This window comes from Borrelia hispanica CRI, assembly GCF_000500065.1.
Classification (GTDB): domain Bacteria; phylum Spirochaetota; class Spirochaetia; order Borreliales; family Borreliaceae; genus Borrelia; species Borrelia hispanica.
Genome location: NZ_AYOU01000164.1, coordinates 1 through 57671 on the forward strand (window position 1 = coordinate 1; position 57671 = coordinate 57671).

General features: G+C 26.5%; 54 protein-coding genes and 2 tRNA genes (1 of these 56 running past the window's edge). 29 read left to right on the top strand and 27 right to left on the bottom strand.

Features of this window, described 5'->3' with window-relative positions; translation table 11 throughout:
* The 3 genes from U880_RS11915 to U880_RS0108415 all read right to left on the bottom strand — a co-directional run.
* A partial coding sequence (locus U880_RS11915; RefSeq protein WP_024655587.1) for a tetratricopeptide repeat protein occupies positions 1 to 1136 on the bottom strand: 1136 nt, incomplete at its 3' end.
* Between the two features lie 49 nt (positions 1137 to 1185).
* Entirely contained in the window at positions 1186 to 2901 is a 1716-nt protein-coding gene (locus U880_RS0108410) for a BB_0208 family protein (protein WP_024655588.1), read from the bottom strand.
* Entirely contained in the window at positions 2902 to 3732 is an 831-nt protein-coding gene (locus U880_RS0108415) for a sugar phosphate nucleotidyltransferase (protein WP_024655589.1), read from the bottom strand. It abuts the gene before it with no gap.
* Positions 3733 to 3819: 87 nt separating this feature from the next.
* On the opposite strand from U880_RS0108415, the gene rsmD reads away from it, so the two are divergent.
* Entirely contained in the window at positions 3820 to 4365 is a 546-nt protein-coding gene (gene rsmD, locus U880_RS0108420) for a 16S rRNA (guanine(966)-N(2))-methyltransferase RsmD (RefSeq protein WP_235048054.1), read from the top strand.
* A gap of 4 nt (positions 4366 to 4369) precedes the next feature.
* Here the strand turns inward: rsmD and U880_RS0108425 are convergent, their stop codons facing one another.
* The 6 genes from U880_RS0108425 to U880_RS0108450 all read right to left on the bottom strand — a co-directional run bounded on the left by U880_RS0108425 (position 4370) and on the right by U880_RS0108450 (position 10056).
* Positions 4370 to 5908: an HD-GYP domain-containing protein gene (locus U880_RS0108425; protein WP_024655591.1), complete on the bottom strand. Its 1539-nt coding sequence runs from the start codon at positions 5906 to 5908 to the stop codon at positions 4370 to 4372.
* A gap of 202 nt (positions 5909 to 6110) precedes the next feature.
* Positions 6111 to 6183, bottom strand: a tRNA-Phe gene (locus U880_RS0108430).
* A 440-nt stretch (positions 6184 to 6623) separates the two neighbouring features.
* Positions 6624 to 7595: a protease modulator HflC gene (gene hflC / locus U880_RS0108435; RefSeq protein ID WP_024655592.1), complete on the bottom strand. Its 972-nt coding sequence runs from the start codon at positions 7593 to 7595 to the stop codon at positions 6624 to 6626.
* Complete coding sequence (gene hflK / locus U880_RS0108440; RefSeq protein WP_024655593.1) at positions 7596 to 8528, bottom strand: FtsH protease activity modulator HflK; 933 nt, start codon at positions 8526 to 8528, stop codon at positions 7596 to 7598.
* A gap of 125 nt (positions 8529 to 8653) precedes the next feature.
* Positions 8654 to 9895, bottom strand: coding sequence for a hemolysin family protein (locus tag U880_RS0108445; protein WP_024655594.1), 1242 nt, complete (start codon positions 9893 to 9895; stop codon positions 8654 to 8656).
* Between the two features lie 88 nt (positions 9896 to 9983).
* A tRNA-Cys gene (locus tag U880_RS0108450) sits at positions 9984 to 10056 on the bottom strand.
* Positions 10057 to 10206: 150 nt separating this feature from the next.
* On the opposite strand from U880_RS0108450, the gene U880_RS0108455 reads away from it, so the two are divergent.
* Both U880_RS0108455 and U880_RS0108460 read left to right on the top strand, forming a co-directional pair.
* Positions 10207 to 11721, top strand: coding sequence for a UDP-N-acetylmuramoyl-L-alanyl-D-glutamate--2,6-diaminopimelate ligase (locus U880_RS0108455; protein WP_024655595.1), 1515 nt, complete (start codon positions 10207 to 10209; stop codon positions 11719 to 11721).
* Positions 11722 to 11732: 11 nt separating this feature from the next.
* Positions 11733 to 12827, top strand: coding sequence for a D-alanine--D-alanine ligase (locus U880_RS0108460; protein WP_024655596.1), 1095 nt, complete (start codon positions 11733 to 11735; stop codon positions 12825 to 12827).
* Here the strand turns inward: U880_RS0108460 and U880_RS0108465 are convergent.
* The 4 genes from U880_RS0108465 to prfA are packed head-to-tail and all read right to left on the bottom strand — an operon-like array spanning position 12824 to position 18961.
* Positions 12824 to 15067 (bottom strand): ligand-binding sensor domain-containing protein, encoded by a 2244-nt coding sequence (locus U880_RS0108465; RefSeq protein ID WP_024655597.1) that lies wholly within the window; start codon positions 15065 to 15067, stop codon positions 12824 to 12826. The genes U880_RS0108460 and U880_RS0108465 overlap by 4 nt on opposite strands.
* Complete coding sequence (locus tag U880_RS0108470) at positions 15057 to 17060, bottom strand: RelA/SpoT family protein (protein WP_024655598.1); 2004 nt, start codon at positions 17058 to 17060, stop codon at positions 15057 to 15059. Before U880_RS0108470 ends, U880_RS0108465 begins: the two co-directional genes overlap by 11 nt.
* Positions 17044 to 17877 (bottom strand): peptide chain release factor N(5)-glutamine methyltransferase, encoded by an 834-nt coding sequence (gene prmC, locus U880_RS0108475; protein ID WP_024655599.1) that lies wholly within the window; start codon positions 17875 to 17877, stop codon positions 17044 to 17046. The genes U880_RS0108470 and prmC overlap by 17 nt, the downstream gene beginning before the upstream one ends.
* A 10-nt stretch (positions 17878 to 17887) precedes the next feature.
* Complete coding sequence (gene prfA / locus U880_RS0108480) at positions 17888 to 18961, bottom strand: peptide chain release factor 1 (RefSeq protein WP_024655600.1); 1074 nt, start codon at positions 18959 to 18961, stop codon at positions 17888 to 17890.
* A 303-nt stretch (positions 18962 to 19264) separates the two neighbouring features.
* Here prfA and U880_RS0108485 point away from each other — a divergent pair, with 303 nt between their 5' ends.
* Entirely contained in the window at positions 19265 to 20407 is a 1143-nt protein-coding gene (locus U880_RS0108485; RefSeq protein ID WP_024655601.1) for a tetratricopeptide repeat protein, read from the top strand.
* Entirely contained in the window at positions 20404 to 21201 is a 798-nt protein-coding gene (locus U880_RS0108490; RefSeq protein ID WP_024655602.1) for a TatD family hydrolase, read from the top strand. The genes U880_RS0108485 and U880_RS0108490 overlap by 4 nt, the downstream gene beginning before the upstream one ends.
* Positions 21202 to 21291: 90 nt before the next feature.
* Here U880_RS0108490 and U880_RS0108495 read toward each other — a convergent pair whose 3' ends face one another.
* Together U880_RS0108495 and U880_RS10975 are read right to left on the bottom strand one after the other, a co-directional pair.
* A complete protein-coding gene (locus U880_RS0108495) occupies positions 21292 to 22038 on the bottom strand; it encodes a hypothetical protein (protein WP_024655603.1) in 747 nt (248 codons plus the stop codon).
* Between the two features lie 4 nt (positions 22039 to 22042).
* Complete coding sequence (locus tag U880_RS10975) at positions 22043 to 22699, bottom strand: hypothetical protein (protein ID WP_084543257.1); 657 nt, start codon at positions 22697 to 22699, stop codon at positions 22043 to 22045.
* A 177-nt stretch (positions 22700 to 22876) separates the two neighbouring features.
* On the opposite strand from U880_RS10975, the gene infC reads away from it, so the two are divergent.
* The 6 genes from infC (at position 22877) to tsaB (ending at position 25557) form a co-directional block, all read left to right on the top strand.
* A complete protein-coding gene (gene infC / locus U880_RS0108505; protein WP_024655604.1) occupies positions 22877 to 23437 on the top strand; it encodes a translation initiation factor IF-3 in 561 nt (186 codons plus the stop codon).
* Between the two features lie 22 nt (positions 23438 to 23459).
* Positions 23460 to 23657 carry a 50S ribosomal protein L35 gene (gene rpmI, locus U880_RS0108510; RefSeq protein ID WP_024655605.1) on the top strand — a complete coding sequence of 66 codons (198 nt, stop codon included), beginning with the start codon at positions 23460 to 23462 and terminating at the stop codon, positions 23655 to 23657.
* 20 nt (positions 23658 to 23677) lie between these two features.
* Entirely contained in the window at positions 23678 to 24025 is a 348-nt protein-coding gene (gene rplT, locus U880_RS0108515) for a 50S ribosomal protein L20 (protein WP_024655606.1), read from the top strand.
* Between the two features lie 203 nt (positions 24026 to 24228).
* Positions 24229 to 24489, top strand: a complete 261-nt coding sequence (locus U880_RS0108520) for a hypothetical protein (protein ID WP_024655607.1) — start codon at positions 24229 to 24231, stop codon at positions 24487 to 24489.
* Entirely contained in the window at positions 24486 to 24914 is a 429-nt protein-coding gene (gene tsaE, locus U880_RS0108525) for a tRNA (adenosine(37)-N6)-threonylcarbamoyltransferase complex ATPase subunit type 1 TsaE (protein ID WP_024655608.1), read from the top strand. Before U880_RS0108520 ends, tsaE begins: the two co-directional genes overlap by 4 nt.
* The gene (gene tsaB / locus U880_RS0108530) at positions 24892 to 25557 is read left to right on the top strand and encodes a tRNA (adenosine(37)-N6)-threonylcarbamoyltransferase complex dimerization subunit type 1 TsaB (protein WP_024655609.1); all 666 of its coding nucleotides are present in this window, start codon (positions 24892 to 24894) and stop codon (positions 25555 to 25557) included. Before tsaE ends, tsaB begins: the two co-directional genes overlap by 23 nt.
* Here tsaB and csrA read toward each other — a convergent pair.
* Genes csrA through U880_RS0108555 form a run of 5 tightly spaced genes read right to left on the bottom strand, consistent with a single transcriptional unit; the run spans position 25542 to position 29849 of the window.
* Positions 25542 to 25778, bottom strand: a complete 237-nt coding sequence (gene csrA, locus U880_RS0108535; protein WP_012537951.1) for a carbon storage regulator CsrA — start codon at positions 25776 to 25778, stop codon at positions 25542 to 25544. The genes tsaB and csrA overlap by 16 nt on opposite strands.
* 2 nt (positions 25779 to 25780) lie before the next feature.
* Complete coding sequence (gene fliW, locus U880_RS0108540; protein WP_024655610.1) at positions 25781 to 26173, bottom strand: flagellar assembly protein FliW; 393 nt, start codon at positions 26171 to 26173, stop codon at positions 25781 to 25783.
* A gap of 1 nt (position 26174) precedes the next feature.
* Positions 26175 to 27449: a flagellar hook-associated protein 3 gene (locus tag U880_RS0108545; protein WP_024655611.1), complete on the bottom strand. Its 1275-nt coding sequence runs from the start codon at positions 27447 to 27449 to the stop codon at positions 26175 to 26177.
* A gap of 3 nt (positions 27450 to 27452) precedes the next feature.
* Complete coding sequence (gene flgK, locus U880_RS0108550; protein ID WP_024655612.1) at positions 27453 to 29336, bottom strand: flagellar hook-associated protein FlgK; 1884 nt, start codon at positions 29334 to 29336, stop codon at positions 27453 to 27455.
* Positions 29337 to 29354: 18 nt separating this feature from the next.
* The gene (locus tag U880_RS0108555) at positions 29355 to 29849 is read right to left on the bottom strand and encodes a flagellar export chaperone FlgN (RefSeq protein WP_024655613.1); all 495 of its coding nucleotides are present in this window, start codon (positions 29847 to 29849) and stop codon (positions 29355 to 29357) included.
* 139 nt (positions 29850 to 29988) lie between these two features.
* Here U880_RS0108555 and mnmE point away from each other — a divergent pair, with 139 nt between their 5' ends.
* From mnmE to U880_RS0108605, 10 genes are all read left to right on the top strand, one after another.
* Positions 29989 to 31383 (top strand): tRNA uridine-5-carboxymethylaminomethyl(34) synthesis GTPase MnmE, encoded by a 1395-nt coding sequence (mnmE, locus tag U880_RS0108560; RefSeq protein ID WP_024655614.1) that lies wholly within the window; start codon positions 29989 to 29991, stop codon positions 31381 to 31383.
* 2 nt (positions 31384 to 31385) lie between these two features.
* Entirely contained in the window at positions 31386 to 33248 is a 1863-nt protein-coding gene (gene mnmG, locus U880_RS0108565) for a tRNA uridine-5-carboxymethylaminomethyl(34) synthesis enzyme MnmG (RefSeq protein ID WP_024655615.1), read from the top strand.
* The gene (rsmG, locus tag U880_RS0108570; RefSeq protein ID WP_024655616.1) at positions 33245 to 33877 is read left to right on the top strand and encodes a 16S rRNA (guanine(527)-N(7))-methyltransferase RsmG; all 633 of its coding nucleotides are present in this window, start codon (positions 33245 to 33247) and stop codon (positions 33875 to 33877) included. The genes mnmG and rsmG overlap by 4 nt, the downstream gene beginning before the upstream one ends.
* A gap of 70 nt (positions 33878 to 33947) precedes the next feature.
* Positions 33948 to 34940, top strand: a complete 993-nt coding sequence (locus U880_RS0108575) for an AAA family ATPase (protein WP_024655617.1) — start codon at positions 33948 to 33950, stop codon at positions 34938 to 34940.
* A gap of 13 nt (positions 34941 to 34953) precedes the next feature.
* On the top strand, positions 34954 to 35835 hold the full coding sequence (locus U880_RS0108580; RefSeq protein WP_024655618.1) for a DUF58 domain-containing protein: 882 nt from the start codon (positions 34954 to 34956) through the stop codon (positions 35833 to 35835).
* A gap of 5 nt (positions 35836 to 35840) precedes the next feature.
* Positions 35841 to 36740, top strand: coding sequence for a hypothetical protein (locus U880_RS0108585; protein ID WP_024655619.1), 900 nt, complete (start codon positions 35841 to 35843; stop codon positions 36738 to 36740).
* Positions 36727 to 37728 carry a vWA domain-containing protein gene (locus U880_RS0108590; protein ID WP_024655620.1) on the top strand — a complete coding sequence of 334 codons (1002 nt, stop codon included), beginning with the start codon at positions 36727 to 36729 and terminating at the stop codon, positions 37726 to 37728. Before U880_RS0108585 ends, U880_RS0108590 begins: the two co-directional genes overlap by 14 nt.
* Positions 37725 to 38714 carry a vWA domain-containing protein gene (locus U880_RS0108595; protein ID WP_024655621.1) on the top strand — a complete coding sequence of 330 codons (990 nt, stop codon included), beginning with the start codon at positions 37725 to 37727 and terminating at the stop codon, positions 38712 to 38714. Before U880_RS0108590 ends, U880_RS0108595 begins: the two co-directional genes overlap by 4 nt.
* Positions 38696 to 39283 (top strand): tetratricopeptide repeat protein, encoded by a 588-nt coding sequence (locus U880_RS0108600; RefSeq protein WP_024655622.1) that lies wholly within the window; start codon positions 38696 to 38698, stop codon positions 39281 to 39283. Before U880_RS0108595 ends, U880_RS0108600 begins: the two co-directional genes overlap by 19 nt.
* Complete coding sequence (locus tag U880_RS0108605) at positions 39232 to 41274, top strand: SH3 domain-containing protein (RefSeq protein ID WP_084543262.1); 2043 nt, start codon at positions 39232 to 39234, stop codon at positions 41272 to 41274. The genes U880_RS0108600 and U880_RS0108605 overlap by 52 nt, the downstream gene beginning before the upstream one ends.
* A 42-nt stretch (positions 41275 to 41316) precedes the next feature.
* Here U880_RS0108605 and infA read toward each other — a convergent pair whose 3' ends face one another.
* Complete coding sequence (gene infA / locus U880_RS0108610) at positions 41317 to 41538, bottom strand: translation initiation factor IF-1 (RefSeq protein ID WP_012537936.1); 222 nt, start codon at positions 41536 to 41538, stop codon at positions 41317 to 41319.
* A 168-nt stretch (positions 41539 to 41706) separates the two neighbouring features.
* Between infA and U880_RS0108615 the strand changes: the two genes are divergently transcribed.
* Positions 41707 to 42090 (top strand): TraR/DksA family transcriptional regulator, encoded by a 384-nt coding sequence (locus U880_RS0108615; protein ID WP_024655624.1) that lies wholly within the window; start codon positions 41707 to 41709, stop codon positions 42088 to 42090.
* Positions 42091 to 42093: 3 nt separating this feature from the next.
* Here the strand turns inward: U880_RS0108615 and U880_RS0108620 are convergent, their stop codons facing one another.
* Positions 42094 to 43251, bottom strand: a complete 1158-nt coding sequence (locus U880_RS0108620; RefSeq protein ID WP_024655625.1) for an OmpA family protein — start codon at positions 43249 to 43251, stop codon at positions 42094 to 42096.
* A gap of 158 nt (positions 43252 to 43409) precedes the next feature.
* Here U880_RS0108620 and malQ point away from each other — a divergent pair, with 158 nt between their 5' ends.
* From malQ to U880_RS0108640, 4 genes are all read left to right on the top strand, one after another.
* Positions 43410 to 44894 (top strand): 4-alpha-glucanotransferase, encoded by a 1485-nt coding sequence (malQ, locus tag U880_RS0108625; RefSeq protein ID WP_024655626.1) that lies wholly within the window; start codon positions 43410 to 43412, stop codon positions 44892 to 44894.
* A 74-nt stretch (positions 44895 to 44968) separates the two neighbouring features.
* Positions 44969 to 46819 (top strand): putative glycoside hydrolase, encoded by a 1851-nt coding sequence (locus U880_RS0108630; RefSeq protein WP_038359704.1) that lies wholly within the window; start codon positions 44969 to 44971, stop codon positions 46817 to 46819.
* Between the two features lie 51 nt (positions 46820 to 46870).
* Positions 46871 to 47821, top strand: a complete 951-nt coding sequence (locus U880_RS0108635) for a calcium/sodium antiporter (protein WP_038359707.1) — start codon at positions 46871 to 46873, stop codon at positions 47819 to 47821.
* Positions 47822 to 47896: 75 nt separating this feature from the next.
* Positions 47897 to 49654, top strand: coding sequence for a hypothetical protein (locus U880_RS0108640; protein ID WP_024655629.1), 1758 nt, complete (start codon positions 47897 to 47899; stop codon positions 49652 to 49654).
* A 4-nt stretch (positions 49655 to 49658) separates the two neighbouring features.
* Here U880_RS0108640 and U880_RS11535 read toward each other — a convergent pair whose 3' ends face one another.
* On the bottom strand, positions 49659 to 49826 hold the full coding sequence (locus U880_RS11535; RefSeq protein WP_011772118.1) for a hypothetical protein: 168 nt from the start codon (positions 49824 to 49826) through the stop codon (positions 49659 to 49661).
* Positions 49827 to 49899: 73 nt separating this feature from the next.
* Here U880_RS11535 and U880_RS0108650 point away from each other — a divergent pair, with 73 nt between their 5' ends.
* Positions 49900 to 51495: a hypothetical protein gene (locus U880_RS0108650; protein ID WP_024655630.1), complete on the top strand. Its 1596-nt coding sequence runs from the start codon at positions 49900 to 49902 to the stop codon at positions 51493 to 51495.
* Here the strand turns inward: U880_RS0108650 and alr are convergent.
* From alr to U880_RS0108670, 4 genes are all read right to left on the bottom strand, one after another.
* Entirely contained in the window at positions 51487 to 52590 is a 1104-nt protein-coding gene (gene alr / locus U880_RS0108655; protein WP_200862221.1) for an alanine racemase, read from the bottom strand. The genes U880_RS0108650 and alr overlap by 9 nt on opposite strands.
* 102 nt (positions 52591 to 52692) lie before the next feature.
* Positions 52693 to 53109: a hypothetical protein gene (locus U880_RS0108660; protein WP_024655632.1), complete on the bottom strand. Its 417-nt coding sequence runs from the start codon at positions 53107 to 53109 to the stop codon at positions 52693 to 52695.
* 3 nt (positions 53110 to 53112) lie between these two features.
* Positions 53113 to 53538 carry a hypothetical protein gene (locus U880_RS0108665; protein WP_024655633.1) on the bottom strand — a complete coding sequence of 142 codons (426 nt, stop codon included), beginning with the start codon at positions 53536 to 53538 and terminating at the stop codon, positions 53113 to 53115.
* A gap of 32 nt (positions 53539 to 53570) precedes the next feature.
* Positions 53571 to 54704, bottom strand: a complete 1134-nt coding sequence (locus tag U880_RS0108670; RefSeq protein WP_024655634.1) for an LIC_12708 family protein — start codon at positions 54702 to 54704, stop codon at positions 53571 to 53573.
* Positions 54705 to 54767: 63 nt separating this feature from the next.
* Between U880_RS0108670 and secA the strand changes: the two genes are divergently transcribed.
* Together secA and U880_RS0108680 are read left to right on the top strand one after the other, a co-directional pair.
* Positions 54768 to 57464 (top strand): preprotein translocase subunit SecA, encoded by a 2697-nt coding sequence (secA, locus tag U880_RS0108675; protein WP_024655635.1) that lies wholly within the window; start codon positions 54768 to 54770, stop codon positions 57462 to 57464.
* Between the two features lie 14 nt (positions 57465 to 57478).
* Positions 57479 to 57671, top strand: partial view of a superoxide dismutase gene (locus U880_RS0108680; RefSeq protein ID WP_024655636.1) — the 5' end (the start) only. It continues 419 nt past the right edge of the window; the window shows 193 of its 612 coding nt (coding positions 1–193); it begins with the start codon at positions 57479 to 57481; its stop codon lies beyond the right edge, outside the window.

The window sequence follows — 57671 nt, forward strand, 5'->3', positions numbered from 1 at the left end:
AAATTTTGAGAATTTTTATGTTGTTGAGAGTGTTGAGTAGGAGTTAGTTGATTGTTTTGATGTTGATTTTTATGTTGTTGATTGTTGTGTTGTGTTAAATTTTGAGAATTTTTATGTTGTTGAGGGTGTTGAGTAGGAGTTAGTTGATTATTTTGATGTTGATTTTTATGTTGTTGATTGTTGTGTTGTGTTAAATTTTGAGAATTTTTATGTTGTTGAGGGTGTTGAGTAGGAGTTAGTTGATTGTTTTGATGTTGATTTTTCTGTTGTTGATTGTTGTGTTGTGTTAAATTTTGAGAATTTTTATGTTGTTGAGAGTGTTGAGTAGGAGTTAGTTGATTGTTTTGATGTTGATTTTTATGTTGTTGATTGTTGTGTTGTGTTAAATTTTGAGAATTTTTATGTTGTTGAGAGTTTGAAGATTGTTGCTCAGTGCCTAATTCTTGTTTGTTTTCATATTTTTGCGTATTTTTCTGTTCTTTTGATTGACCTTTGGCAATGTGTTCTTCACTTCTATTTTGTAAAGTTTTGTCGAGTTTTTCTAGATCAGCTTTTTTGTTTCTTAAAAGGTTTATCATATGTAAAATAGCATTTTTTTTTGAGCTTTCATATCTTAGTGTAATAAATTGAGAGTAATCATGAATTGCCATGGTGTATGAATCCCATGCATTTTTGTAATCTTTTTCTTTAAAATTAATTTTTCCTTGTTCAACATAAGAATTTGCTCTATTGAGGAGTGCCTTATCATAGTTGGGCATATTTTTGATAGAACTAGAATAATATCTTATTGCTAAATTATAATAACCTTTACCTCGTTTAAACATTATGTTTCCCAGTTCAAAATATAATTTGTAATCAATATTTCCCCCTATTGCAATTCCGTCAAGAAGGGCACCTTCTGCTTCTGTTAATTGATTGTTTTCTCTATAAGCTATTGCTAAGAAGTAGTATCCGTCTTGTTCTTTTGGATGTTTTTGAATAGCTTCACTTAAGATTTTTATTGCTTGTGAATAATTTTTATTTTTTATTTCTTCTTGTCCAAGTTTAATTAGTCTTTGAGAATATGCTAAGCTTGAATTTAGTAATAAAATAATCAAGACAATCAAATTTTTAAGCAATAATAAACATTTCTTCATATCTTCTATATGTATTATTTTATTACTTTCAAGTAAATATTTCTATATTTTATGGTGTCTTGGAATCAAATTTATTTTGTTCTTGATTTAGAAATGTAATGAAGTTTATTATTTCTTCTTTTTGTTTAGGTGATATTTTTTGTTCTTCTCTCAATGCATCTAACTTGTAATAGTAAACGATGTAATATATGGCTGGTAGTAATGATATTTTTTTTTGAAATTCTTCTAGTTGAAATAGTAATTCTAGTTTAATATTTTTGTTTAGTATTTTAAATACTCTTGTTCTTAGAGTTAGTGATTTTACAAAAATATATGATTTGCAGTAATTGAATTTATGAGGACTTGTTTTTTGCATTTGGATTATTTCTTGAGGGATTGTGATTTTATTTGAATCAAGGTATATCATTATTTCTGATATAAATTCAAAATGTTTTTGATCAATATTGGGATAAAAAGATAGGAAATATACAAATATTTGATTTTGAATTTCAAAATTTTTATTCTTGAAAAATTGTTTTATATCTTTTTCTGTTTGTATCCTATCATTTTTATCTGCATATATATAAAATGAAATCCATCCATATGTATCTATTTTTGTGATATGTTTTTTGATATAATTCATCACCTTAATTAAAAATATTCTTCGTATTTTTTTATTTTGAAATATTTTTGAGCTTTCATATGGATTGAAATTCATTTTTTCAAATGATATGAAAAATTCTTCTGCTTGAAATTTTGCGGTAATCATGTCTTCTATGTTTGTATCAATATTTAGTAATTTATATGTATCAATATATTCAATTGTAAAAATGAAATCTTTCCATTCATGTGGTACTTTATCTTTAAAAAACCATTTTAGATATTGTTTTATTGCTGTTTTTTCAAGTGAAAATAAATATGTTTTGAAAGTATTTTGAAAATCTTTTGGGGTATATCTTGTAAATTCACTGAAGAAATAATTAAAATTTGAATTTTTATTTGATCCTTTATAAAAGATTTCATTAAGACTAAATGTCTTGATTGTTTTTAAGTATTTTAAAATTTCATCGTATTTTAAAGTTAAAACTTCATCTATTATATATTTATAATTTTTTGTTAAAATTTTATTAAAAAGTGACTTAGACAGACATCCTACTGGCCAGTAAGTTAAAATAAGTAGCTTTTTTAGTTTGGTTACTCTGTTTTGTTTTTGGCTTAAGCTTGATTTAAATAATCTTTGAAATGATAAATTATCTTTAAGTATGCGTTTAATTTTTTCTTTGTTTCTATATTTTACTGCTATTAGTATGTCTATTGTTGGTTCTAAATTTTCTATTTTTAGGTTGTTAGAAAAATTTAATATTAATTGTTTATATAATTCTTTTTTTTCTTTTGTGTATTGATTATTATTGGATATTTCAATTATTTTTAAAAAATTGCTTGAATTTAATTTATATGTTATCCCAGGTCTTTTGCTAATAAGATTAGTTTCTTTTTTTATTTGAAGTAAATTTTTTTCTTTAATGATTTCTAGTATCCAGTTTTTTATATTATTGTCTTGTGCTTCTTCGTAATAATATTCTTCAAGTGTAATGTTTAAGATATTTTTTTTAAGTTCATAATTTTTACTTATTGTTATGAGATTTATAATTTCTTTTTCATTGAGTTTGTAAAGTTTTGATAAGATACTATATTTTAGAATTTTTTCTTCTACGTTTGTATTTATATATTTTTTTAATATCTCAAGAGTATCATAAAATTTTTGATATTTTGTTAGTATTGTCATTTAATTCCTTAATAAATTGTTTATGATCTTTAGTAATTTATCATCTTGTTTTGCAATTTTAATTATTGCTTCTAAATAACCTTCAATATCACCTATATCAAGCCTCTCTCCTTCAATTTTTTTGTATAATACTTTATTTTCAATCATTAATTTCTTTAATGCATAAATATGGTGATATTCTCCTTTTTGGTGAAATTTAAAACCTTCTTCTAAAAATTTAAAAAATTCATTGGTATATAAAAATCTTCCTATAGATGCTTTATTGCTTGGTTCGTGACCAATTGCTGGTTTTTCTACTATATTTTTTACATGAATATTATCTTGATTTAGTTCTATTACTCCGTATCTATTGATATTTTTAGGATTTTCGATAACGGATAGTATATTTTTTCCAGTTTTTTTATATAATTCTATTAATTGTGCTGTTAAGGGTGGCGATCCAATATGTAGATCATCGGGGTATGCAACTATTACGCTTTCATTGCCTATCCAGGGCTTTGCATGAAGTAATGCATGTCCTGTGCCCATCATTGTATTTTGTCTTATAAAACAAATGTTAATATCTTTAAGTTTAATTTTTTCTAAAAAATCTTTTTGGCATTCTTTGATGAATGTATGTTCAAGTTCAACTTCTCTGTCGAAGTAATTATCTAAAACTTTTTTTCTTCTTGAAGTTATGATGAGTATTTCTTTAATTCCAGAATTAATAAATTCTTCAATAATATAATCAATTGATGGTTTATTTAAGATTGGTAACATTTCTTTTGGAATAGTTTTTGTTATGGGTAAAAATCTTGTGCCATATCCTGCTGCTAATATAATACCTTTCATATTTTGTCTCTCTTAAACAAAATTATATCAAAATTTGGTTTATGTATATATTTAATATTTTTGAAAAATGATTTAGAATGCATCCTTATGCATGTAAGTTCGGGGAAATATAAGGGATGGAAAGTTGCTTGTCCTAGAGTAGGTGATGTGCGGCCTGTGATGGCTATTATTAGAGAAGCATTTTTTTCTATTTTGTTTAATCAGATTTCGGGAATAAATTTTCTTGATGTATTTACTGGGACTGGAATAATGTCTCTTGAGGCTTTAAGTAGAGGAGCCAGTCTTGTACATCTTGTTGATTATAATAAATTTTCTAGAAATGTTTTGATTAAAAATTTTGATATTGTAAGTGAACCTTATAAATTTTTTTTTACAAAAGCAGAATTCTTCCTTGCAAAGAGAAATCTTTTTTATGATTTAATTTATCTTGATCCTCCTTTTAGCTATCCTTTGAAAAAAAATTTACTTGAGATAATATCAAAAAATAAAAGTTTAAATAAAAATGCAAAAATTATTATTCATTATCCTGCTAGAGAAAATTTGGATAATAATATTTTAAGACTCTCAAAATATGATTTTAGAAAATATGGAGGTTCAAGACTTGATTTTTTTGAAGTTAATCTTGATATATAAATTGTTAATTCTGAGTAGAATCTAATAGTTGAAATTGTTCACTTTGAAGTTCTTCAATGTTATGTCTTAATTCAAATTTATCAGTGTTTTTAAATGGGCTTTTTTTAATTTCTCCATTTTGTCCTTTTATTATTATTTCTCTAGATTCGAGGTTTAGTAATATATCTCCAATTTTATATGATTTGTCTTTTTGTTGTATTATGGATAAAATAGGCAAAACATCCATTGTATATTTAAAAACGACAGCTTTAAATATAGGTTCATTGCAATTTTTTGTGTGTACGTTTATTATCGTGCCATAATCAAATGGTGCAAGTACTTTTAAAAAATTTTTTAGCATTTCTATGTCAAATTTTTTATTTCGTAAATATTCGTCTGGTTTGTCTTTATCCCAATAATATTTTTCGCTGTTTTGATTTAAAAATTCAATTGCTTCTAATGGATTAACGGGTTCTTTAATTATTATTGGATTAATCATTTCATCATAAGTATCTATTATGCAAAAAATTCTGATAAGTTCATGTGTGAATTTTTTTGTTGTTTCTGTGTGATTTTTGTTATTAAGGTAATTTTTTTGTCCATTAATTATCATTTTTGTAATAGCAGAAATATCATCTCTCATTCTAAATAAATTTTTAGAAATATTAATACTTTTCTCTAAAAGTTCTATTTTAGAGAAAAGTTGTTTTTCTGTATCGTTTTGTTTAATACTAATTTTGTTTCTTATTTTTTGTAGTATTGTGATATGCATAAGCCCAATTGGGTGTAACAGTACTCCAAGTGCAGCTTGTATTATAATATCATTATCGTAAAAAAATTCTGTAAATTCTGTATAGTGTGATTTATCAATAAAAAATTTTGATGTTGATCTTGGTGCATTTTTTGCTGCTCGCTCTTTATTTAACTGTGCAATAGTGAATAAAAAATAAATTGTAGTATCAATTGCATGTATTAATATGGAGTCACCTTCTGTTTGTATTTGTTCTCTAAAAAATTCATAATCTCTTCTGATTGACAGCAAGTTTAGTTTTTTTATTGTTTTATTATGGAGATTATCTTGATCTATGATTTTTTGAAAATCAAAATAATCATAGATTGTTGATAATATTTTTTGAATAGAGATTATTTTATGTCTTGGCAAAATTTTAAAACTACCTTCAATAATTTCCTTACTATAGATGGAATCGGGTTCTCTTTCCATTAATGTATTTAAATTAATTGTTGTTTTTTTCCCTGAAATTGTGAATATTTTATCCTTTTCTGAGAATGGCTTATATATATCTTTTGATGCTTCTATTAGTTCTTCTTTTAAAAAATTTAATTTGTTGTTTAAAAGTTCTTTATTAATTGTACTGACTAATGTTTCATGTGAGATATTTTCATAATTGTTTATAACCGGGATATGTGAAACATTTCCTTTTTTTAAAAATGTTATGATTTTTTTATTTACCTTTGTACTTAATTTAGTTAAGTTTCCAATGTTTGAAAATATTATATCCTTTTCTGTTAAGTCTTCTATTTTTTTTATTTCTTTGAGAATCATTGAAATCCTCTTAAAGTTTTAAGCATTGTCGTACAGGAAAATTGCATTTGCGAGATAAGGATTTGTCTTATATGCTATTAATTTAAATAAGGTGATGTTTTGTAACATAATTTTATGTAGCTTCTTAATAACCGAATTTAAAGCTTTTCCTTACTCCTTTATTTGAAATATATTCTTGCCTGACAAAGCCTTTCATTCGTATTGCCGTCAGGGAGAATCGAACTCCCGACACAAGGATTTTCAGTCCTTTGCTCTACCAACTGAGCTATAACGGCTTAAATTTTGACATTGTAATTTTTATTAACAGAAACAATTGTTTCATAAACAAAGTTTTTTGTCAATCAAATAAAGAGCTATTAAAATTTTTTAATTTTTGTATGTCAATAAAAAAGAGTAGTCAATTTTTTCTGTCTTTATATAACTTAGCAAAGGAAATGATCAATATTAAATGTTATTAATTTTGATTGTTGTTTAATGATTTAAGTAAATGATGGTAAGTATTGTTTAATAATAAGTTGTTTGTAGTTTTTGAGTGATGGAGACTAGGTTATATAGTAATTAATTTTATATTTTCTTATTTAAAAGCAATATTTGTATTATTTTTTTTAAATAAAAAAATGAATGGGCCTTAATACTGATAGTATATACCCATTTTATAGTTTGTTTCTTTGATATTTATTTATGTTTTGATTTTTAATGCAATTGAAACCAATTTTTATTTTGTATGATGTAAGTATTTAAAAAAATCCATATCTGTTGAAAATATTTTTCGTTTATCTTTAAGTGTTATTTTATAACTTTCTAGTGATTGCCATAATTTATAAAATTCAGCATTTTGTCCATAAGCATTTGCATAAATTTGTGCAGCTTTACTATCTCCTTCAGCTTTAATTTTAGCAGCTTCTGCCCTTGCTTCACTTAATAGTTTGAGTTTTTCTTTTTCAATACTACCAAGAATTTCTGTTTTCTCAGCAATCCCTATACTTCTTTGTTCTTCTGCTACTTGTTGTCTTTCTGAAATCATTCTGTTGTGTACGGAATCAATTAAACTTGGATCATAACCAATTTTTCTAATAAGTACATCTACAATTTCAATTCCAATATCTTTTGTATTTTGATTAGATACTTCAATTATTTCGTTTTCAATTATTTTTCGGCCTTTTGTGATTTTATAGGTTGTATTATTTGTAATGTCTTGTGGAGTTAATATTCCATCAGATAGGCGTTGAATGGGGTCATTTGAACTTCTTATAATTTCAAGTAAAGGATATTTTGCAATGACACCTCTTACTGCAGGTTCAATAGCTGCATTAATTATAATAGAAGCTCTAAACATTGTTTTGATTGCTGTATAAAATTTATTAATGTCTACAATTTTCCATCTAGCAGTTGTATCTATCCAGATTAATTGTTTTTCTTCTCCTCCTGTTGGAATTCTTTGAGGTTCTCCATCCCATCTAAGTATGTATTTAGGAAAAATGTGTACATTTTCAATAAATGGGATTTTATATTTAAGACCAGCTGTATTTTCTGTTCTCTCAATTTTACCGAGTCTTGTAGTTATCGAAATTTCATTTTCTTTTAAAATGTAGATTGGTTGTGTTATAGCTAATAATATTAATCCGAACATTAATGTAAAAGCTAAAATCTTAGCAAAATAGAGTAAAAATTTTAGTATATATTTCATTTACTTAACCTCCTTAAATGGAAGGAAATTTTTTAAGTTTTTGTCAATAATTTCAATATTGTCTTTATTTTCAAGAATTTCTTTCATTGTTTCATTATATATTCGCTCTCTTGTAATTTCTGGATCTTTTATGTATGCATCTAGAATTGCATTAAATATGGCAGTTTCAGCTAATGCACTATTTATTCTGTTTTCTTTATATCCTTTAGCTTCTTCTATGATTTTGAGTGCTTCACCTCTGATTTTTGGAATAATTTGATTAAATTCTTTTTTTCCTTCATTTATAAATTTATTTTTATCTTGGATTGCAATATTAACATCTTCAAATGCTTCATAAACTTTTCCTTTTGGTGGCATGGCATTCCTGATTTGTACCTGTATAATATCGATTCCTAAATTATATGTTTTAATAATTTCATTCATAGAATCTCTTACTCCTTCTGTGACACCAACCCTGTTATCGTTAATGATTTCAAAAATAGTATTGTCTCCAATTAATCTGTTCATTGATGCTTTTGCAATGTCTGTGATGGTTTTTTCTGGATCTTCTACTTTGAACATAAAAGAATATGGATCACTGATTTTATATTGTACTAACCATTCAACCTTAATTATATTTAAGTCTCCAGTAATAATAATTCCTTCATCTTCATCTGGATTGCTTACCATATTGTTGTTTGGATTAAACCCAAATTTAACTTCTTGTATGATCTTTACTGGTACAATTAATTTTTCTTCAATTAATGGAATTTTGATATGTATTCCTGGTTCAAGTATCCTATTTAATTTACCAAGACGAAGAATGACCGCTTCATCAGATGGTCCAACAATGAAAACATTTGCAATGGTGATTATTAATATTATTACTAATATAATTAGAATTATAGTATATTCATATGTTTTGTTAAAAAAATTTAAGATGTTATTTAACATTTTTCCTCCCTTTTTATTACTATATTTTAAAATATGTATTTCATGATTAATCCCCTAATATTTTGTATAAGGTGTATTTTATGTTTATATTTAACTTTACTTAATAAACAATTTTTCCAAATATTTTATTCCTTTTGAATTTTTTTAAATGTTATTTTTTTTATTTTATGGTTTTGAATTTCTTCTATGAGATATTCTCCATGTTCTGTATTAACCCGTTCTCCTTTTGTAGGTATTTTGTCAAGTAAGTCCATGATGTATCCTCCCATTGTATTGATGTAGTCTTTATGTTGAATTTTAATTCCTACTGTTTCTTCAATTTCATCAAATGTTGTTTCTCCTGATATTAAGTAAATGTTGTCGTCTTTTTTAGTAATAAGTTGTTTTTTCTCTTCGAAATCATATTCATCAAATATTGCACCGAAAATTTTTTCCATTATGTCTTCTACTGTCAGTATTCCTGAAAATCCACCGTACTCATCAATAACAATTGCCATTATTTTTTGTTTTTGTCTCATGATATCTAATATGTCTTTTATTCTTTTGTTTTGCTGTACAAAAACAGCAGGCTTTATGAATTTAATAATATTTTTTTCAAGTTTTTTTTTACTTATTTCAATTAAATCTTTAGTTATTAAGATTCCTATTATTTGTTCTCTATTTTGACCTTTATATATGGGAATTCTGGAATATCCTTCTTTTTTAATTAGTTTAATTTTATCTTTTAATTTTGATGTACTTGAGAGTGAAAATACTTCTGTTCTATGTGTCATAATTTCAGACGCCCTAACTTCTCCTATATTTAGCATTTTTTGCATGAATATTCTGTCGTCATTTTCTAAAATTCCTAATTTTTCGGCTAAAGACAACATATTTTTTATACTATCTTTAGTTATTTTTTGATTTGTTGTTATTTTGCATAGACTTAATAAAATTTTGACTATTCCATTAATTATGTATATTGCTGGTGTAAATATTATTGTTAATGTTTTAATGAAAATAGAGGTATATAAGACTATACTCTCATTATTTAGGATTGCAATCTGTTTAGGAAATATTTCTGAACAGATGAGTACTATTATTGTTATGATTCCAGTTGAAAATGCAAGAGAATTATTACCATATTTATCAAGAACAAATTTTGTTGTCAGAGTGCTTGCTGTTATATTAGCAATATTATTGCCAATTAAAATTGTTGTGACGAGTTTTGATGGGTTTTGTGATAAATTGTATACTACTGTTCCTAATTTGCCTTTTTTCTTTATGTCTTGAAGTTGGATGAGGCTTAATGATGTATAGGCTGTTTCTGATGCTGAGAAAATCGCCGATAATATTACAAGTATTAATATAATGATTAATTCTAACATAGTTATTATTTTAATTTATCTTAAAATCATTGTCTTTAATTTTGTTTGCCTTTATAAAAAACACATTGACCTTTAAGCCTTGTTTACAAGGCGCCGACCGGATTCGAACCGGCGAATCAAAGTTTTGCAGACTTTTCCCTTAGCCACTTGGGTACAGCGCCATATGAAACATTAGTTAGTTTATAAAAAAATATTTGAATTGTAAACAGTCTTTTTTCACTTTTATAGTTTAAATAATAATTGATTTTTTGGGTATTCTCTTTTGAAATTTTTATATAAAAATAAATTTTATTTTTGTAAACTTTATGAATATGAATAGAAAAGTACTTAATGATGTTTTATTTAAATTAAATCAAAATTTGATACAAAAAATTATAGGGTCTTGTGAAGTGGAAATATTGGGACTTGCATATGATTCAAGATGTGTTTCATTTAATTTCGTTTTTTTTGCTCTTCCTGGACTGCATTTTGATGGTCAAAAATTTATTGAATCAGCAATTCAACGAGGTAGTAATGTTATTGTTCATACTAATGATATTGATTTTTATGATTCCAACGTAACGTATATTAGAGTTGATCCTTGTAATATAAAAAGATTTATGTCAAATTTTGCTCATGTTTTTTATGATGAGCCCTCAAAAAAGCTTAAAATTATTGGTGTTACAGGCACTGATGGTAAGAGTTCTGTTTGTTTTTATATTTATACTTTATTAAAATCTATGGGTGTTAAAGTTGGGTTTATCTCAACGGTGTTTCTTGAAGATGGAAGTGGTATTTTAGTTAAAAATCCCTATAGGCAGTCTACTCCAGAATCAACAGAAATTCATTTAGTTCTCAGTAAAATGGTGGATAATAATGTTGAATATGCTATTATTGAATCAACTTCTCATGGTCTTGATGATAGGACATCAAGGCTTCTTGATATTGAATATTCTGTTGCTGTTTTGACTAATATCACTCATGAACATCTTGAATTTCATGGTACCATGCAGAATTATTTGAGAGCCAAGCTTAATCTTTTTTATTCTGCAGATTTTAATGGTGGTTTTGGTATTATCAATATGGATGATAATCACTTTTCTATGTTTATGAATTCTATTAAAAGGACTTATACCTATAGTTTAAAAAATGAAAAAGCTGATTTTTTTGTAAGTAAGATTAATGAACAAATGGGTTTTACTGAATTTGAGTTTTATCATAATAACATTAAATATGCTTCTAGAGTTAATCTGACGGGTAGTTTTAATGTTGAGAATGTTATGGCTGCCTTAATTGTTGTTAGTCAAGTTATGAAATTTGATATTTTAAAACTTATTTCTAAGCTTATCAATATTAAGAGTCTTTGTGGACGCATGCAAGATATTAACTTTGGCCAAGATTTTTCTTTAATTGTTGATTATGCACATACACCAGGTGCTTTTCTTAAAATGTTTCCCATATTTAGAAGACTTGCAAAAAAGCGTTTAATTTCTGTTTTTGGTTCTGCTGGGGAGAGAGATATTCTTAAGAGAAGATTGCAGGGAGAAATTGCAGATGAGTATTCAGATATAATAATACTTTGTGATGAGGATCCAAGAGGTGAGGATTCTATGCAAATAATTAGAGATATTGCAGAAGGAATTGTAACAAAAACCTTAAATAAAGATTTGTTTTTTATTCCTGATAGAAAATGTGCAATTGAAAAAGCAATAAATATTGCATGTGGTGATGATTTGGTGGTTACTCTTGGAAAGGGGCATGAAAGTTCAATAATATATAAAGATAAGAGTATTTTTTGGGATGAACAAGCGGTTATTAAAGATATTATTTTAAGTTTGAAAAAATAGGGGTTAGTGTTATGAAAAAAAATCTTATGTTAATATTTGGAGGAGTTTCTTTTGAGCATGAGATTTCTCTTAGATCTGCTTATGGGATTTATTTATCTCTTTTAAAACTTGATAAGTATAATGTATTTTCAGTTTTTATTGATAAAGTTACTGGGATTTGGTATTTGTTAGATTCTGTTCCCAGTAGTGCTGAATTGATTAAAAGAGATATTACTTCTATTATTAGTTTTATTCCTGGTTGTGGGATATTTGTGAATAATAAATCTCTTGAGATAGATGTTATATTTCCTATTATTCATGGAAGAACAGGTGAGGATGGTGCTATTCAGGGATTTGTAAAGATGATGGATATTCCTTGTGTTGGTGCTGGTATTTTAGGAAGTGCTATTTCTATTAATAAATATTTCTGTAAGGTTTTGCTTAAAAGTTTTAATATTCCTGTAGTGTCTTTTATTGGATTTAAAAAAGATGATTATCTTTTAAATAAAGAGGGAATTAAAGAGGATATAAAGAATAAATTAAATTATCCTGTAATTGTGAAGCCTTCTGTATTAGGTTCTTCAATTGGAATTAATGTTGCATATAATGTTGCTCAGATTGAAAAATATATTGAAGAAGCTTTTGAATATGATTTGACAGTTGTTGTAGAAAAATTTATTAAAGCAAGAGAAATTGAATGTGCTGTTATTGGGAATGATCAAATTAAAATATTTACACCTGGTGAAATTGTTGTGCAGGATTTTGTATTTTATGATTATGATGCTAAGTATTCTACTATTCCTGGAGATTCAATTGTGTTTAATATTCCGGCTCATCTTGATATGAAACATTTATTAGATGTTAAAGAATATGCATTTTTGACTTATAAATATTTGGAACTTAGAGGGATGGCAAGGATTGATTTTTTGATATCAAAAGATACCAATTTACTTTATGTTAATGAGGTAAATACAATTCCAGGTTTTACAGATATTTCTATGTTTGCTAAAATGTGTGAACATGATGGTCTTGATTATGAGAGTTTAGTTGATAAATTAATCACTTTGGCTTTTGAGAGTTATGAAAAGCGTAAGGGTAAAATTGATTTTAATAGGTTGGAGAGTTAGTTTAAATTTAAATTTTTCAAATTTTCAATTTCTTTATCGTCTTGAAGTTTAAAGAAGGGATCTAAATCTTGTTTGGATGATTTTGGAAGTATTCCAGAATATTTGATTGTGTATGAATAATCTATATTTGTATTTTTTATTTCTTTTTTTGTTTTTTGATCGTATATTTTGATTTCATGTTTATTAGTATCAAAGTAGATAAAAGCATTATATTTAATGTCTTCTTTGCACTTAATTGTGAAGGTTATGTTTGTTATATTGCTTTTGATATTGTTTGCTGTGAATATTATATTGTTAGATACTATTTTGTATGGTGTATTACTTTGATATACAATGAGTTCAGATGCATTTTCTATGTGTAAATGAATTTGTTCTGCAATTTTTGTTGTGGTGATTTTAATTGTATAAATAGATCGCTCTGCTGCGTCTATTTTGTGAAAAGATACGTCTATTAATTTTTCTTGTATCTTGGTTTCCTTTTTTATTTGTGTTTGATTTTTATCTAATTTTAAATTGAAATCTTTCATTGCAAGTTGAATTGTATTTTTGTTGTTTTGTAAATATTTGACATTAATTTCATTGTTGTGTTCTGGGAAGCTTATTGTTTGGGATATTTTTATTGTTGCAATTTTTTCTATATCGTGTGAGATTATGATGATGGCGATTATTAAGAGAAGAATTATAAATTCGATCTTTTCTGATTTTTGAAATTCTTGTTTTATTGTTGTAGTTTTGTGTTTTAAATGTTCTACAATATTGGCAAGTATTGCTGAGAATAGTGATATTGCTATGAAATAGCTTAGTTCAATAGGTCTTGATATCATTAAAGTTGTTTGTATTGACGTTATTAATATAAGATTTATTACCCAAATGAATATTATTATTAGTTTTTTTAAGATTTTTGTTTTATTAGGAATCATTAGTATTAATATATTTTTGAGTATAGTGATTAAAATAAATTCTATTTTGATATATAACACTATGATAAACTCAACTATGGAAATTGATATTGCTAGGTATTTAAGTTCTTTTAAGTTTAGATGTATTTTATAATTGTATGCAAAGTAGGATATTAGATTGAAGTTAAATAAGGTTAGGAAAAAATTTACCAAATATACTGGGTTTATAATATCATAATCTATGATATTTTCGTATGCAAATAGCATTTTATTTGTAAATAGGATAGAAATGTATGTGCTTAGAAATAATATAGAAAATAGTTTTATAATTTTATGATAATTTTCTTTTGTTTTTCTTAGTATGATGCTGGTTTTTTTGAATCTTGTAATCATTATTAATATAATAAAGTTGTAAATGGCATATATTGCTATGATAAGTGTAATTTCATTAATAATCCATTTTTTAAATAGAGTGTTAATAATAATATAGTGTAGTGTATCTTCATTTTGAATATTGTTTTTAGTTTTAATTGTTTCTTCTATTGCTTTATAAATATCATAAGGATTATTTTTTTTGATATATTTTAAAAGAGAATGTTCTCTATTGTTGCTTATGATTAAAATTGGAATTTTTTCTTTTAGATATAAATTATATATTTCATTAATATTTTTATTTGTTATTTTTGATACACTGAAATTTACTTTATTGTTTTCAAATGTTTTTATAAAGTTTTTTAAAAAACTTAAATTTGTTTTTGAGTTTATTATATTTGATTGATTTTTAAATTCTATTAAGTTGTTTTTTTTATCTTCATTTAACATTAAATATATTGTATTTATATCTTTTTCAAAAGTATTACTGTTTAATAATAATCTGCTATTTATTGTTGATATTTGTTTGTGTGAATCATCTTCTATAAAATATATATTTATGCTGTTTTTAATTTCTTTGTTCTTAAAGTTATTTATTAATGTAATGGCAATGGCAATTGCTAGATTATTTTTCAACTTGTATTGTGTTTCTATTGGTATAATTATGTTATAAATGGTTTTTTCTTTTCCTTTTATTTTTGTGTGAATTGTTTTATGTGAGTATCCAATAAATCCAATTTCTTGGAGTGAATGTTCTTTATATTGAATGTGATTTTCTATAAAGTATTTTTTTATATAATTATAAGTGTTTTTTATTCTTTCTATTTTATCTAAAGATTTATTTAACATATTGATTTTTGTAATATGTGTTATTATTTGTTTGTTATATTGTTCTTTTTCATCTGCTTTTATTGTTTTATGTAAAATGGATATATTTATTAAAATTAAGAATAGTATCTTAATTGTCATAGTTTTTTATGTCTTCTTCCACTTGCATTATTTGAAGTACGTTAGGATTTTCTTTAAGTGAATTAAAAATCATTGATACATTTTTATGGTTTGATAATATTATAATATTTATTATTCCGTGTCCATTTCCACAGTCTTCTATTTTTTCGCTAATAAGTCTTACATCAAATGTTGTAAATAGATTATCTAAGTAATTAAAGAGGTCTTTTAAATTTTTTAAAAATATTATAATATGATACACTTTCCTTGTTGGTGTTGCTTCCCATTCTACTTCTACCAGATGGTTTTTTTTCTGATATGTAATTTCTCTACAATTTTCTTTATGAACCACTATTGTATCTTTTTGTATTAAACCAATAATATCTTCACCTGTTAATGGGTTACAATCAGAAGCTATTGTAATGCTTTTGAGTTTAGATTTTGTTAAAGATTTAAATAGACTAAATAGTCTTTTTTGTTCTTTATTTTCTCCGATAAGGTATGCAATTATGTTATTGTCTACAAATATTGTATTGTCATTTTTATTGAGCCAAGATCTAATTTTTGAACGTGCTTTTTTTGTTCTAACACTATTCAACCAAATTACATCAGGTTTTGCTTCTTCAGATGTGAATATTTCAACAATTTGTTCGTTTTTTAATGGTTTGGTTAATGAACTAATTTTGCCATTGATTTTTGCATAAAGTGCTTGATCCCCAATATCTGTATGTATTGTATATGCAAAGTCAATTGAGTTTGAACCAAATGGAAGTTCGACTATTTCTCCTTCTGGTGTATAGACATATATAAATGTATTTAAAAGTTCCTTATGTATATCGTGCATTGAGTATTGATTTTTATTAGCTGATTCTTGTTGCCATTTTTTAATTCGATTGATAAATGATATATCATCAGCTTTTAATTCAACTTGTTCTTTATAAAGCCAGTGGGCAGCAACACCGTATTTGGCAATTTTATCCATTTCTTCTGTTCTAATTTGTATTTCAATTAATTGATTATCTTCAGGTATTCTGACAGTTGTATGTAGAGATTGGTATTTGTTTTCTTTAGGAATGGCTATATAGTCTTTAAGTCTTCCAGGTATTGGTTTCCAAACTTTATGTACGATTTCTAGTATTTCGTAACATTCTTTTTGTTTTTTGCAAATTATTCTTATTCCCAAAGTATCAAAAATTTGAGAAATATTGTTATTTCGTGTTTTCATTTTTCTAAATATTGAGTAAAAATGTTTTGAGCGCACTGTAATTGTGACGTCAATTCCAATTTTTTTGAGTTCTTTTTCTATTATTAATTTTCCTTTATATAATTTTTTTTCTCTTTCTATCTTTGTTGCGGATAAAAAATTTTTTATTTCTTTATATTCTTTTGGATAAAGGTATTTTAATGATAAGTCTTCAAGATATATTTTAAGAGATGAGATACCAAGCCTTTCTGCAATTGGTACGTAAGTTGCAAGACAATCTCTTGCAATTCTTTCTCTTCGATTTTTAGGTAAGTGAGAAAGCGTTGCCATATTGTGTAATTTATCTGCAAGTTTTATTATTATTATTCTAATGTCATGAGTCATTGCAAAAAACATTTTTGAGATTGTATTTGCTTCTTTGATTGCTCTTGTTTTATTGTGTAAATCATGAATTTTGGTTACTCCATCAATTAGACTGAAAACTTCTTGATCAAATTCTTTAATGATTTCTTCTTTTTGAACACTGGTGTCTTCTAAAACATCATGTAGTAGACCAGCTATTATTGTTTTGAAATCTAACTGGAATTTTATGAGAAATAGTGCAACCATTATTGGGTGAATTACATATGGTTCTTTACTTTCTCTATATTGTCCGTAGTGTAATTGTTCTGATATTTCAAGAGATTTAAATATTAGTTTTTTTTGAATGTCATCTTGATAATTATTATCTACAGTTTTCCTGAAAATATTTTTTAATTTATCAATATCATTTATTTTAAGTAAGTATGCAATTTCATAGACTTGTATCATGTTTTATCCTTAAAAGTAATGCCCTTTCTCTATTTTCAATATCATATATAGTTTTTAAATATGTAAAACCTTCTTGTATCGCAAACTTTTCTAGAGATTTTTTTTGCCACGGAGCCATTTCTAATATTAAGAGTCCATTTTTAGTTAATTTGTATTTTGCTTGTTTTATTATTTTTTTTGCAATTTTAAGTCCATTTTTTCCAAATCCTAAGAGTGCTATTCTTGGTTCTTTTGCTAATTTTTCCTTTATCTTAAGTTCATCTTTAGTTAAGTAAGGAGGATTAGTTATTATTAGTTCAAACTTTTTATCTATGTATTTTAACAGATTTGAACGTTGTATTTCTATATAATTTGTTAAATTTAGTCTTTGTGTATTTTTTAATGATACTTTTAAAGCTTGTACTGAAATGTCGGATAGTGTTACTTTTTGTTTAAGATAATATGCAATTGTTAATCCAATACATCCACTTCCACAACATAAATCTAGAATTTTACTTAAATTATTTTTTTTAATTTGAATCAATGCTTCTTCTACTAAACATTCTGTATCTTCTCTAGGAATTAGTACGTGTTTGTTGATATAGAATTTGATTCCCATAAATTCTTTTGTGCCAAGTATATAGTGTATAGGGATTCCTGATTTTATATTATTTATTTGAGAAAATAGTTTATATTCTTCTTGTTGTGTTAGATTTTGATTTGTATTTGCAAGGATTAGTTCTTTTCTAATATTTAGGATTTTTTCAAGTAGTAGTAGAATTTCGATAGTGTTTAAATTATATTGCTTTGCATTTTTTATTGCTTCTTGTATTGTCATTAAAATAAAATTATAACTGATTATTTTTTAGTGATTGTTCTTGAAATTTAAGTGCTAATGTATTTAGAAGGGAGTCAAGTTCTCCTTGCATAATTTCTTCTAGTTTATAAAGGCTAACATTTGCCCTATGATCTGTTACTCTATTTTGTGGAAAATTGTAAGTTCTAATTCTCTCGGATCTGTCACCCGAGCCTACTTGTTGTTTTCTATCATTTGAACGTTGTTCTTGTTTCTTTAAGTTTTCCAATTCATAAAGTCTGGCTCTTAGAATTTTCATGGCCTGTTCTTTATTTTTATGCTGACTTCTTTCATTTTGACATTGTGCTACAATTCCTGTAGGTAAGTGTGTTATTCTAACAGCAGAATCTGTTGTATTTACATGTTGACCACCAGCTCCAGAAGATCTGTAGACATCTATTCTTAAGTCTTTGTCATTAATTTCTATATCGGTGTCTTCAACCTCAGGTAATACGGCAACGGTTGCTGCTGAAGTTTGAAGTTTTCCATTAGATTCTGTTATGGGTACTCTTTGCACTCTATGTACTCCACTTTCATGTTTTAATTTTTTAAATACATCTTTGCCTTTTATTTCAAAACTTACCTCTTTAAATCCACCAAGTTCTGTTTCATTAAAATTAATAAGTTCTGTTTTCCATTTTTTCTTTTCAGAATATTTTGTATACATTTCATAAAGATTATGTGCAAAAAGAGCAGCTTCTTCTCCTCCTGTCCCAGCTCTGATTTCTATAATAATATTTTTATCATCATTTTCATCTTGATGTAGTAGTAATATTTTAATTCTATTTTCCATCTCATCTTTTTTAGAATATAAGTGAGCTAGTTCTTGCTTAATTAAATCTTTCATTTCTAAATTATCTTCTTCGGATAAAATTTTTTGGTTTTCATTAATTTGATTTAGTATGTGTTGATATTCATCTTTCTTTTCCTTGATTTTTTCTAGATAATTATATTCTTTTATTATTTTTGAATATTCTTTTTGGTTTTTAATTAAATTTACGTCTTGTAATTTTTGTTCAAGTATTTTAATTTTGCTTTCGATGGGATTTAATTTTTCTAAAAACATCTTCATTTCTCCTAATCAAGTAGTAAATATTTTATCCTAATTTTGAATTTTTTTGGTATATTGACTTATAGATTTTATCTAATAGGTTCTTTAGGTACAATTTTGATAAATAAGTTTAACCATAAAAATTAAGTATATTTTTTTAATTTTTTATATAATATGTTTATTGAGATTGGATGTTAAAGATTTATTTTATTAAATGTCTTGGTATGTTTATATATTAAATAAGTTATATGTTTTTTAAGTAGTAGTATATATGAAATATGTTATGTCTTTAATAAACCAGTTAAGAAGGGGTTATTTATGTTAGACAATAAACTTTTAGATGATTTTGAAGATATCTCGCAAAATTCTGATAAAGAACTTCTTGATGTTACTGAAAAATCCAAAAGGGGTTATCAGTTAATAAAGGAAGAGAGACTTTTTGAAGCAGAATCATTGTTTAATGATATCTTACAAAAGGATGATGATAATAATTATGCTCTTGTTGGACTTGGAGACATTGAAAGAAAGAAGCGTAACTTTGATAAAGCTATAATTTATTATCAAAAATGCCTTGCCAAACATTCAAATAATAATTATGCTCTTTTTGGGTTGGGAGATTGTTATAGAAGTTTGGGAGATTATAAGAAGGCCACAGACGTATGGGAAGAATATTTAAAGTATGATTCTGAAAATATTACGGTTCTTACAAGAGTTGCGTCTTCTTATAGAAAATTAAAAAATTTTCAAAAATCAAGACAATCATATTTAAGAGTATTAGAGCTTGTACCTGATAATGATTATGCACTTGTTGGTATTGGACATTTGTATTATGACTTTAAGGAATATAAAGAAGCTTTGAAATATTGGCTTAAGATGTATGAAATAAATCAAGTTAAGATAGATGTTCGTGTATTAACTTCAATTGGGAATTGTTATAGAAAATTGAAGGAATTTGGTAAAGGCATTTATTTTTTTAAAAGAGCTTTGGAAATTTCTCCAAATAACTTTTATGCTATTTTTGGACTTGCTGATTGCTATAGAGGAAGTAAAGAGTATGCTGAGGCTTTAAAATATTGGCTTACAATCATAGATAGGGATCCAAAAAATAATTTAGTTTTAACAAGGGTGGGGGATACATATAGGTATTTGAAAGATTATGAAAATGCACAAATTTATTATAAGAAAGCACTTGATGTTGATTTTGATATGTTTGCTATACTTGGTCTTGCATTACTTCAAAAAGAACAGGGGCAATATGAAGAAGCATTGACAGCTATTAAGAATTTAATAAAAACTAATCCAAAAAATTCAATATTGTATGTAAATGTTGCTGAGTGTTATGAGGCTTTAGGTCAGATTGAAGATGCTATCGATATTTTATCGAGTTTCTTGCAACTTGGAATGAAGAATGTTACCATTATTGACTATATTACTAATCTTAAAAAGAAGATGGATGCATGAAAGTTGATTTTAATAGAGCTATTTTTTTCGAAAAATTGATAGATACTCATGTTCATTTTAATGAAATTAAGAAACATTCTGTAGATATTCATTATATTATTAGTGAATGTTTTAAAAGTGGCTTTTCTTATTTTATTGATATTGGACTTCATCCTAGTGATTTTTATGAAAGAAAACAACTTTTAAACACTTATTCTAATATTGCATTAACAGTTGGAATTCATCCTTTAAATAAAGCTTCAAATAGTGATTTTGAATTGATTGAAAAGATTTTAATGACAGAAAGTGTTATTGCTATTGGTGAAGTTGGACTTGATTACTTTAAGGCAGATAATAAAAATGAACAAATTGAGGTTTTAGGGATGCAGTTAGATTTAGCTAGTAAATATCAAAAGCCTGTTATTTTGCATGTAAGAGAAGCTTATGATGATATTTATAATATTGTTAAATCGTCTAATTTTATGCATAGAGGAATATTGCATTGTTATTCTGGTACTTATGATTATGCTAAAAAATTTATTGATCTTGGATTTAAGATATCTTTTGCAGGTAATCTAACTTTTAAAAATTCAGATCTTTTAAGAACAGTTTTAAAGAAGTTGAATATTGAAGATATTTTAATTGAAACAGATAGTCCGTTTTTAGCACCAGTTCCTTTGAGGGGTAAGGTTAATACTCCATTTTTTTTGGGATATACATGTATTGAGATTGCTAAAATTAAAAATTGTGATATGGCAAAAATTGTATCTACTTTTTATAATAATTTTAAGGATTTATTTAAAGATTTGATTTAAGAATAATTTTCTTTTATTATTTTTAAATTTTTTATTGTTAAATTTGTAATTATTATTTTATTTTGATTTAAAATTCATTTATCGTTAAACTTATTTTGTTGTTTTATAAATATTAAGTTCATATTGAAAATTTTTGTTGATGTTTTGTATTATTTCAATTAAATTGAGTACATTAATGCTGATTATATATTTTACATTAACTTCTTTTATGTCTTGTTTTATATTCCCAATCAATATGAATTCTATTTGTTTAAATAATGATGATTCTGATAATTTTTTTAAAAAAATGTGATTGTTTCTCATTGAAAATATGATTGCTTTTGTTATTTTTGGAGTAATTAAGTTTTTTATGTGAGAAATATTTTTATCGTCTATGGTAGTAATTTTTATATTATGATCTTGTGCAATTTTTTCTAAATATTTAGAATCTTCTTGATTTATTGTATTATCTCTTATGATTAATGAAGTTGTTAAATCGATTGAAGGATCATTAAATATAGAATTTATTGCTTTTTTTAATGAAAATTGAATTTCTGAGAGATAGAAGGTTTTTTTTTTGATTTGTTCAGTATTTAGTATTTCGTTATTTAGTTTATGTGTAAGTAGTATTTTGTCGCTATTGTTTAGTTTTTCCTTGATATTTTCGATGTCTTTTTCATTTATAAATAGTATATTTTCTTGGATAAATGGGGTATTTTTTATTTTAAAAAAATATTCTGTTGCATTTGAAAAAATTATAACATAGTTAAAATCTTTGTCTGTGATTTTATCTTTTGTGCAACTGAGATATGAGATTAAAATTATTGTAATAGGTAAAATATTTATTTTATATAGCATTATTTTAAGTTCCAATAGTTTTTTTGTTTAAGATTGTTATTCCTAATAATATTAGTGATATAGCTAGAGAGTATATTTGTTGGTTAATTAAGATAAATACTTTTAAAAGTGTGATAATTATTTCTAGGATTAAAATAGGAATAAAAATTGCTTGATACCCATTTATATTTTGCGTTAGATGTCGTCGTATTCCTTTTTCGCATATAATTGCTGTGAATATTAGTTCCAACATATGTATTAATGGTATTTTAATATATTCGTATGTGCCAAAAACTTTGCTGTTTATTATGAGGAAAGAAATATTTTTAGAAAAAATAAGCCCAAATGCAAAGTATATTAAAAATATTGGATTGTGTCTTAATAATGAATTTGGGTTTAATGTGAAGAAAAATGTGAATATGAACAATGGAAAGATATAGTAGTAAATTTGTTCTTTAATGAATATTGAATATATTAAGTCAAATTTTGTTTGATAGTTTATGAGTAAATTTTTATATAATATGAATTCTTCTATCAGATATAATGAAGAAAAAATGGTTGCTGCAAGCAATATTGACATTGCATATGTGTAGTTTTGTTTTATAAATTTTAATTGAGGATGTTTTATTTGCATGTATATTTTAAGGACTAAAGGTAGACTGACGATTAAAAATACATTCATAATAAGTAGATTTTACTTTTAAATTATTTATTAATCAATTAAATTTGTATTTTTTAGGATTTTGTGGTAATTCTTTTGTTATTGTATTTAATAGATTTGTGTTCGAATTTACTTTTTATGGAAGGTATATTAAAATTAGTTATTGATTAATACTGTTTGAGGAGTACGTATTTTTAGATGATAAATAGAAATTCCGGTAAGGATAGGGATAGGTCGAGATCGGGTGATAAAGAATTGAGAATTAATCATAAAATTAAGGCTCGCGAAGTTAGAGTTGTTTTTAATGATGGTACTCAATCTGTTTTGCCAATTGAAGATGCTATTAAATGTGCTAGAGATGTTGAGCTTGATTTGGTTGAAGTTTCGCCAAATGCATTGCCTCCTGTTTGTAAAATAATTGATTATGGGAAATACAAGTTTCATCAGGAAAAACGTCAAAAAGAGCAAAGAAAAAATCAGAAAATAATTAAGCTTAAAGAAGTTAGGATGCAACCAAAAATAGATACTCATGATCTTGATTTTAAGTATAAAAATATTTTAGGATTCCTCAATGAAGGAAATAAAGTAAAGGTTACTATAAGATTTAGAGGACGTGAACTTGCTCATACTCATTTAGGATATGGGATTTTAGAGAGCATTCTTGAACGCGTAGGTGATTCTAATTATGTTTTAGAATCACCAGCTAGGATGGAAGGGAAGACAATGTTCTTAATTATTGCACCTAAATCTAAGAAGTAATTGATAAGGAGATGTAACATAAATGTCAAAAATGAAGACATGCAAAAGTGCAAGGAAAAGATATGCTTTTACTTCAAAGGGTAAAGTTAAATATAAAAAGCAAAATTTAAGACATCTTTTAACAAAGAAATCTGCAAAGAGAAAGCGGAATTTAGGTAAGTCAGGGTTAGTTTCAAGTGTTGAAGTTAAGAGAATTAAAACCTTATTGCCTTATGTTTAAATATTGTTTTAGGAGATTATATGGCTAGAGTGAAAAATGGGATAGTTCATGTTGCAAGACGAAAGAGAATTTTAAAGAAAACTAAAGGTTTTTGGGGTACTAAAAAAAGTAATTATAAGAAAGCTAAAGATACTCTTCGTAAGGGTATGATGTATGCTACAAGAGATAGAAAGACTCGTAAAAGAGATTTAAGAAGTTTGTGGATTGTAAGAATTTCTGCTGCTTTGACGGGTATGGGAATAAGTTATTCAAGGTTTTTTGATGGTTTGAGAAAACTTAATATTAAGCTTAATAGAAAAATTTTATCTAATTTGGCAATTGAAGATATTGAAAGTTTTAAAAAGATTGTTTATGAAATAAAAAATTAATAGTTTCCTGGGAAGTTTAATTATAGGGATTAGAGTTATTTTTTGCGACATCTCACTAAATTTGGGGGGTTTAAGTATTTTTTTACGGATAGTTGCTATAGAGCACACTAAAAGTTAAGAATGAAAATCCCATCTTTGAAAATAGCGCTAAATAAAACATTTCTATGTTGGCTTCTTGGGATTTATTTAAAAGGGCTGGTATTGTGAAATTCATTTCTCTTGGTAATATCAAAAAAGAATGTAGTCACATCTATTATAGGAGTGTATATTTTGCAGATGCTTTTTATGAATATAATGGTTTTAGGGAAGTTAAACATGTAAAATTTATAATTGAAGTAACGCCTTTGAACGAGAAACATGTTACTATTGAGTTTTTGGAGCCTCTCAATTATCCTGTTTTAAGTTTAATGGTTGCAATTAAAAGGCATGTCATTGAACTTAATACAAAAGGTGAACTTCCTTGATATTATCTTTTAAAAAAGAAGATGAGATGATAACTTTTGCTAAATCTTTTTTTAATCCTTTACCTATTGGTAAAATATTTGCTCTTTATGGCGAAATAGGTGCTGGAAAGACGACTTTTTTAAAAGGTTTGGCTTTAAGTCTTGGGATTTCTTGTTTTGTAAGTCCGACTTATAACATTATTAATGTTTATGAATTTGCAAATTTTAGATTTTATCATATTGATTTGTATCGTTTGCATCTTTTAGATGAATTTGAACTTATTGGTGGAATGGAACTTTTATTGGATATGTCATCCATAATAGCTATTGAATGGCCAGATATAGTTGTTGATATTTTACCTAAAGACAGATTGAGATTTTTAAAATTTAAAATTAAAGATGATAGTAGGATTTTGGAATTTGATAATGAATACTCTTGCAATTGAATATTCATATAAAAATTTATTGATTTATTTTCAAATTAACGAAAAAATTTTGTTTCTTCTTAAGAATAAACATGAAGTCAATAATGTTCTTAATGTGCCCAAATTATTTAATGATTTTGTATTAGATAAAAATATTGCTCTTGGTGATCTTGATTTACTTATTAATTCTTCTGGGCCTGGTTCTTTTACGGGTTTAAGAATTAGTTTAAGTTTTATTAAGGGCCTTTCCTTAGGACTTTCAATTCCTTTTGTTAATATTCCTACTTTTGATGTTTGTGTAAGATTGTTTCATACAGAGTCGGATATTCTAGTTTTAAGTTTTACTGCAGGTAGATATTTTCTTGGGCATTATAGAAATTTTAAATTATGTAGTAATATTGTTTGTTTTTCTGAAACAGACTTATTGAAATATTTAAATGGACTTGACTTTAAATTTGTTATTGTGGGTAATGGTGTTGATTTTGTTTATGAAAAATTTAAAAGTAGGTTTATAGTTATTGATGATATGTGTGCTTTTGGTGCAGTTTTGACTGATCTTGGTAAAGCAAAGTACTCCAAGAGCAGACAGGGTGATGATATTTTATCAGGACCTTGTTATGTAAGACCTAGTGATGCTGAAATTAATTCTTATTTACTAAAATAATCAAATAGTTTTTTAATTTTATGTATATTGTTTTTATCTTGTAATATTGATTTTTTGTTTTCTTCCTTAATGATGTCATAAATTTCAGATCTAAGTATTTTAATGTTTTCTGGGGCTTTTATTGCTATTTTTACACTATCTTTTTTTATTTCCAATATTGAAATTTCGATATTAGAGTCTATTTTAATGCTTTCATTTGCTTTTCTTGATAGTACTAACATATTTATTCCTTAAAAACTCTATATCTAAGATAATGTTCTTCATTAGTAGAGATGGCTTGTTTTCCAATTAATTTTTTTTTATTTAATATAATTGGGGCTTTGAGGTTTGCAGTTATTTCTTTATAATTTTTTACGTGCATGTTGATGATGCATAGTATTACCTTTTCGTTTTCATTTTCTGCTTGGATATCTAACCAATCCTTGTTTTCTATTTTTGGCAAATATTTTTCTAAAAAGTTAAATGGGGATGTTACTAAAAAATTTATTTCTCCATTTATTGATTGCATTATAGAGAATGGTTTATGTTCAGAGTCTTTAATTATAAATTCTTTAATATCTTCAAATCCTAATATTCCTTCAGGAAATTTAACTTTTATACTAAGTTTGTTTTTCATTTTATTTTAAGAAATCTAATAATGTTGTTTGCATTATTCTTGCAGAAACCCCTAAAGATACTTGATAGGCAAGACTTGTCATATTAAGATCTGTGATTGCTTTTGTAACATCAAGATCGGTATATTGCACCATATCATCTTTCATATCCATTATTTCTTTGCTAAGTCTTGCATGACTTAATTCAAGTCTGTTTTCTTTAGTGCCAATATCAGATAATGTTGATAAAATTTTACTTAAACTCTCATCGATTTCTGCTAAATTTCTACTTCCTATAAGTCCTTCTTTATTTTCTTCTAAATTATCTCTCAGGTCGATTAAACTATCAAAAATTGTTCTATTTCTAATCTCAGCGTTGTTTGCTATATTGTAAGGGGGTTCTTTGGAATCGTTATTTTGATTTAAAATACCAAGATCTTTTAGTACTGTTGACCCTTCTTCTTCTGTTATCCATATTTGATGAGGTATTGTTGTGTTAATTATTATTGAATTTAATATATTGTCAAGAGAGGCTTCCACTGGAGCAGATGATTCATTGATTTTAGCAATGATGTCAGCAGCAGTATCTCCTGCTGTTAATACTATTTCAACATTGTCAATATAAATTTTTGTGTTTTCTTGTACAACGAAATTGTCAACATTTTTTGATGATGTTATATATTGATTTTGTGAAAAAAATAGCTCACTTCCAGGATAGTTTGTTGAGATATAAATTCCATTACATATCTCGTTTGTTTGTTGTGATTGATTGCCATTATAGTCTATTTTTATTATTTGAGTTTCTGCTCTATCTTGAGTTAGTTTGTTGATTTTCTTTGCTCTAGTTGCTTTGAATGCTTCAGCATCGACTTTAGTTCCTGCAAATATGCTATATCCGTCTGCTCCTTTTGCATTTGCTATTGCAAGAATATCTTCAAGTATTGCATTTATTTCTTTTGCTATGATTTTTTTATCATCAGTGCCATATGTACCATTTGCTCCTTTAATAGCTATTTCTTTTGCTCGGGTTAAAATATTAGATAGAGATTGCAAGTATCCTTCTATATATCTTAATTTGCTTTTAGCATTGTTGATATTATGAGAATAGGTATTAAGCTTAAATATATTACTGTCTAATCTTATTGCATGAGTGACACCCGTTGGATCGTTTCTCAGATTTGTAATTCGTTTGCCACCTTGATATAAACTTTCTAAAAGTTTTGTTATTTTTACTTCTTTGTTTGTTGAAGATGATTTTAAGTTATCATATGTTAAAGGATGACTTACTCTGTTAATCATATATTATACTCCCATTTTGTTTATTATTGTGTCTATTAATTCTGCAGAAACATTGATGAATTTACTTGCAGCAATAAATGATTGTTGAAATTCTATCATATTTGCTAATTCTTCATCTTTATTTACACCAGATATCGATAATCTTAAATCGGTTAAATTTTTAAGTATTTGTTCTTGGCTATTTTTTGTAATTTCTGCTATTTGTCCTTTTATTGCAATATTTGAAGCTGTATTTGCAAAATAGTCATTGAGTGTTGAGTTTTTTTCAATCATGATTTGTGAATTTACGAAAGATGCAATACGTAATGCTGCTTTATTGTCACCAATAGGAGTATTATTTGTTGGGGTTTTAATACCCGATGCAATTTTTGATGGATCTTCTGCAATTACTTTAGATACTCTAATCCATGCTGATGGATTTTTTAGAGGAGATATTGAATATCTGGTTGTGTTTGTTAATTGGTCAGTGGTATTAATGTTTTGATAGTTATAAGCACCTTCAATTCCTGATGCATTTAATATACCAGTATAATTTGTTAAGAATAATCCAGAATCTTCAATATGTTTAATTCTAAAAATGGTACTATCCTTATCTTCTTCTTTAACTGCCTTAATTTCAAATTTTTTGTTTTCATTAATTCTTGCAGTAACTTGTGCATCAGAATTGTTTATTTTATCTATTACATCTTTAACAGTATCTGTTACATTATATGGTATTTCTATAAAATCATTTTTATTTATTGCTTGAAATCTGAGTATTCCTGCAAATCCTAATTTTTCTTCTGGGGAAATTTCATTTGTACTATTTACTTTAAATATATGAACAGAATCAAATTGTCCATCTCCATTGCTGTCGTATCTTCCACGATCGTCAGTTAATTTGTATTCTTGCTCAAAGAAGATTCTTCCATTTTGTTTGTCAAGGCCATATCCTGATATGTGGACCTCATTTACAAGTTCTACAATATTGATTGCTATATTATCTAATTCATTAATTTCATTTTTAATTTCGTTATCCCTTATATTAATAAGAGCTCCTAGTTTTCCTGTATTGATATTAGCAGTTTCTCTATTATTCCACAAAATATTCCATTTTGTCTTTGTGGGCCCATTTGCTACATCTAATATAAGTTCATTTGCTATTGTACCTTGAATTAGATGTTTTCCTTCCATATGGATTAAAAATTCATTAGGATCCTTTTTGTTTTCTATGGAGATACTGATTAAATTGCTTAATTTGTCAATTATAAAATCTCTCTCATCCATTAAATCATTGGGATGATCTTTCATTGCAATTGCTTTTGCTATTTGTTTATTGAGATCACTGATGTTTCTGAGATAATTATTTATCTCTTCGGTAGTGATTTTGATTTCGTCATTTGCCATTGTGTATATTCGTTCAAGATAATGAAATCTGCTTGTTACTACTTCTGCAAAAGCTTGTCCACGTTCTAATATAATATTTCTTTCTGCTAATCCTTGTGGTTGTTTTGATAAATCCTGCCAACTTGCCCAAAAATCGTTTAATCTTTTTCTCATTGATTGTTCTTCTGGTTCGTTATATATATTTTCTAACAGAGAAATAAATCTATCTTTTAAGTTCCAATATCCAAGGCGATGTGATTCTTCAGCTATTCTTATGTCTAATAATTCGTCTCTTATTCGTTCTATAGATTGAACCATTATTCCTTGTCCTAATTGTCCAGCCTTATTTGTTCTATTTAATTGAGGAGCATATATTGGCATTTCGGTTTTCATTATAATTCTTTGCCTTGAGTATCCTGGCTTTGTTGTATTAGTTAAATTATGTCCCACTGTGTTCATAGCATCTTTATGTGCAAATAAACTTTTTTTCCCAATTTCTATTCCTGAAAATGTTGAATCCATTTTACACTCCTTGATTATTTAAAGTTTTTTGTTTATTAAGACGGATGCTTCATTTGGCGTTCCGTTTTTTGGTCCATAGGGGTTTTTATAAGTGATATTATCTATAGTCTCTTGAGCATCTTGAAATATTGAGTCTAACATATCAAGGGATGTTTCTACATAACTTGATATTAGATGATTTAAATTTTGAATATTTAATATTCCTATTTTTAGTCTATGAAAGTAGTTATATATTTCTTTCTTGTAAGTTGAGCATAATTTTTCTATAGTCATGTAAGTTGATTCAAATTGTTCATTTTGTGTAAATTCTTTCCAAATTTTATCTCTCTTTTGTTCTACATCGTTAAATTTTTGTAGGTAAATATTTGTTTTATCTATTGATTCTTTCAACATAATTGCATTTTTTTCATCAAGACATTTTTTTATATTTAAATACATACCATATATTTTTTCTATTAAAAAGGTTTCTTCTTCTAATGTGTTTTTTAGTTCAGTTTCTAATTTAATTTCCATTTCTTTAAAGTAAATTATAAGTGAAATTTATGATATTTACAAATTTGAAATATTGTTATTTTTTATTATTTTGTGTTTTGGTTTTTTCTTTTATTTTTTGATTTTTGTTATTTATGCTATGTTATAATTTTTATAATCTATGAGCAGGCTTTTTCAAAAAGAAGATGATATTGTTGCACTTGCTACACCTTTTTTTAGTAGTGCTTTATGTGTAATTCGTAGTAGTGGAGTTTCGGCGATTGAAAAATTTTCTAAAATGTTCTCAGAGCCTAATAAGTTGCTTGAGGCATCTGGGCATACTATTCATTATGGATATATTCTAGATAACGAAACTAAAGAAAAATTGGATGAAGTTGTTGTTTGTCTTTATAGAGCTCCAAAAAGTTTTACAGGGCAGGATTCAATAGAAGTGATGGCTCATGGTTCTCTTGTTGGTATAAGAAGAATTATGGACTTTTTTTTGAAAGTAGGTTTTCGAATGGCTGAGCCTGGTGAATTTACCTTTCGTTCTTTCTTGGCAGGGAAACTTGATCTTACTAAAGCAGAGGCTATAAATGAATTAATTTCTGCTAAGACTAGGCAAGTACATGCTCTTGCTGTTAATAAACTTTCAGGTTCTTTATTTGATAAGATAGATTTGATTAAAAGGGATATTTTAAATTTTCTTTCAGCCATTAGTGTTTATCTTGATTATGAGACAGATGATAATGAAGTTGTTATTCCTGTTGATGTTATTTTAAAAAGTAAATCTGAACTTGAAAGGTTAATTGATTCTTATGATACTGCAAGAAAATTGGAGAATGGTGTTACATTAGTATTGGCTGGTTCTGTTAATGTTGGCAAATCTTCTCTTTTTAATTTGTTATTAAAAGAAGATAGGGCTATCGTTTCTTCTTATGCTGGTACTACACGAGATTATATTCAAGCAAGTTTTGAATTTGATGGTATTTTATTTAACGTATTTGATACAGCAGGACTTAGAGAGACTAGTGATTTTGTTGAACAGTTGGGTATAGTGAGGAGTAATTCTTTGATTAAAGAAGCATCTTTAATTTTTTATGTTGTTGATTTAAGTGGCAAATTAACGGATGATGATTTGAAATTTATTGATGCTTATAAGGAAGATTCTAGAGTGCTTTTTGTTTTAAATAAGGTGGATTTAGAGCAAAATAATCAAACAGTTGAATTTTTTAATTCTAATAATGTAGGTTCATTAAACACAGTAAAGATTAGTACTAAAACTTTATTTGGTATAAATTCCCTTTATAATAGTATAAGGTCATTGATAGGTGTTGATTATATGAAGACTATTGATTGTGATGTTGTGATATCATCAACTCGTCAGGCAGAACTTTTAAAGAGGGCTTATGCTTTAATTATTGAGTTGTTAAGCAAAATAGAACAAAATATAAGTTATGATATGTTGGCATTTGATGTTTACGAAGTGGTTAATGTTTTAGGGGAAATAACGGGTGAGGTTACTAGTGAGGATGTGCTTAACAATATGTTTAAGAATTTTTGTTTAGGAAAATAGGTATGGATTTTGATGCTATTGTTATTGGAGGAGGGCATGCTGGTATTGAAGCATCTCTGGCTCTTGCAAGATTAAATTTTAAAACAATTTTGATTACTCAAAATTTAGATACAGTAGGCAAACTCTCTTGTAATCCTGCTATTGGTGGGCTTGCTAAGGGAAATATGGTGAGAGAGATTGATGCTCTTGGTGGAGAGATGGGATGTCTTATTGATTTTAGTATGATTCAATTTCGCATTTTAAATAAAAGTAAGGGTCCTGCTGTACAAGCACCTCGTGCGCAAGCTGATAAATTAGTATATCAAGTTAAAGCAAAGGAAACATTAGAGATTCAGAGTAATCTTGAACTTTTTCAAGATACTGTTAGTGATTTTTTACTTAATCCTATGAAAAATAAGATTGAAGGTGTTGTTACAGAGAGGGGTAATAAATTTACATCGAATGTTGTAGTTCTTACAACAGGAACTTTTCTTAGAGGCAAAATATTCATAGGTGAATACAAGGCTTATATGGGAAGGATTTCTGAACCAGCTGCTTTTGGTCTTGAGAAAATTTTGCTTGAGCTTGGATTTGAAATGGGTAGACTGAAGACAGGTACTCCTGCAAGGGTTCATAGGCGAAGTATTAATTTTTCAAAAACAGAAATTCAGTTTGGAGATTCTGATATCATTCCTTTTTCTTTTTCAAATACCAAAATAGATAAGACTCAACTTTCTTGTTATGTTACTTATACTAATAAAAAGACTCATGAGATAATTAGTGAAAATATGCATCTCTCTCCACTTTATTCTGGGGAAATTGTTGGGAATGGTCCAAGATATTGTCCTTCTATTGAAGATAAAATTGTTAAATTTAAAGATAAAGATAAACATCAAATTTTTATTGAGCCTGAGGGGATTAATACCCAAGAGATGTATCTTAATGGTTTAAGTTCCTCTTTACCTGAGGATGTTCAAAAAAGGTTAATTAATAGTATTGATGGACTTGAGGATGCATTAATTACAAGACCTGGATATGCTGTTGAGTATGATTATATTAATCCCATTGAATTATATGCAAGTCTTGAGACTAAAAGGGTTGAAGGACTTTTTGTTGCTGGGCAAACTAATGGATCTTCTGGATATGAAGAAGCTGCAGCTCAAGGTTTGATGGCCGGAATTAACGCAGCACTTAAATTGCAAAAAAAAGAGCCAATGATATTGCCAAGGACTAGTTCTTATATTGGTGTTTTAATTGACGATCTTGTTACTAAGGGTACCAAAGAGCCTTATAGAATGTTTACCTCAAGAGCTGAACATAGACTTAATTTGAGGCATGATACTAGTGACAAAAGATTGATAAAATGGGGATATGAAGTTGGATTAGTTAGTGAGGAGAAATATTCTAGGTATTTTTTTAAGGAAAAGCAAATTGAGGAAATTAAAGAACTTTTGAGACATAGACGTCTTAAAGAGAAAGAAGCTAGTAGTTTTGAATTAAAAAGGCATATTAATAAAGATTTTTATCATATTGTAAAAGATCCATATATTAATTTAAAGGATCTTGTTAATATCGATCCTAAGTTAAATGCTTCAAAAGTAATTCTTGAGCAAGTTGAATTAGACATTAAATATGAAGGCTACATTAATAGGCAAAAAGATTTGATTAGAAAAATGAATAATCTTGAACTTATTAAATTGCCACTTGATTTTAATTATGAGATTGATGGTCTCTCTAGAGAGGCTAGGGAAAAATTTGTTCAAATTCAACCAGCTAATCTTGCTCAAGCAAGTAGGGTTTCTGGCGTTAGGAATACTGATATTCAAGTTTTGCTTATATATTTTTCAAATCCTAAAAATAAAGTAGTGCTTAATTTAGATTTATGATGACTAATTTTAAATTTGCTTTGAAAAATTTGAAAGTGAATTTTACTTCAGAAAATATTGATAAATTGAGATTTTACATAGAGAAAGTTTTATTATTTAGTGATAGGTTTAATTTGGTGTCAAATAATGTTCGCAACTTTGATGCAATGCTTTTACATGCTCTAGATTCTATTTCTGGATTGCCTATTGTTAAAGATAAAAACCCACAACAAGTACTTGATGTTGGCAGTGGAGCTGGATTTCCAGGAATTGTTTTAGCCCTTTTTGATCGTTATAGAAAATATATTCTTCTTGAGCGTAGTAATAAAAAAGCTATTTTTTTAAAAATGATTAGTTTGGAACTTGGTTTAGAAAATGTGGAGGTTTTAGAGCGTAATGTTGAGGAGGAACCAAATAAATATGAATTTATTACAATCAGGGCTTTTGGAGATATAAAAAAATATGCAAATATTTTGGGATCGATTTTAAAATCTGGTGGTTTAATTATGGCTTATAAAGGGAAATTTGATAAGGTTGAATTTGAAATGAGTTATATTAAAAATTTATTTGACAAAATAGAAATAAAATCATCAGAAGTGATTTCTGATAAAGAGAGATATTTCCTTTTACTTTATGATTATAAATGTTAATTTTATTATCTAGGTTTTTAGTTTATATTTTATTTTTCTTAGCGAGGAAATTTAGTACTATAGGAGTGGTATGAAAAATAGTTTTCAAATAGATTCTGAAGTAGAGAATGCATTAAGTTTAATAAATAAATTTAGAAGGGAAGTTGCAAGTAGAATTCTTGGGCAACGAGAAATGATAGATGCTATTTTGATGGGAATCTTAACAGAAGGTCATGTTTTACTTGAAGGTGTGCCGGGACTTGCTAAAACATTGACTATTCAAACAGTTTCAGATGTTCTTGATCTTGAATTTAAAAGAGTACAATTTACCCCAGATCTTTTGCCTTCTGATCTTACGGGTAATATGATATATAAGAGTACGACAGGAACTTTTAAAGTTAGGAAGGGTCCAATATTTTCAAATATTGTTTTAGCAGATGAAATTAATAGAGCCCCTGCTAAAGTTCAATCTGCACTTCTTGAGGCAATGAGTGAACGTCAAGTAACCCTTGGTGATGAGACACATAAGTTACCTGATCCATTTTTTGTTCTTGCAACACAAAATCCAATTGAACAAGAAGGAACTTATAATTTGCCAGAAGCGCAACTTGACAGATTTTTGTTGAAAGTGAATGTGAAATATCCATCTATTCAAGATGAAATTAAGCTTCTTAAAATATTTTCAGTTGATGGTGGACTTGAAAATATTAAAGTTGCAAAAATAATGAATGCTTATTCTTTAGCAGATCTTAAAAGGATAATTGGTAAGGTTAAGGTAGATGATAAAATAATGCTTTATATTGTTACCTTAATAGCAGCTTCTCGTGAAAATGATAAAAAAACCTATCCATTTACTAAGTATATTGAATTTGGAGCATCTCCCAGAGCATCACTTAGTTTGCTAAAGTGTGCTCGTGTTAATGCTCTTTATGAGGGACGATTGTTTGTTCTTCCGGAAGATGTTAAGGCTGTAGCTTATAATGTATTAAGGCATAGAATTACTCCTTCGTATGAGGCAGAAGTTGAAGAAATGAATACTGATGATATTATTAAGATACTTCTCTCAGCGGTTGCTCTTCCTTAGGATTTAATTGGATATGCAATATAGTAGTGAATCAAGTGCTAGTACTAAAACTAAAATCAAAGCTTTAAAATTTTTCTCTAGAAAAATGCTCTTAGAGCTTAATTTTGGTGGATATCGTTCTATTTTTAAAGGTCTTGGTCTTGAATTTCATGAGTTTAGACCATATGAGGAAACAGATGATGCTAGATTGATTGATTGGAATGTTAGTTCGAAAACAGATAATATATTTTCAAAGGTTTTTAGAGAAGATAAGGGAATAAATTTACATTTGCTTGTTGATAATTCTCTTTCTATGAGTTTGGGAAGCATAACAAGTAAAAAAGAAATTCAGGATTTATTGGTTTCTATCTTTGCTCATATGGCATTTTTTAATAATGATAAGATAGGTATGACTTTTTTTTCTAGCAAAACGGATAAATTTATTTCATCTAGAAAGGGATATCCGCATTTAGGATTAATTTTAAATGAGACAATTAATAGGCAGTTAAAGAGGGGCAGTAATTTAACATATGTATTTAAAAATACAGCAGAGTATTATAAGAAAAGATCTTTAATTATTATCATTTCAGATTTTAAAGCCAGCGATTATTTTAAATCTTTAACAGTTCTCAGTAAACGTCATAATATTATTGCGATAAGACTTACAGATTTTTTTGATGAAAATCTTCCTCAATATGGACTTTTAACCTATGAAGATATTGAAACACGTGAGGATTTTTTAGTTTCAGGGTTTAGTAAGAAGATATTAAATAGTTATAAGAATTATTGGACATTAGATAAAATAAAATGGCGGAAAGAATGCATAAAAAGGAATATTAATTTTATAGAAATTGACACAAGAGATGATGTTTTTAAAAAATTAAAGGTGCTTTTGAAAAAGGAGAATAGTATTTGAAAAATATGATTTTCCTTTTAACTTTATTTCTTTTATTTCTTGCTTTTAATTTATTTTCGTATGAAATAAGAAATGAGATGTTTATTCCAACTCGTTATTATGTGGGAGATACTGTTGAGTTGAAATTTTCTTTAATTCTTGGTGATGATGAAAAATTTATTCCTATCGCGTTTGAAGAAATTAAAAATGAATTTGTTGAGGTTAGGTCGATATTATACAGACCTGAAAGTGGAGAGATAATAATATCTTTTGTTTCATTTTATATAGGAAGTAATACTCTTCCTCATATTTATGTTGGGGATATTATTAGAAGTGATAAAACTTTTAAGTTGATTCTTAATAATATTAAAATCAATACTAGTACATTAGTTGCAGATGATGATTCTCTTAAGATTCAAGATATAGAAGGAGTGCTTTTTCTTCCAGGTACCAGTACGTATTTTGTTGTTTTTATTTTGGCTTTTATATTGATTCCATATCTTTTTATTAAGTTTTTAAAACTTATAAAGCAATTATTAGTATTTCTAATAATAAAGCATAATTTAAGAAGGCCTTATAGAGTATTTCAAAAACAATTGAGTATTTTAGATAACTATATTGAAAGCGAAGAAAAACAGAATGTTTTTTATAATTTATTAAATTCGTCTTTAAGAGTTTATTTGTCTAAAAAAACAGGTTTTGATTTTAATGCGATTACTACTACTGAAATTTCTGAGATTTTACAAAGTCTTAATGTGCCCCATGAAATTCGTTCAACCTTTGTTAATATGCTTAGACTTTCTGATTTTAGCAAATTTAGTGGAATTAATTTATCGGGTGATAATTTATCGCTTGTTTTAAATGACTTGAAAAAAGCGGCTTTTAATTTTGAAGAATTTAATAGAGGTGATAATGTTAACATTTAATGAGCCTTTGTATTTATTTTTACTTGTAGTATTGCCATTAATAATTTATTTTAGCCATTTTTTTAGTCGTAGAGGTGGGAAAGTTAGATTTCCTATATCTATTTATGGAAATTTTGGTTCTATAAAATTAAGAGATTATGTACTGAATTTATTGTATTTTGTGACTTATACTTTTTTTTATCTAGCTATAATAGTTATGATCTTAACTTTAGCAGGTCCTTCTATATCAAAAAAGAAAATGACATATCTTAGTAGTGGAGCTGATATTGTTATTGTGTTAGATATATCTCCTAGTATGGGTGCTATTGAATTTTCGTCAAAAAATAGACTTGAATTTGCAAAAGAATTGATTGAATATTTTGTATATCAAAGAGAAAATGACAATATTGGCTTAGTAGCTTTTGCAAAGGAGGCATCATTAATAGTGCCACTTACAATTGATAGAGATTTTTTTTCTAAGAAGTTAGATGATATTTATATTATGGATCTTGGCAATGGATCTGCTTTGGGACTTGGTATTTCTATTGCTCTTTCTCATTTAAAGCATTCTGAAGCACCTAAAAAATCAGTCATTGTTTTAACAGATGGTGTGGTTAATTCAGATGAAGTTTATAAAGATCAAGTAATAAATCTTGCTCAAGGATTAAATGTGAAAATTTATTCTGTTGGAATTGGTAGTGATGAGGAACTTAATGTTGGTTTTGAGTTAAGGTCTGGTAAATTTTATCAGGGAGTTTTGAAAGAAGTATACGATCCTAGCATGCTTTTTGAAATTTCAAATAAAACAGGAGGACTTTTTTATTCTGTTGGTGATGATTTTTCATTTAAACTTGCAATTCAAGATTTTTCGAAAAAAGAAAATGTAGAGAGAAAAGTTAAAATATCAGTTGATAATAATGATGTTTATAATGAATTTTTGTTGGTAATATTTTTTTTATTAATTCTTTATTTTGTTTTTTCAAAGATTATTTTAAAAGAGGTGTTATGAGTATAGGCAATTATTATGCTTTTTACTTGTTTATAGTTTTATTTATAGTTTTGTTTGTGTATGCTTATAATTTTAGAAAAGCACTTCCGTTTTTTAAAGCCTTAAGTCTTATGCATGTTAATAGTGCTTATGTTAAAAATTATTACATAAAGAAAATACTTATGATTTTCTTTTTTGTGTTGAGTTTTGCTTTTTTAATTTTATCAATTTTGGATGTTTCTTGGGGACAAAAGGCCACTGAGGATGAAAGAGTAAATTTAAGAATATCTTTTGTTGTTGATATTTCGCGTAGTATGTTAACTTTTGATGAGGGAAAATCTATTAATAGACTTGAGAGTGCTAAAAATTTAATTAGTTTAATTTTGAATAGTTTTGAGAATGCTGAGTATTCACTTACTATTTTTAAGGGTAAATCTTTATTAGTTTTGCCTTTTTCTAAAGATAAGGCCAGTTTATATAAGATGTTAAATTATATTGAACCTAGCTTAATAAGTTCTCCTGGTAGTTTTTTAGGTGATGGGGTTTTGAGTGCTATACAAGGAATCAAAGATAGTTCTTATTATAATTTTTTGATAGTTTTAACAGATGGTGATGAATGGGGTGAGAATAATTATTATACTTTTTCTAAATTAATTGATATACGTAATATTATAAGCTTTGTAGTTGGAATTGGAAGCAATAAACCATTGCCTTTGATTGATAATCATGTGAATGTGAGAGTTCAGAATGATAGTTTGATGACTTTCATGCTTAATGAGGATAACTTGTATCTCTTAACATCTTCTATTAAGGGTTCTTATTATAATTTATATCTTAAAGGTACTAATTATGTCATTAATGAGATAAGGAATGATATAATAAAAAAAAGTTCAAGTAATATTTTATTAATTGGCATTTTAAGATACAAGCTTTTTTTATCTGTTTCTTTTTTATTTATGATGTTGTATATATTTGTTAAGGTTATTAAATGGGACGATACTTTTTAATTTATTTATTAATAAGTTTTATATGTGCATTTTTTTTATCTTGTTCAAATATTAAAGCTATGTCTCTTATGGCCATTGGTAATTATAGGTATATTAGAGGTGATTATCAGAGTGCAATTTCTACCTATTATAATCTTGTAGATGATAATAAGAGTGCTGCGTGGGGTTATTATAATCTTGGAATTGTATATTATTCTTTGGGAGAATATGAGAGCTCTCTTCGGATGTTTTCGTATGCAAAAAGAGACGGTGATTTTTTTTTGCATTTTAATATAAGTTATAATGAGGGGATAATATATTACAATCAGGGACTTTATAGAAAAGCAGAAGTGGCGTTTAAAGAAGCTTTAAAGATTGATCCTGCAAGTTATAATGCTAAATATAATCTTGAACTTGCAATAATTAAAAAAAGGACTATATCAGGAAATTTAGATAATTTAAGTGTTAGTAAGAATCAAAATTTTATTGAAAATAATGAGAATTTTTTGAGGTATATTGAAAATCTTGAGAGGGTTTTATGGGTAATGAGGGCAGACGAACAAATTGTGTCTTTGCAAGAAGATTGGTAATATTTTTAATTTTATTTCTAGTATATTTAAAAATTTATTCTTTATCTGGTACTGATTATTTAATATCTGCCAAGATTGTTAAAGGTTCTAAGGTTATTCATATTGTTAAATTGAATTTGCCTCAGGATATTGATGAAAAATTATTGAAATTTGACATCAATAAAGATATAAATGAGAATGCTAAAATTGCCTTAATATCTAAAGTTATTGATGGAAATAATTTTATTATAGAGATAAAAATTGAATATGTTTTTGATAAACTGGGATTTATCAAAATTCCTTCATTGAGAGTTATTTATAATGATGATGTTTATTTGACCTCAGAGTTTGAAGTGGTCATTTTAAGAGAAGATGAATTTCGTTCTTTGGGATTGCCAGTTGGTTTATATTGGGATTTTAATAAAAAAGAAATTTATGAATATCAGAGTGTTGGGTTTGTTTTGCGTTCTAATTGGCTTTTAAGTAATAATATTAAGTCTGTTGCTAGTTTTTTTAATGCTGTTAAAGATGCAATGATTGATAGAACTCCCATATTTGAAAATATTAATTATAGGACTTTTAATAGTAAAGAAATTTTGGATGTTCCTCTTTATAATTTTATTTTAACTCCTCTTAGGGGATCAAAAATTGTTGTTATTCCCAGTGTTTCTTTTAATATAGGTGAGGATATTATTCGCATGAGTCCTGAAATTTTTTTAAAAATTAAATCAATACCAGAAGAGGTAAAATCTTTAGCCGTTGGATCTTTTAAAATTGACTATGATTTTCCCAATTCCACGTCTATTACTCAAGATGCCTTTACTATTTTAATAAAAATTACAGGACAAGGAAATCTGCCTCATATCCGTTTTCCAGAAATTGAAACCTATAATTCTAGAATTATTTATAATAAAAAGAATTATAATTTTGAACCTTCAAAAGATGGTTATCGAGGTAGCATATCTAATGTATATACTATTAAGCCAGATAATAAGGGTAATTTATTTGTAAACATTGGTGATTTTGTATATTTAGATCCTGATGATGATAAGGTTTATAGACTTAATGGTAAACGACTAAAGTATGAATATTATGGAGAGTTTAAAAATAATAACTCTAATCAAGAATTATTATCAGATTTTAATTTACTCTCATATTATGATATTTTAAAACACAAAAATAAGACTTTTTTGTTTTTCGTTCCCATTTATTATTTGATTTTAATACCAGGGATTTTATTTTCTTTAGCTATGTTTATTAAACATAAAAAATTTTTTATTGCTTCTGGTTGTGGTTTGATTGTTTTAATATTAACCCTTGCTGTTAGTCTTAATGCTATAAATGATGGTTCTCTATCGGAAGATAATATCAATGATTTGATAAATGATTATAAATCAAGTAATTATAGTGATGCTCTTAATAAAATTGATAATATTATTAAAAGAAATTCGAATTATTCAGGACTTTGGTTAAATAGAGCACTTATTTTAAGTAAGATGGATAGATCTTTTGATGCAATTTATTCGGCTTATAAGGCATTTTTTACTTCTCCAAATAATGATATCTTTTATAAGATTATTGATTTTATTGAAACTAAAAATGGGATTAATGAAAATATTAGAAATAATAGTTTTGTTTTTTCTAATATATTTTTTATTATTAGCTTAATTTTAATAACTATTTTAATAATAGTTGTTTCTTATAGATTTTATGCAAAAAATTTAAAAAGAATTATTTTATTTTTACTTTTATCTATGACATGTTTTACATTATTTCAAACATATTATTTTTATCTTGAGCAACAATCTGAGATTGGAATTATTAGAGGTGATTTAGTCTCCCTTTATAAAGTCCCTGATAATTTTTCAAGAAGTTGGAAATTTTTAAAAGGAAATATAAGTGTTTATGTTCTTGATAAAAAAGATGACTTTGTTTTAATTCAGACAAGTCATGGACTTAAGGGATGGATTCATAAAAATTTTATTGTGTCTGTTAAAGATGATTTAATATGAAATGAGATGAATTTTTGAATTTCAGTTTTTATTACATAAAAATTATTTTTCTCTGTATACTATTCTTCCTTTTGTAAGATCATAAGGTGATAGTTCAACTTTGACTTTATCTCCAGGAACTATTTTAATAAAATGTTTTCTCATTTTTCCAGATAGGTGAGCTAGAACTAAATGTCCATTTTTAAGTTCTACTCTAAACATTGTGTTGGGAAGAGATTCTTTAACAATCCCTTCAGTTTCAATAGCTTCTTCTTTTGTATTCAAAATGTCTCCTTATTATTTGTGTAACAGAATCAATTGTACACAATTAGTAATATCATTGCAATTATTTTCTTATTAAAAATTAATGCACTAGTTTACATTATAGGGGATTGTTTATATAATTACACGGAGTTTTTTAAAAATTGTAATTTATTATAGGGAGGTAATATCATGCAGAAAAGCAATTTTGAGCATGAATTTGTTGAAAAAATGCGGACTCTTCTTGTAGAATTAAAAAAAGAAATATTAAATTCTATAAGATCTGTTGAAGATAGTAAAAGAGAAATTATTAACAATGATATGCATCTGAAAGATATAGTTGATATTGCATTTGATAATATGGATGGTAATAATCTTGAGGCTTTAAGTTCAGTTGAAAAAAAGAAACTTAATTTAATAAATCAAGCTCTTTATCGGATTTCTCATAATATTTATGGGCATTGTTTAGCTTGTGATAAAGATATTGCACAAGAAAGGTTAGAGGCTATTCCTTATGCATTTTTATGTATAAGTTGTCAAACTAAAAAGGAAAAAAAGAGCAGAAGGTCGATTTAGTATTTAATTGTTTAGAATTGTAATTTCTACTCTTCGATTTTTTGATGCTAAAGGAGATGAGCTTACATACTTAGGTTTTTTAGCACCCCATCCTTTAAAAAATATTTGGTTTTTGTTCTTTACTTTCATTTTTAATAAATAGTTTCCAATTGTATGAGCTCTTTTTTCAGACAATTCGTGCATTTCTTGTTCTGTGCCGAACTTTGCTGTGTGTCCCTCGATTAGAATGTTATTGTCTTTAAATTTTTCTAGTAAATTGGCTATGTGCTTTAATTTATTATGTTCTTTTTTAATGATTTGAAATGAATCAGGATAGAATTCAATGTCTAAGCTTAATTTAATGCCATTTTTATTTTTTTCTATTTCTATAGAATCTATTTGTTCTCTTTTAATATATTCCTTAATTTCATTCTCTATTGTGTTATCATTTGGTAATTCAATGGAGATTATTTTTCCAGATGAGGTTCCAATCATTTTGATATTATTATTTCCGTTTTTCATTTGAAATTCATATGTGTCATGATATTTATATATATTGCCCAATGCTGAATCAAAGTATATTTTTTGGTTAACTTTTTGAGAGAATAATATGTTTTTTACATTATATTTAGATTCATAATTTGAATAAATTATATCGTAATATTTTCCATCTATTTTTTCTTTGCCTTTATATGTATAGTTTACATCAAATCTTGTAATAAAATCTTTTATTCCTTTTACAATCTCAGATGCTTGTATGTATTCTTCTGCTGGATATGTCCATGTTTCATTTACTCTTATAGGTGTTTTTGGAAATTGTGGAATACCTCTAACAGAAGGTCTTTTTTGATTATGATTAATTTTGTATTCACCCTGTTTATTTATGCTAAAATTTCCTTCAAGTTCTTCTTTGAGTAAGTAAACATCGCTCTCATCATTTCTTTTTAGTATTCTAAAATAAGATTTTATATTTGCAAAATTGTTTTTTACATCTTTTATTTCGCTTGATACTTGAATGTTTGTTTTTGTTTCGGAGTTAAATATACCATTTAGGTAAATTTTTTGCTGATCTGTGGTTTCTATTCTAAATTTAGTGCCTTTGGTGTATTTAAACTCTAATATTTCAGATGAAAATGTTATGGTTTTTATTAAAAATAGTAATATTATGGTCTTAATATTCATTTAACGAATTATATCATAGTTTAGATTATGTTTTTTAAATCTTTCATTAAATCTTTTTAATAATGCTTTGCGTGTTTTATGTTTTAGTTATAATGATAATATGCATATAGTTGTTTTAACTTTTTAATTAAATGATCTATTGTTTTGAGGTATAAGAAATGAAAAGAAAAAGTGGAATTTTGCTAAGTATTAGTTCTTTACCATCTAAGTATGGTATTGGTGATTTGGGAAAGGGAGCATATGAGTTTGTAGATTTTCTTGCTAGTTCGTCGCAAAGTTATTGGCAAATATTACCATATTCACTTCCTAATTGTTCAGGAGTTCCTTATTTAAGTTGTTCTGCGTTTGCTGGTAATATAAGTTATATTGATTTAAATGCTATTGATAGATTTATTGATGTGGATTTAGGTACTTTTGGATGTTTGGAAGATAGATATATTGATTATGATAAATTAAAAACCAAAAATATGATTTTAAGAGATGCTGCTTTGAATTTTTTGCATAGGGCGACAATTGATGAGATGTATGCATTTGAAAAATTTAAAAAATCTGCTTCTTATTGGCTTTTAGATTTTTCAAGTTTTGTTGCTTTTAGGGAATATTATTGCAAATTCCAAGAGTCACAGACTTTTAATCTTTTATTTAGTAAAGAAATATTAAAAAGAGATATGAAAGCTTTAATGCAACTTAGAGAAACTCTTAATGTTGAGATCAATATTCAACAAGTATTGCAATATTTCTTTTTTTCACAATTTAAATCCTTAAAAAGGTATGCAAGTAATGTTGGGATTAAAATAATAAGTGATATGCCTATTTTTATGTTTTATGATTCTGCTGATGTTTGGGCACATCAAAAATATTTTAAATTAAAATTTGATGCAAGTAAAGACAAAGTAACAGGTATGCCTTCTGGTAATTTGTCTTATAAAAAATATCTTTGGGGTAATGCAGCTTATAATTGGAAAGCTTTGAGGAAAGATGATTATGTGTGGTGGATTAATCGTATTGATTTTATGCATAAATATGTAGATATTATTAAATTTGATTATTTTAGAGGCTTTGTATCTACTTGGGAAATTTCTGAGCGGGAATTTTTGATTTATAGTAGTAATGGTCAGTGGGTCAAGTGTCCAGGTAAAGATTTTTTTAGAAATGTTTTAAGTAAAATTAATGATTTAGAAATTTGGGTTGAAGACCTTTTAGAAGATCGTAGTGATGCTTTTAGATTAAGAGATTATTTTAATTTTCCAGAAACTAGAATTATGCAGTTTGCATTTGATTTTGATTCAAAAAATTTGTGTCTTCCACATAACTATATAAAGAATTGTGTTGTCTATACAAGTACTAATGAGAGTAATACTATCCGTCAGTTTATTAATTCTGTCGATGATGAGCATAGAGAGTATATTTTTGATTATTTTAATACTAATGAAAATTTTGTTGTTTGGGATATGATACGAGGTGCTATGTCTAGTGTTGCAGATAATGTAATAATTTCAATGAAAGATTATCTTGATCATGTGGTTGCGCATAAAAATGTGTCTGGATCAATGCTTAATGATTTTAGGATCTTGAGTTCTGATTTAAATGCTGATTTAAGTAAAAAAATAAGTAATATTACAAAACTTTATGGAAGAATGTAAGTAGTAATTTTAATTATTTGTTAAAATAATATTTGTTTTTAAATCTATTTTAAAAAAGGTTGGATGTTGTTTGTATGAGGCTTAATACATGCTTAATGTTTTTCTATATAATTTGTTTGTTATTTTCTTATTTTTTTTTATGTTTTCATTTACATTCATTAAATGAGAATAGGTATTTTAAAAATAGTGATTTCTTTTTTGTTCATAAGGGTGCTTTATATAAAAAGCGCAATAATGGGATATTTAAAATTGAGACTAAGGGAATAGAGACTAGATGGATATATCCATTTAAGAATCCTGTACCTAAAAGGATAACTTCTATTTATGAAGATTTTTATTCTTCAAATTCTCTTTTAACAACAAGTGATGCTGTTTATGTTTCTCATAATTATTTTAAAAATTTTATAAAATTAGTTGATACTGAAAAATTTAATAGAAATTCTTATATTACAGCAAGTGCATTGTCTCGAGGAGAGTATAAACGTATTGCTGTTGGTACTTCTAACAGCGGACTTTATATCAGTATTAATAATAATTTAGATTTTAAAAGCTTAAATTCTCTAATTTCTAAGACATATTTGGGCGCTGGTTATTATGATATTATTAGTTCGATAGAATTTTCAAAAAATAGTGAGAGTGAATTGTATTGTTCTTATGGAATTTATGGAGATATTGTTTTAATTAATATAGTTTCAGGGGTTATTAAAAAATTAGATTTTCCATTTAAAAAACAGATAGTTCGTATTATTGATTTATCTGATGACAATATAGAAAAACTCTTGGTTGGAACTTATGATAATCATTTTTATTTATATGTTAATGGAAAGTGGATTTTTGATAGTCAATTTTCTATTTATGAAAGTAATTATCTTCAAAAATCAAAGAGAATCAATCTTGCGTCTAATAGGGGTGCAATTTATTTGACAGCTTATACTCTTCGAAATAAAACAGCTGTTGATGAGAGATTTGAGTTTATTAAGAAATTAGGTATGAATGCTGTTATTATTGATTTTAAAAATGATAGTGGTATCTTAACTTATGCAAGTCAGCTAGAATTGCCGAATAAAATGAATGCGGTTAAAAAATTAATAGATGTTCCTTATATTTTAAAAAAGGCAAAAGAATTGGGAATATATGTTATTGCTCGTGTTGTTGTCTTTAAAGATTCAAAATTTTATTTACATAATAATTGTGAGTATGCTCTTTGGAATAAAAAAACCAATCGTCCTTGGGGAAATGTTGTAAGAGTCATGAATGGTAATTCTTTTAAATTGATACAAAAAGAACATTGGGTAGATCTTTTTTCAAAAAATACTTGGGATTATAATTTAGATATTGCACAAGAAATTCAGTTGCTTGGAGTTGATGAGATTCAATTTGATTATATTAGATTCCCAACAGATGGACCTGTATCTCTTATAGCTTCAAGATTTAACAAATATGAAATGAGGGCAATTGATGCTCTTGAATCTTTTTTAATTTTGGCTAGGGAAAAAATTTCTATTCCTATTTCTATTGATATTTACGGCAATAATGGATGGTTTGTTACTAATAGTATTGGTCAAAACATTTCTATGATATCAGATTATGTTGATGTTATCTCTCCCATGTTTTATCCTTCACATTATACTAATGATTTTTTGAAGAATGATTTATATTATACTACCAGGGCTTATAAAATTTATAAAGAGGGGAGTAATAGGGCGTTTGTGTTTTCTTTGGGTAAAGTTATAATTAGACCTTACGTTCAGGCTTTTTTGCTTGGTTCAGAACGTATTGTGAGTGAAGAGGTTTATTTGCAATATTTTTTTCATCAATTACAAGGTGTCAAAGAGTCTTTGGGTAATGGTTTTAGTTTATGGAATGCATCTAATATTTATTATATGGTTAAGAGTAATTTAAACAAATTTTTGGGTTTCTCTTAATATAATTTGTGCTAGGAGATTTATGTGACGTATATTTATTTTGTTTGTTTAATGTTAGGTATATTTTTGTTATATCTTGGTGGTAATTATCTCTTAAAGAGTGCTGTTAATATTGCTACTTATTTTAAAGTTCCCAATCTTTTAATAGGTGTTATAATAGTCTCTCTATCAACAAGTGCCCCAGAGCTTTTTACAAGTTTGATAGCATCGTTTAAGCAAAAAAATGAGATTATTGTTTCTAATGTCATTGGTAGTAATATTATCAATATATTGCTAGCACTTTCTTTAACAGGTTGTTTTTTGAAAATCAAAACAGATTTTAAAAGACTTAAGTTTTCTTTTATGATGTTATTTTTATTGATGTTTCTTTTATTGTTGCTTTCTTTTGATTTTAGTTCTCTTTCTTTTTTTAAAGTACCTTATCATAGGACCAGTTCGTTGATAATTTTATTTGTATTTATATCTTATTTATTTTTATTTTATAGAGAAGAAAAAAAGTATAATGTTATTGCACAGGATTTAAATAATCTTAATTGTGATTATGGATTTAAGTTTTTATTTTTAAATATTATGTTTTTATTTTTAAGTGTGTATTTTTTATATTTAGGTTCGAAGTTATTGATAGATAATTCAATATATATTGCGCATAATATTTTTCATGTTAGTGAGAAAGTTATTGGAATTATTTTTGTTGCTTTTGGAACCAGTATACCAGAGCTTGTTGTTTCACTTTTTGCAATAATTAAAAAAGAATCAGATATTGCTCTTGGTAATATTATTGGCAGTAACATATTTAATATTGGATTTATTTTATCTAGTAGTAGTTTTATAAGTCCAGTACTGATGAGTGATATTTATTTTGTTGATTTTGGTATTATGTTTGCTATATCTTTGATTTTGTTATTTGTAGTTAAAGTCAGAGGGGTTTTTGATAGGGCTCCTTCTATTGTTTTTTTATTTTTGTATATTTTATATAATGTGTATTTATTTGGTGTTTATTAATTTTATTAAATTTATCAATGTGTTATTATGAATTATGTTTTATTGTTTTTTATATGAGGAGATTAGAAATATAAGATGAAAAAGTTGCCCGAAATTTTTTATCTGAATGATAAAGAAGTGGATATTTTAATTTCCCAAATAGGAATTTCTTCAGATACGCAAAAAATGATTTTACGAGTTATTTTGGAATGTAAAAACAATGTTATAGCTTATTCTAAGTTTGTTGAAGATTATTCTGTTAAAATACGCTCTCTTAAGGGAGAATTGGATTTTTTATTTCGTAAACTTTATGAAGTTAAGAGAGGAATCATTGTTAATCAGGTTACATCTAATGGGGAATTGTTACCTGCTAAAATAATAATAACAGATGAGAATAGTAGTGATTTTTATTATTATGCTATTGAAGATTTGTTTTTAAAGCATTATGTGGGAATAGAATTTTTTAGTAATTTGCTTACGATTAAAAATATAGATAAAAATTTGTTAGCTTTTGAGAGAGAATTTGTTGTTCTTAGAAATGAAGATATTAATTTTAAATATTTTCAAGAAAATGCTTCATTAAATAAGATATTGATACTAGATTCTTTGATCATTCCTTCAAGACAAGCATTGTATTTTGTTGAATTTATGAAAAAAATTTTATTTAGAACAGCTTCTAACAGAGTAGTTAAAGATGTTTTTATTAGAGCTAGAAATTTGAAGATTAGTGAGTATGATCGAATTTTAGATGAGGGTGTTAATGGTGTTGGAGTTGCTTATAATCTTCTTTTGGGTATTTTAGAAAATAAAGAGGAGATTTTAAATAAGAAAGGCGTTAATATTTCTAAACATTATTTTACCTTTTTAGAGGTATTAAGTATTTATATTGCTAATGAAAAAAAATTAGAAGAACTTAAAAATTTAGAAAATATTAAAATTGATGAAACTTTAAAATCGATTGAAAAAGCAATAGAGTTTAAAGCCGGATTTATTAATATAGAGGAATTTAAAAGTATTCTTCAAGAGCATGCTGATGAATTATCTGATGCTGAACGTTTTTTTAATATAGCTAATGGATACTTTTTTGAATCCAATATTAAGGGTTCTTTGCCTAGAATATTTAATATTAAACGTGATATGTATTTATATAAGTCATGTGCTTATTCTATCTTTTTAAAAGAATTTGATCAAATTGTAATTGATGTTAAAGATAAATTGAGAAATGAATTTACAAAGATGCTTAATAATGGTAAAAATTCTTCTGTTATTTTTACAGAAGAGGGTCTTGAGAAGATGTTATCTGAATTTATTGCTAATTATGATTTAAATGATTATTGCTTAAAAAATAAAGTTGCATTTCTTGATTTTATTGTATCTCATTATAGGCGAGTTGCTAAAACTCAAAATATACAGACTCAAATTAAGGATATAATAAAAAATGAAGCCGCTAAATATTTTAAGAATAGTAATACATTCTTGCCACTTTATAAAATTTATAAAATTGATTTGTCTAGTATTTTAGATTTTGCTTATAAAGATTTATCCTTGTTAAGGAGAATTGTGTTATTTTTGACTGGAAAATATCAAAGCTATAAAGAAGCTTTATCTAGATTAAATTCTAAGGTGATACTTAATAATCATGTTGGAGGACTTTTTGATCCAAATGAAAGAGTAAAAAGACAGCTAGATAAGAGGCGCAAACAAAGAGAGGAGATAAAAGAACAGATTAGAAATTCCTATTCCAAAAAAGGTAAAGGAACCTCTAATAAAGGACAGACAGTAAGTAGAGTTTATAGTAAAAGTGAACAGGACGAAGCTTGGTTAAAATTTGAAGATAAATTGAATAAAAAATGATTATTTAAAATAAATCTTTAGGTCTTCTTGCTGTATTTTTTGAAGTTTGGCATTCTGCATAGTGCTTTATTTTACCATTTTCAAATTTAGATTTCATTATAATTTTTCCGCCCCATCTACTTAATAATTCTTTAGAACCACTTCTTTGTGCATTTTTGGAAATTTTTGCCATATTAACACCTCATTGTATTAGTTTATTGTATAATAAATCTATCAAAATAAGGTTAATTTATCAAGGAATGGTTATGTTTTTGATAATGTTTTTTGTAGTTTATACTCTTTTTTCAGAAGAAATTTATTATAAATTTGTTGATTATGATGTTGATTATAAAATAATTGGAAAATATGAAATTAATAAGGAAGATGCTGAAGAGGAGTATGGGTATAGATTTACTTATAATGATGGCAAACTTGTAGTTATTGATTATATTGGAAAGCTTAGTATTTTAATGCCTTCTTTTTTTGGTACAAATCAGGTAAAAATAGAACATTTTAAAGATATAGAGAGAAGATTGTTTTTAAATAGAGGCTTTGCTGCTAAAAATTTGAAAGATGTTTATGTTGAACAAATAGAATATTTATCAAATGGTAGACCCAAGAGTATTTTTAATTATAATAAGTCTGATGAAATTATAAGAGATAAGTATGGAGTTGCTTATTATCATTTTGTTTATAATGATGATGGTAGTTTTTATGTTTATAGGTTTAGTGAGGTTGGTTTTCAAATTAAGGATTTAAATGATGTTTATTATACTAAAATTATTTATGAGAATTCTAATCGTACAAAAACAGTTTTATATTATGATGGTAATAATTATAATATAAAGGCTAAGAATGGGATTTATGGTTTTAAATTGACTTATGATAGTGAACATAATATTGTTAAAGAAGAATACTTAGATGAAGGGTTTTCTCTATCTTCAAATCCTTTTTCTGTTGCAGTAAAGACATATCGTTATGATTCAAGTGGTAATCTTATTGAAGTTGTAAATTATGATGTTAAGAATAATTTAACCCCTGATGAGAATAATGTGGCAATATATAGGTATGATTATAATTTAAAAGAAAAAGATTATTGTTGTAGAGAATATAATTATGATGCTAATAATAATTTGACCGTTAGTCAAAATGGTTATGCCATGAGGAAAATCATTTTTTATATACAAAATAATGAAAAGAGAATAATAAATTATAGTAATAAGATAAATAAGAATTATGATAGTGCTGTTCCTGTTAGTTATGAGGAAAAATATGAGATAATGGATAATTTTAAAGGTATTGCGGTTTATAGTTATAAATATGATAATAAATTTTATTTAATAGAGAGACTTTTTTTTGATAAAAATTTCAATTTAGTTAGTGATTCTAATGGTGTTATGATTTATAAATATGCTTATAATGAAGATGGACTTCTTGAATCTCAAGAACATTATGGAGATTTTGATAATCCTATAAGTGATATTGTGGGTGTTTTTAGATACAAGTTTTTGTATGATATTAATGGCAATGTCATATTGAAGAGTAATTATTCTAAAAATGGGACTTTAGTTGCAGATGAAAATGCTGTTTTTGAATATGCTTATGAGTATGATAAACAAAATCGGCTAATTAGTCAGAAAAATTTTGGTAATTTAGGTCAATTGCAAGATGATATTTATGGTGTTAGCATGTATAAGTATGAATATAATAAATTTGGTAAAATTTCGAAAAAAACAAATCATGGTCCAGATTTAAGATTGAGAGATAATATTGGGGGTATTTCAATTTATAAATGGATATATAATAGTAAAGGTGATTTAATTGATTTTCAAAAATTTGATTCTTTAGGTAATTTAATATAAGTATTTTTTTTTCTCATTTTTTCCAATAGAACAAAGTAGTTCATATGTACTTCTGCCAGATTCTTTACTAAGTATATCTAAGCTTAATCTTTCAGAAACTATTTCTACTTCGTCTCCTATATTGATTTTTAGATCTTTAGGTATTTCTATGATAGAAATGTTCATACATATTTTCCCTCTAATAAAACATTTTTTATCTTTTATTATGCAATAAAAATTTTTAGATGTATTTTGTGGGATTCCATCAAAGTATCCAACTGGTATCAGTCCAATTTGCATATCTTCTTTTGCTTTAAAGAGACCAGAATACGATATTTGGTCTCCTTTTTTGATATTTTTAATAAATATTATTTTTGAGTATAAATTTAGTACAGGCTTTAGTTTTAAGTTATTGTTTTGGTTGTTTGGATTTGGATGATATCCATATAAAATAAGGCCTGGCCTTATCATATTAAATTTTTCACTTATTTTATAGCTTGTTATGTGTCCTGAGTTGGAAATGTGAATAAATTTTGGATTTATATTTTTATTTTTAAGTTCATTTATGAGATAATCAAATTTTTTGCTTTGTGTTTGCGTAATTTTTGTGTTTTCTGTTGTTGGTAAATGTGTGCAAATTCCTTCAAATTCGACCAATTTTGAATCTTGGATTTTAGTTGCTAGATTTAAAGCATTTTCTGTTTTGATTCCATATCTGTTCATTCCTACATCCACTTTTAAATGAACTTTGATTTTCTTATTTTGCCTTTTACATTCTTTTTCTATTAATGATAAGTATTGAGAGTCAGCAACAAAAGGTGTAATTTCAAAATTTACCAGATTTTTTATTGCATTTTTATTTATATTATTGATATAGAGTAGTATGTTTGAATTTTTATCGATTTTCCGAAGTTTTATAGCGTCATATATTGAAAAAAGACCAAAATAATTTATATCTTTTTCTTTGAAAAATTTAAATGTTTGAATAAGTCCATGTCCGTAAGCATCTGCTTTTAGTGTTGCTACTAATTCTTTTTTGTGAACATGGCTTTTAATTGTAATTAAATTATGTTCTAAATTTTTAAAATTTATTATTATTTCTTTATATTTTGTCATTTTGTACATTATATTAAATATCTACAAAATTTACATTTATACTTTGGAATTTATTTAAATTGTTTGATTGATGTAAAGCATTGTATATTACCTTTGTTAGGTTTAAAGAAAAGGAATCCTTGGTGCAAAAAAATGAATTATTCCGATAATTAATGCTAGTATTCCTATCAATTTTTTATTGCTTTCAACTAATGATTGGAATTTTCCATATTCTTTGTTGTTTTGAAGAGTTATAGGCATCTTCTGATTTAAAAATAAGATGAAACCAATAAGAAATAAACTGATGGCAGGAAATAAATTTCCAATTATTGGTAAATCATAGGGGATAATTATTTCCAATATACTTACTGCTATAAAAATTGTACCAAAAATACTTCTTGTAGCTTTATTATTGTTAATTGCATTGACAAATTCGTCAAAGATAATTAAACACTTAAGCTTGTCTCTTAAAGTTGGAAATGCTAGTACTATTCCTCCTAAAATATTAAGTAAAACAGATATAAAATATATTTGTAACATCTCTTATCCTCCAAGATCTAATCTTTTATTAAAATATGCCTTGTAGCCCTTTTGAGTTATTAGCATTATATTTAACAAACTTTCATTCTTATATGCAACATTAGTATATAACGTATAGTTAATCTTGTCTATGTAAATCATATTATTTTCAATAAGTTTATTATCTAAGTATAATTCTATATTGGCTTTACCAAAATATTTGATGTCATTATTTTGTATATTAATTTTAAGATATAAATTTTTATTTTTTATTTTATGTTCTATTGTAATTTTAAGATTATGTTTATTTTCTATTTTTTGTAATTTGGGAATTATTATGACCTTAGTAGTAATTAATATGATTACAGAAATTATTCCAAGCATTAGTTTTTTTTTAAGGAGTTTTTTATTTTTTTCTTCTGTTTTGTATTCACAATTGTTATTTTTCATATATTTTGATAATAAATTGATAATAAATTATTTTATAATTTAAGTAATGTATTTAAATTCCACCAATAGACACTAACCCCGCTTTTCTCTGCATAAAGTATACTAAGTATTCCGTCTTTTGATAGACTTTCAGCAAGAAATTTAAGATTAGGTGGTTCAATTAGTATCATTTGTTCTTTTATTTTTCCTCTATTGTCTAATTTCCATATTAAAATATTAGACAGATTTTTCATATTAGTAGATGCTATTATTTTATTTTTTTGAATTCCAATGATATTGATAAAACTTTCTTGTTGATCATCTAATAAATTTTGCGGTAGCGTAATTTTGTTTTTTATTTCAAATTCTTTATTTTTATTTAAGCTCATTGTATAAAAGTGTTGATTTTTGATTCTGACCCCTAAATCATTAATGTTTTCATTTGTTCTAATGTTTTCATAGTATGTTGTCTTTGCATAAATAATTTTCTTATTGACTTCAAAAAATATTTTGTCTATTGATATATTATATTTTTTTTTCTCTTCTTCTGGTATTTGTAATATGTTTGTATTTATATATATCTTATAAAGAGGTGAGAGATCTTGATCGTAAGAATATATTATGTAACCTTCGTGATATATGGTTATTATTGCTATGTTATTTCCATCATCGATATTAATATCACAAACTTCTGGAAATGGCGTTCCATTATGTCCTTCTTGTCCCAGTATTGCTACAGATGAATCTTTATTTAAAATAAAGATTTGTGTAGAATATGCTATGTTTTCTTTTTCATCGAATTTAGATTTTGTATTGTCTATTTTATCTGATACTATAATAAAGTCTTTTGATGGATAGATAGCCTGAATATTTTCAAAGTTTACTTTTTTTATTTTCAGGTTGTCATTTGTTTTAAATATACCATTTTGGTAAGTTTGAATTAATTTTCCATAAGATGTAAAAATCATGAGCTTGTTTGCTTTTGTCTCTACAATATATACAAGACCGTTGTATGTTTTAATATCAAAGCTTGAATTTGTAAATTTGTTTGTAAGTGGTGTTATTTCTCCAGGTAATGTTCCAAATGGTATTTTAAATTGTTGTTCTCCAAGTTCGTTTAAAGTTTTAATGTTACATGATATAATTATAAAAAATATATTTAAATGAATTTTATAAAACTTTTTCATGTTTTAGATGTTATTATTTTAAATGGTTAAAAGTCAATTATTTTAGGAGTATTGATACCTAATATGTTAAGAGCGATATTTGAGGCGACTATTGGCTCAAAGAGCAAAAGGGATTTAAAAAGTTATCTTCCTGTTTTAAGAAATATTAATAAACTTGAATCTTGGACACTATCTTTGTTGGATGAGGATTTTTCAAGGGAAACAGAAAAATTCAAAAATGAACTTCAGAGTGGTAAGACTTTAGAAGATATTTTAGAGAGAGCATTTGCGCTCTCTAGGGAGGCTGCAAGAAGGCGACTTAAAGAGAGACCTTATGATGTTCAACTGATTGCTGGTCTTGCGCTTCATCAAGGTAAAATAATAGAAATGAAGACAGGAGAAGGTAAAACTTTGTCTTCTGTTCAGGCTGCTTATCTTAATAGTTTAACGGGTGATGGTGTTATTATTGTTACGGTTAATGATTATCTTGCAGAACGTGATTCAAATTGGATGAAACCTGTTTTTGATCTGTTGGGAGTGAGTGTTGGTGTTGTACTCTCTAATATGGATTCTTCTAGACGAAAGATAGAATATGGTAAAGATATTACCTATGTTACGAATAATGAGCTTGGATTTGATTATTTAAGAGATAATATGTGTTTTGATTTATCTCAGAAATCTTTGAAGAATTTTAATTATTGCATTATTGATGAAATTGATTCTATTTTAATAGATGAGGCTAGAACACCTTTAATTATTTCAGGTTCAACTGAAGGTGACACTAGTGCTTATCTTACTGTTAATTCTCTTGTTCCTCTTTTAAAAGAATGTTCTAAAGATCCAAAAACAGGAGATTATCCTTTAGAGATTGATGATCTTGATGGAGATTATACAGTTGATGAAAAGGCTAAAAGAATATCTTTTACCGTTAATGGATTAAATAATCTTGAACGGATTTTAGTTTCAAAAGGCATAATTCAAGGGTCTATGTATGTTGACTCTAATTTTAATTATGTTCATTATATGACACAGGCATTAAAGGCACATTTATTGTTTTTAAAGGATAGGGAATACATTGTTGGAGATTTTGGTGTTGAGATTGTTGATGAATTTACAGGTCGTGTTTTAAAAGGGCGAAGATATTCAGATGGTCTACATCAAGCTATTGAAGCTAAGGAAGGTGTTAGAGTTGCAAGTGAAAATAAGACTATGGCAACAATTACATTTCAAAATTTATTTAGGATGTTTAATAAGATTTCTGGTATGACTGGTACTGCAGATACAGAAGCGAAAGAGTTTCATAGGATATATGATCTTGATGTTGTAGTGGTACCTACTAATAAATTGGTTGCAAGAATAGATGAAGATGATATTATTTATTATACTGAGGAATTTAAGTTTAAAGCTATTACAGATGAAGTTTTTGAGGCTTATAAAAGAGGACAACCTGTTCTTGTTGGGACAGTTTCTATTGAAAAGTCTGAAACTTTATCTAATATGTTTAAAAATAGAGGCATTAAGCATGAAGTTTTAAATGCAAAGAATCATTTTCGTGAAGCATTAATTATTGCTGAAGCAGGGGCAAAATATTCTGTTACAATTGCAACTAATATGGCTGGTCGTGGTACTGATATTAAGCTTGGAGGTAATCTTGAACATAGAGTTCGTAAAAAATTTGGGACAGAAATAAGTCTTGATGATTTACAGAAAGCTATGCAGAGCGAGAGAGAGCAGTATCTTAAAGATTATGAAGAAGTTAAATCTCTTGGCGGACTTTATGTTATTGGTAGTGAGCGTCATGAGTCTCGAAGAATAGACAATCAGCTTAGAGGACGTGGGGGAAGACAGGGAGATCCTGGTAGATCAAGGTTTTATGTATCTCTTGAGGATGATTTGATGAGGCTTTTTGCAGGAGATAATTTAAGATCTCTTATGGGAAAACTTGGAATGGCTACAGGTGAACCCATTGCGCATTCTTTATTAACAAAATCTTTGGTTAATGCACAAAGGCGTGTAGAGGATCGAAATTTTGAAATTAGAAAACATCTCTTGGAGTATGATGATGTCATAACGAAACATAGGGAATTTATTTATTCTCAGAGAAATTTAATTCTTGCTGATGATAATCTTAAGGAACGTATTCTTATCTCTTTAAGAGAATATCTTGATTTTTTATTTGATCAAGTGAAAGGAGAGGTGGTTACAAGTTCTGTTTTAAATGAAATAAATTCAGTTTTTGCTTATATGATGGAAAGTGTTGGTTCTGTTGAGAAAATGAGTATTGCTGATTTAAAAGATAAGTTAATGGAAGTTGCTAGGTCTAATCTAGATATCAAAGAAGAGTTGATTGGTTCTGAACTTTTAAATGAATTTTTAAAATATGAATATTTGAGAAATATTGATTCTAAATTTCAAGAGCATCTTGCAAATCTTGATTCTTTAAGAGAGTCAGTTTATCTTAGATCTTATGCTAATAAAAATCCAATTACTGAATATAAGGAAGAAGGTTTTGCAATTTTTAGTGAACTTATTAAAGATATTAAGATAGAGACTTTAAGACGAACTTTGCAGGTGAAAATTGATGTTGATTCTAGTAATTATAAAAATAAAAAACCTAAAGATGTTCATGCTACTCATAAGGAGTTTACAGGTATTGTTTCTAGGGAAAGAGATAATTCGGTGGGGGTTCAAATCGTTAGAAATACTCCTAAGATTGGTAGAAATGAACCTTGTTATTGTGGAAGTAAAAAAAAATATAAAAATTGTCATGGAAAAAATTAAAAAGGGGGTGTGTTATGTTTAAATTACCAGAACTTGGTTATTCTTATGATGCTTTAGAGCCTTATATTGATGCTAAGACAATGGAAATTCATCATAGTAAGCATCATAATGCTTATACAGTAAATTTAAATTCTGTACTTGAAAAGACAAAGGTAAATTGTTCTAACGATATTGAAAGTATATTAAAAAATGTTCAGCGATTTCCAA

Excerpts from the sequence above, each read along its gene's own strand:
- U880_RS0108410 (WP_024655588.1), bottom strand. The coding sequence starts at position 2,901 with ATGACAATACTAACAAAATATCAAAAATTTTATGATACTCTTGAGATA.
- U880_RS0108415 (WP_024655589.1), bottom strand. The coding sequence starts at position 3,732 with ATGAAAGGTATTATATTAGCAGCAGGATATGGCACAAGATTTTTACCC.
- rsmD (WP_235048054.1), top strand. The coding sequence starts at position 3,820 with ATGCATGTAAGTTCGGGGAAATATAAGGGATGGAAAGTTGCTTGTCCT.
- U880_RS0108425 (WP_024655591.1), bottom strand. The coding sequence starts at position 5,908 with ATGATTCTCAAAGAAATAAAAAAAATAGAAGACTTAACAGAAAAGGAT.
- hflC (WP_024655592.1), bottom strand. The coding sequence starts at position 7,595 with ATGAAATATATACTAAAATTTTTACTCTATTTTGCTAAGATTTTAGCT.
- hflK (WP_024655593.1), bottom strand. The coding sequence starts at position 8,528 with ATGTTAAATAACATCTTAAATTTTTTTAACAAAACATATGAATATACT.
- U880_RS0108445 (WP_024655594.1), bottom strand. The coding sequence starts at position 9,895 with ATGTTAGAATTAATCATTATATTAATACTTGTAATATTATCGGCGATT.
- U880_RS0108455 (WP_024655595.1), top strand. The coding sequence starts at position 10,207 with ATGAATAGAAAAGTACTTAATGATGTTTTATTTAAATTAAATCAAAAT.
- U880_RS0108460 (WP_024655596.1), top strand. The coding sequence starts at position 11,733 with ATGAAAAAAAATCTTATGTTAATATTTGGAGGAGTTTCTTTTGAGCAT.
- U880_RS0108465 (WP_024655597.1), bottom strand. The coding sequence starts at position 15,067 with ATGACAATTAAGATACTATTCTTAATTTTAATAAATATATCCATTTTA.
- U880_RS0108470 (WP_024655598.1), bottom strand. The coding sequence starts at position 17,060 with ATGATACAAGTCTATGAAATTGCATACTTACTTAAAATAAATGATATT.
- prmC (WP_024655599.1), bottom strand. The coding sequence starts at position 17,877 with ATGACAATACAAGAAGCAATAAAAAATGCAAAGCAATATAATTTAAAC.
- prfA (WP_024655600.1), bottom strand. The coding sequence starts at position 18,961 with ATGTTTTTAGAAAAATTAAATCCCATCGAAAGCAAAATTAAAATACTT.
- U880_RS0108485 (WP_024655601.1), top strand. The coding sequence starts at position 19,265 with ATGTTAGACAATAAACTTTTAGATGATTTTGAAGATATCTCGCAAAAT.
- U880_RS0108490 (WP_024655602.1), top strand. The coding sequence starts at position 20,404 with ATGAAAGTTGATTTTAATAGAGCTATTTTTTTCGAAAAATTGATAGAT.
- U880_RS0108495 (WP_024655603.1), bottom strand. The coding sequence starts at position 22,038 with ATGCTATATAAAATAAATATTTTACCTATTACAATAATTTTAATCTCA.
- U880_RS10975 (WP_084543257.1), bottom strand. The coding sequence starts at position 22,699 with ATGAATGTATTTTTAATCGTCAGTCTACCTTTAGTCCTTAAAATATAC.
- infC (WP_024655604.1), top strand. The coding sequence starts at position 22,877 with ATGATAAATAGAAATTCCGGTAAGGATAGGGATAGGTCGAGATCGGGT.
- rpmI (WP_024655605.1), top strand. The coding sequence starts at position 23,460 with ATGTCAAAAATGAAGACATGCAAAAGTGCAAGGAAAAGATATGCTTTT.
- rplT (WP_024655606.1), top strand. The coding sequence starts at position 23,678 with ATGGCTAGAGTGAAAAATGGGATAGTTCATGTTGCAAGACGAAAGAGA.
- csrA (WP_012537951.1), bottom strand. The coding sequence starts at position 25,778 with ATGTTAGTACTATCAAGAAAAGCAAATGAAAGCATTAAAATAGACTCT.
- fliW (WP_024655610.1), bottom strand. The coding sequence starts at position 26,173 with ATGAAAAACAAACTTAGTATAAAAGTTAAATTTCCTGAAGGAATATTA.
- U880_RS0108545 (WP_024655611.1), bottom strand. The coding sequence starts at position 27,449 with ATGATTAACAGAGTAAGTCATCCTTTAACATATGATAACTTAAAATCA.
- flgK (WP_024655612.1), bottom strand. The coding sequence starts at position 29,336 with ATGGATTCAACATTTTCAGGAATAGAAATTGGGAAAAAAAGTTTATTT.
- U880_RS0108555 (WP_024655613.1), bottom strand. The coding sequence starts at position 29,849 with ATGGAAATTAAATTAGAAACTGAACTAAAAAACACATTAGAAGAAGAA.
- mnmE (WP_024655614.1), top strand. The coding sequence starts at position 29,989 with ATGAGCAGGCTTTTTCAAAAAGAAGATGATATTGTTGCACTTGCTACA.
- mnmG (WP_024655615.1), top strand. The coding sequence starts at position 31,386 with ATGGATTTTGATGCTATTGTTATTGGAGGAGGGCATGCTGGTATTGAA.
- rsmG (WP_024655616.1), top strand. The coding sequence starts at position 33,245 with ATGATGACTAATTTTAAATTTGCTTTGAAAAATTTGAAAGTGAATTTT.
- U880_RS0108575 (WP_024655617.1), top strand. The coding sequence starts at position 33,948 with ATGAAAAATAGTTTTCAAATAGATTCTGAAGTAGAGAATGCATTAAGT.
- U880_RS0108580 (WP_024655618.1), top strand. The coding sequence starts at position 34,954 with ATGCAATATAGTAGTGAATCAAGTGCTAGTACTAAAACTAAAATCAAA.
- U880_RS0108585 (WP_024655619.1), top strand. The coding sequence starts at position 35,841 with ATGATTTTCCTTTTAACTTTATTTCTTTTATTTCTTGCTTTTAATTTA.
- U880_RS0108590 (WP_024655620.1), top strand. The coding sequence starts at position 36,727 with ATGTTAACATTTAATGAGCCTTTGTATTTATTTTTACTTGTAGTATTG.
- U880_RS0108595 (WP_024655621.1), top strand. The coding sequence starts at position 37,725 with ATGAGTATAGGCAATTATTATGCTTTTTACTTGTTTATAGTTTTATTT.
- U880_RS0108600 (WP_024655622.1), top strand. The coding sequence starts at position 38,696 with ATGGGACGATACTTTTTAATTTATTTATTAATAAGTTTTATATGTGCA.
- U880_RS0108605 (WP_084543262.1), top strand. The coding sequence starts at position 39,232 with ATGGGTAATGAGGGCAGACGAACAAATTGTGTCTTTGCAAGAAGATTG.
- U880_RS0108615 (WP_024655624.1), top strand. The coding sequence starts at position 41,707 with ATGCAGAAAAGCAATTTTGAGCATGAATTTGTTGAAAAAATGCGGACT.
- U880_RS0108620 (WP_024655625.1), bottom strand. The coding sequence starts at position 43,251 with ATGAATATTAAGACCATAATATTACTATTTTTAATAAAAACCATAACA.
- malQ (WP_024655626.1), top strand. The coding sequence starts at position 43,410 with ATGAAAAGAAAAAGTGGAATTTTGCTAAGTATTAGTTCTTTACCATCT.
- U880_RS0108630 (WP_038359704.1), top strand. The coding sequence starts at position 44,969 with ATGAGGCTTAATACATGCTTAATGTTTTTCTATATAATTTGTTTGTTA.
- U880_RS0108635 (WP_038359707.1), top strand. The coding sequence starts at position 46,871 with ATGTTAGGTATATTTTTGTTATATCTTGGTGGTAATTATCTCTTAAAG.
- U880_RS0108640 (WP_024655629.1), top strand. The coding sequence starts at position 47,897 with ATGAAAAAGTTGCCCGAAATTTTTTATCTGAATGATAAAGAAGTGGAT.
- U880_RS11535 (WP_011772118.1), bottom strand. The coding sequence starts at position 49,826 with ATGGCAAAAATTTCCAAAAATGCACAAAGAAGTGGTTCTAAAGAATTA.
- U880_RS0108650 (WP_024655630.1), top strand. The coding sequence starts at position 49,900 with ATGTTTTTGATAATGTTTTTTGTAGTTTATACTCTTTTTTCAGAAGAA.
- alr (WP_200862221.1), bottom strand. The coding sequence starts at position 52,590 with ATGACAAAATATAAAGAAATAATAATAAATTTTAAAAATTTAGAACAT.
- U880_RS0108660 (WP_024655632.1), bottom strand. The coding sequence starts at position 53,109 with ATGTTACAAATATATTTTATATCTGTTTTACTTAATATTTTAGGAGGA.
- U880_RS0108665 (WP_024655633.1), bottom strand. The coding sequence starts at position 53,538 with ATGAAAAATAACAATTGTGAATACAAAACAGAAGAAAAAAATAAAAAA.
- U880_RS0108670 (WP_024655634.1), bottom strand. The coding sequence starts at position 54,704 with ATGAAAAAGTTTTATAAAATTCATTTAAATATATTTTTTATAATTATA.
- secA (WP_024655635.1), top strand. The coding sequence starts at position 54,768 with ATGTTAAGAGCGATATTTGAGGCGACTATTGGCTCAAAGAGCAAAAGG.